Consider the following 41124-nt stretch of genomic DNA (forward strand, 5'->3'; position numbering starts at 1 on the left):
TACGGCTACCACAACCCACAAGCCCTCATCACCATGGCCATGCTCCGCCGAGGAGGCCTCTGCCCACCCCTACCCGGACGACCATGAACCCACGACAACGTCAGTAGACCCCAAAAAGCGATAACAGGGGGCCCTTCCTTCGCGGGTCAGACCGAGATGCCGACGCCGCCGCGGGTCTGGCCGCCGTAGCGCTGCCGCTCGGCTGCCAGGTCGAGGCGGCCGATCCGGCGCCGGGCCGAGAGGGCGGCGTCGTCCAGGCGGTCGGCCGGCACCAGCCAGACCACCTCGAACTCGAGCCCGTCGGGGTCCTTGCCGTACAGGCTCTTGGTGGTGCCGTGGTCGGAGGTGCCGGCGAGCGCGCCGGCGGCGGCCAGGGCGCGCGCCACCCGCTCCAGCTCGTCGAGGGTGTCCACCTCCCAGGCCAGGTGGTAGAGGCCGACGGCGCCGCGGCCGGCCGGCGAGGCGCCGGCGTCCGCGCCGATCTCGAACAGCCCGAGGTCGTGGTCGTTGGTCGAGCCGGCGGCCTGCAGGAACGCGGCGCCGGTGAAGCCCTCGGGGGTCATCGGAACGGCCCGGAAGCCGAGCACCTCGGTGTAGAAGGAGACGCTGCGGCGCAGGTCGCGGACGTAGAGGACGGCGTGGTTCAACCGGTGGATGCCCATGCCCACCACGGTAGCGCGGTTTAGTTGAACGTTCAACTACTTGCCCGGTAGGGTGGCGGACGTGACGCGATGGCTGGAGCCGGACGAGCAGCGGACCTGGCGTGCCTTCCTGGACGCGTCCCGGGGGCTGATGGCCGCGCTGGACCGCGAGTTGCAGCGGGACGCCGGGATGCCGCACGCCTACTACGAGATCCTCGTACGCCTCTCCGAGGCGTCCGAGCGCCGGTTGCGGATGAGCGACCTGGCCGAGGTCACCGGCTCGTCCCGCAGCCGGCTCTCGCACGCGGTGGCGCGGCTGGAGGAGAACGGTTGGGTCCGCCGCGTCGACTGCGCCGCCGACCGCCGGGGCCAGGTCGCGCTGCTCACCGACGACGGGTACGCGGCCCTCGCGGCCGCCGCTCCCGGCCACGTGGCCGGGGTACGCCGGCACCTGTTCGACCAGCTCAGCCCCGAACAGGTCGAGCAGCTGCGCCGGATCAGCGAGGCGGTGAACGGTCGGTTGACCGCCGGCGAGGCGGCTTCATGACCAAATTGCCCCCGCCAAGACCTTGTACTGACCGTCGCCGGGCAAGCACGATGGGGCGTGGCTCAGGGCTACGGTGATGTAACGCGGGCGGCACAGGACCTCGTCGCGGAGGGCGACCTGGCCGGCGCGCAGGCGTTGCTGGACCAGGCGCTCGGCACCGCCGATCCCAGCCCCGGCAACGCCTCCGAGGAGCTGACCGAGGCGGCCGGGCTGCAGGCCCGCATCCTGATCGCGCTGGGCGAGCCGCACGCCGCGCGCGGCTGGGCCGCCTTCGCGTACGCGGCCGCCATGCGGCAGTTCGGCGTGAGCGACCCCCGTACCGTCACCGCGGCCGCCACGCTGGCCGCCGTGCTGCACCGGGTAGGCAGCGACACGCGGGCGGCCCGGCTCTACCGGGACGTCATCATCGAGCTCACCGCCCTGGACGGGCCGGAGTCGCTGCGGGTGCTCGCCGCGCACGCCGACCTGGCCACCGTGGAGTACGCGCTGGGCCGGTGCGAGCTGGCCCGCAACCGGTTGACCGACGCCTGGGAACTGCACCGGGAGGTGTACGGCGAGGCGCACCCGGGCGGCATCAAGATGCTGGCCCGGCTGGGTTCGATGGAACGCGACTGCGGCCGGTTCACCGAGGCACACGACCATCTCGCGCTGGCCCGGGAGCTGTGCCGCCGGCACCTGCCCCCGGACGATCCGCTCACCCGGCAGGTGGCCGCGCTGGCGCGGGCGCCCGCCGACCCGCGCCACGTCTGCGGCTCGGACCGGGACGGCAACGTCGCGGCCGGCGATGTCGCGGCCGGCGATGTCGCGGCCGGCGATGTCGCGGCCGGCGGTGTCGCGGCCGGCGGTGTCGCGGCCGGCGGTGTCGCGGCCGGCGGCGCCGACGATGCCGGGCCTCAACCGCCGCCGTCGACGCCGCCGTCGACGCCCGCGGAGCCGCCGCGGCGCGAGGGCCGGTCGGCGGCCGCGCACTCCGGCGCGCCGGTTCCGCCCTACATCCCGCCACCCCGGCAACCGGCGCCGGACGACTTCGCGGCCACGCCGTACCCGTCCCTGGCCGAGCCGCCCGGTGAGGGGTGGTGGCCGCCCGACGAGGCGGAGCCGCCACCCTGGACCGGCGACGCCGGCGACAATGCTTCCGGCGGGGCCGCCGAGGGCGGCTACCCGGGGACGTACGACGCGGCGTACCAGCAGGGGTACGACGCGGCGGGTACCGGCATCCGGCCCGTGTTCGAGGAGCCGACCGACCCCGCGTTCGGGCCGGTGGGCTACCGGAGCGGCGGGTCGGCACAGCCCCAGCCGGGGCGAAACGCCGCGGATCCGAACGGGCAGCATGCCGGCACTGCACCGGCCTGGGACGCCGCGGCCGGCGACGAGGGCCAGCACGCCGGCGCCCCGCCGGCCTGGGACGCCACGGCTGACCGCGAGGGCCAGCACGCGGGCGCCGCGCCGGCCTGGAACGTCACGGCCGACCACCAGGACCAGGCGGCCGCGGCCTGGGACGGCACGGCACGGGACGGGACCGGCTACGACGACGCCCAAGCGGGCTGGAACGCGCCGGCGGGCCAGGAGGCCGGCCACGACGACGCCGGACCGGGCTGGGAGGACGCCGCACGCCATGAGGCCGGGTACGGCGCCACCCAAGCGGGCTGGAACGCGCCGGCGGACCAGGAGGCCGGCTACGGCGCCGGGCAGCCAGGCTGGACCGGCACGGCCGACCGCGAGGCCGGCTACGACGCCGGGCAGCCGGGCTGGACCGGCACGGCCGACCGCGAGGCCGGCTACGGCGACGGCCAGCCAGGCTGGACCGGCACGGCCGACCGCGAGGCCGGCTACGACGACGGCCAGCCAGGCTGGACCGGCACGGCCGACCGCGAGGCCGACCGCGGAGCCGGCGAGGCGGCCGGCGGCGTACCGCCAACGGGCGGCGGGACGGCGGCGGCCGTACCCGCCGAGGGGGCCGGGACGGACGGGCCGGCGCCGGCGGACGAGCCCGGCTGGCCGGCGGGCGAGGGGTGGTCGGCCGGACCCGGCTGGTACCGGCGACCCGGCACGGTCAGCGATCCGGCCGAGGGCCGCCCGGACCGCGCCGGCGTGCCGGCGCAGAGCGCTCCCGGTGTACACCGGCTGCCGGACGTCCGCCGCGCGGACCGGCTGCCGGCCGCCATCCACCGGCCCGAGGACGGGACCCGGCGGCGGATGCTGCCGGTCGTGGTGGCCGGGCTGCTGGTCGTGCTGCTCGGCGCGCTCGCGGTGATCGTCGGCTTCGCGCTGTCGGGTGACCCGCCGCCGCCGGACAGCGGCCCCAGCGGTGGGCCGGGTTCCGCGCCGCCGGCCACCGCGACGGGCGGGGCCGCGACGCCGGCCCCGCCGGCCGGTCGCGGCGCTCCCCCGGCCGACGTGAAGCTGAAGGACAGCGGGGACAGCGTCACGCTCTCCTGGGTCTATCCGGCCGGCGCCGAGGGGCCGGTGGTGATCGCGGGCGGCCGCCGCGGCCAGCAGCCGCAGGCCTTCCAGGACCTGCCCGCGGGCACCCACAACTTCACCGTGTACGGCCTGAGCACCGCGCAGGACTACTGCTTCACGGTCGGCATCGCCTACTCCGCCGACACGGTCGGCCGGTCCCGGCAGGTCTGCACCAACCGCCGCCGTTGACCACCGCCGACCCGCTCAGCCGCCGACCCGCTCAGCCGCCGACCCGCTCAGCCGCCGACCCGCTCAGCCGCCGGCCTCCGCGGCCGGCGGCTCCGCCGGGGACCCGACCGGCGACTCCACCGGGCGCCGCGCCCGCGTCGGCGTCGAGAGCCCGGCCGGCGCCTCGGCGGGCGGCGGGACCGCCGCGGGCAGCCGTACCTCGGCCCGGACGCCCGGGGCGGCGTCGCCGAGCGTCACGCCGCCGCCGTGCCGCCGGACCAGGTCGGCCACGATGGCCAGGCCCAGGCCGGCCCCGCCGGCGTCCCGGGCCCGCGCGTCGTCCAGCCGGGTGAAGCGGCCGAACACCCGCTCCCGGTCCGCGGCCGGGATGCCGGGCCCGTCGTCGGTCACCGTCAGCAGCTGGTACGCGCCATCCGGCCGGACCGACACGGTGACCCGGCTCGTGGCGTGCCGGACGGCGTTGTCCAGCAGGTTGGCCACGATCCGACAGATCGCGTCCCGATCACCGATCGTCCACACCGGCGCGGTCGGCGGCTCCACCCGGACCGGGGGCGCGGGGTACGGGGCAGCCACGGATCCGATCAACTCGCCCAGCTCCACGGGCCGGCGCGGCGCGGTCCGGCCGGTCTCGGAGTCGCTGCGGGCCAGCAGCAGCAGGTCGTCCACCAGCCGGCCCAGCCGGAGGTTGTCCGCCAGCAGGTCCTCGGTGACCGCCGCCCAGTCCGTGCCGGGGCCGAGCCGCTGCGCGACCTCCAGCTGGGTACGCATGTTCGCCAGCGGGCTGCGCAGCTCGTGCGCGGCGTCGGCGATGAACGCCCGCTGCCGGACCCGCGCCGATTCCAGCCGGGCCAGCATGCCGTTGAGGGTCACCGCCAGGCGGTGGATCTCGTCCCGCCACGGCGGCACCGGCAGCTGGCCGGGACGGCCGCTGCGGGTGATCTCCTCGGCCCCGGCGCGCAGCGCCTCCACCGGCCGCAGGGTGGCGCCCACGGCCCGCCACGCCACCACCGCCAGCAGGACCACCAGCAGCGGGAACGCCACCAGCAGCGTGTCGCGGAGCAGCTGGACACCCTGCACGACGTCGGCCATCGAGCGGGCCACCAGGACGGTCTGCGGATCACCGGCGGGTCCGGTGGTCACCGCCACCACCCGCACCGGGCCGCGCATCCCGAACCGCTGCCCGGCGATGGTGATCCGGCCCCGGTTGCCGATCCGGGCCCGCTCCTGCGGGTAGAGCATCGGCACCAACCGGTCGGCGTCGATGGACGCGGCCACGATCCGGCCGCCGCCGTCGACCACCTGCACCCGTACCTGACCGCCGGCCACCGGCAGCGGATCGGGCAGCGCCTGCTGCTCGGAAAGCCGGGCCACCGCGTCGGCGGTCTTGAACGCCTCGGTGTCCACGGTGCGCTGCAGCGCGTACCCGAGGACGAGCACCAGCAGCACGCCGCCGACGGCCAGCCCGCCGACCAGGCCGGCCACGCCGAGCGCCAGCAGCCGGCCGCGCAGGCCGAGGCCGCGCAGCCGCGCCGTTAACAGGGGGCCCCTGCTATACAGAAAGCGATAAGAAGGGGCCCTTCCTTTCATGTCAGACCAGCCGGTAGCCGGCGCCGCGGACGGTTTGCAGGCGGTCCCGGCCAATCTTGCGGCGCAGGTAGCCGATGTAGACCTCGACGGCGTTGGGCGCGGTCTCCAGGCTGTCGTCCCAGACGTGGTCCAGCAGCTCCGTCTTGGACACCACCTCACCGGCGCGGCGCATGAGGTATTCCAGCACGGCGTACTCCCGGGCGGTCAGGTCCACGGCCGCGCCGTCCCGGGTCACCAGCCGGCGGGCCGGGTCCAGGCTCAGGTCGCCGGCCGAGAGCACCGCCGGCCGTCGGGGGGCGCCGCGGCGCAGCAGCGCCCGCAGCCGGGCCAGCAGCACCACGTACGAGAAGGGCTTGGTGAGGTAGTCGTCGGCGCCGCAGTCCAGCCCGTCGGCCTGGTCGTACTCGCCGTCCTTGGCCGACAGCATCAGCACCGGCAGCCAGCAGCGGTCCCCGCGCAGCCGCCGGACCACCTGGTAGCCGGAGAGGCCGGGCAGCATGACGTCCAGGATCATCGCGTCGTAGCCGCCGTGCCGGGCCAGCTCGAGCCCGCTCGGGCCGTCGGCGGCCACGTCCACCGCGAACCCCTCGGCCTGCAGGCCCCGCTGCAGGGCGCGGGCCAGCCGGGTCTCGTCCTCCACCACCAGCAGCCGCACGACTGTAAGGGTGCCACCCCGGCTGAGGGATTCCACAGGTGTTCTCAGCGGCGTCACAGCGCCCGCACGGCACCATATGGGACAGGAGGTGTCACACATGTCCATGTTCAGCAACCGTCCGGCCCTGCGCTGGATCGTCCCGGCCGCCGCCACCGCGGTGGTCCTCGGCGGTGGCGCGGCGATCGGCACGTTCGCGGCGTCGGCCGATCCGGCGCTGCCACCGCGCACCGCGGCGCAACTCCTGGTGGACCTCCAGACGGCCCGCCTGGACGGCCTGTCCGGCACGGTGGTCCAGCGCGCCGACCTGGGCCTGCCGAGCCTGCCGAACCTCGGCGCCGGTCAGGGCGAGGCCGACCTCGCCACGCTGGCGTCCGGCACGCACACGCTGCGGGTCTGGTACGCCGGCGAGGAGCGCCAGCGGGTGGCCCTGCTCGGCACGCTCGGCGAGACCGACATGATCCACAACGGCGCCGACGTGTGGGTCTGGGCCAGCCAGCGGAACGAGGCGGTGCACCGCACGCTGTCCGAGGCGGATCGCGCGGACCACGAGTCGCTCGCCACCGGGCTCCCGAGCACCCCGCAGCAGGCCGCCGAGCAGGCGCTCGCGGCGGTGGACCCGACCACCGAGGTGACGGTCGGGCGCACGGCGCGGATCGCCGGACGCGACGCGTACGAGCTGGTCCTCGGCCCGCGGGACAAGTCCTCGCTGGTGGGGCAGGTGCGGGTGGCCATCGACGCCAAGCAGCACGTGCCGCTGCGGCTGCGGGTGTTCGCGAAGAGCGCCCAGCAGCCGGTGTTCGAGGTCGCGTTCACGCAGGTCGACTTCACCCGGCCGGACGCGCAACAGTTCGTCTTCAACCCGCCGGCCGGCACGAAGGTGGTCACCAAGAACGCCGCGCCGGAGGCCGGTGCCGCCGGTAAGCCGGACGCCAGGGCCGAGGCGGCCGCGAGCCGCGCCCGTACCGTCGGGAAGGGCTGGACCACCGTGCTGGTGGCCCGGATGGACGGCGGCGCCAAGCCGGCCGCCGGCAAGGACGCCGCCGGCAAGGACGCCGCCGGCAAGGACCGCGCCGGCAAGGACGGCGCCGGTACGCCCGGCGCGGACGCCGGAAACCAGCTCGGCGCGCTGCTGAACGGCCTGCCGAAGGTCAGCGGCGACTGGGGCAGCGGCCGGCTGTTCACCAGCAAGCTGGTGACCGCCCTGCTGACCGACGACGGCCGGGTGCTGGTCGGCGCGGTCACGCCGGACCGCCTCTACGAGGTGGCCCGGACCGGCCGGTGACCACCAGCGCCGGGACGATCCCGGGGGCGGCGCCCACGGCGCCGCCCCCGGCGTCGGCGCTCGCGGTGCAATCGCACGGGCTCACCAAGCGGTTCGGCCGGCAGCTCGCCGTCGACGGCATCGACCTGGCCGTGCCGCGCGGCAGCGTCTTCGGCTTCCTCGGTCCCAACGGGTCGGGCAAGACCACCACCATCCGGATGCTGCTCGGGCTGATCCGGCCGACGGCCGGCCGGCACTCGCTGCTGGGCCTGCCGATGCCGGCCGGCGCGGCGGCCGTGCTGCCCCGGGTCGGCGCGCTGGTCGAGGGTCCCGCCTTCCACCCGTACCTGTCCGGGGCGGCGAACCTGCGCCGGCTGGACGCCGCGGACCGGACGGCCGATCCGGGCACCGCGGACCGGCGGATCGGCGCGGCGCTGGAGCGGGTGGGCCTCACCGCGGCGGCCGCCAAGCGCTTCCGGGCGTACTCGCTGGGCATGCGGCAGCGGCTGGCCCTGGCGGCCGCGCTGCTGGCCCCCCGCGATTTGCTCATCCTCGACGAGCCCACCAACGGCCTCGACCCGCAGGGCACCCGGGAGGTGCGCGGGCTGATCGGCGAGCTGGCCGGCGAGGGCGTCACCGTGCTGCTCTCCACCCACCTGCTGGCCGAGGTCGAGCAGGTGTGCACGCACGTCGGGGTCATGCACCGGGGCCGGCTGGTCGCGCAGGCGCCGCTGCCCGAGCTGCGCGCCCGCACCGCGGCCCGGGCCCGGGTCCGCACCGACCGGCCGGACGAGGCCGCCCGGGTACTGACCGAGCTCGGTCTGGACCGGGTCGAGCACTCGGCCGGGACGGCCTCCGGCGACCTGGGTGACGTGCCGCCGGAGGCTGTGGTGGTGGCGCTGGTCGGCGCGGGCGTGCCGGTACGCGGCTTCGCCGTGGCCACGGCGGACCTGGAGGAGCTGTTCGTGTCGCTGACCGGGGAGGGCTTCGATGTCAGCGGGTGACGGGAGGACGGCCATGGCCGCCGCGGCCGGGACGCGGCTGGCGGCCGATGGGGCGACGCGGCCGGCGCGGCGATTCAGCGGCCGGCTGTTCCGCTCCGAGCTGCGGCTCATCTACGGGCGGCTGCGCAACCAGATCGGCATCGCCGGGCTGGCCGCGCTGCCCGTGGTGATCGCGGTGGGCGTCCGGCTCAGCGCGCCGGACGACCAGGGCGGCGGCGGCGACTTCTTCTCCTCGATCACCTCGAACGGGTTCTTCGTGGCGCTCGCCGCGCTCACCGTCGAGCTGCCGATCTTCCTGCCCATCGCGGTGGCCGCCATCTCCTCGGACGCCGTGGCCGGCGAGGCGAACCTCGGCACCCTGCGCTACCTGCTGACGGTGCCGGTCAGCCGCAACCGGCTGCTGGCGGTCAAGTACGCGGCCGTGGCGGTGTTCGCGCTGTCCGTCACGCTGCTGGTGGCCGTGGTGGGGGTGCTGATCGGCCTCGCGCTGTTCGGCGGCGGGCCGGTGACGTTGCTCTCCGGTGCCCAGATCGGGCTCGGCGAAGGGCTGCTCCGGCTGCTGGCGGTGTGCGGCTATCTCACGGTCTGCCTGTGCGCGCTCGGCGCGGTCGGCCTCTTCGCGTCCACCCTCACCGAGCAGCCGATGGGCGCCACGATCGCGGTCAGCATGCTCACGGTGGCGAACTTCGTGCTCGACAACATCCCCCAGCTGGGCTGGCTGCACCCGTACCTGCTCACGCACCACTGGCAGGACTTCGGTGAGCTGCTGCGGTCGCCGGTCGACCCGTACGCGCTGACCCCGGGGCTGGTCTCGGCCGGCGCGTACATCCTGATCTTCCTGGCCGCCGCCTGGGCCCGGTTCGGCGGCCGCGACGTGACGAGCTGACCGGCCGGCCTGCGCCGGGCCGGCTGCTGTTTGGCCGTCGCGCGGAAACCGCGGTACCGTTTGTCGTTCGAGCATTAAAAAAGAACGGCAAGCTAATTGCCGTTCTGCGCGTAAGCCTAACAAATAGGGGGCCAATTTGTCAAGGCAGTCCGGCGGCACCGAACTCGATTCCCGTCCAGATTCCGAGGCCGCCGAGATCGCGCACGAGCAGACGTACGTCTCGAACCTTTACGACCGGCTCGACGACCTGCGCGACCAGGCCGAACAGCGGCGGTCCGGCGTCCTGCGGCAGACCGGTGGCACGCAACAGGAACGGTCGCAACGGGACAGCACGGTGGCCATGTACACCGACCAGGTGGAGCGGCTCAACGCGGTCGAGAACGGTTTGTGCTTCGGCCGGCTCGACCCCGACGACGGGCCGTCGCGGTACATCGGCCGGATCGGCATCTTCGCCCCGGACGTCGACCACGAACCGCTGCTGGTCGACTGGCGCGCCCCGGCCGCCCGGCCGTTCTACCTGGCCACCGCCGCCGCGCCGACGGGGATCCGGCGCCGCCGGCACATCCGCACCCGGTTCCGCACCGTCACGGGCGTCGACGACGAGGTGCTCGACCTGTCCGCGGGCGCGCCGGGGCCGGCCAGCGACCTGACCGGCGAGGCGTCCCTGCTGGCCGCGGTGACCGCCAGCCGGACCGGCCGGATGGGCGACATCGTGCAGACCATCCAGGCCGAGCAGGACCGGGTCATCCGGGCCGACCTCGGTGGCGTGCTGGTGGTGCAGGGCGGGCCCGGCACCGGCAAGACCGCCGTGGCGCTGCACCGCGCCGCGTACCTGCTCTACACGTACCGCCAGCAGCTCTCCACCCGCGGCGTGCTGATCGTCGGTCCGAACACGACCTTCCTGCGCTACATCTCGCACGTCCTGCCGTCGCTGGCCGAGACGGGCGTGCTACTGGCCACGCTCGGCGACCTCTTCCCGGGGGTGCGGGCCACCGCGGCCGAGCCGGCCGAGGTGGCCGAGGTCAAGGGCCGCGCGGTGCTGGCCGACGTGCTGGCCGCGGCCGTCCGGGACCGGCAGCGGGTGCCGGACCGGCCGATGGCCATCCCGGTCGACGAGGACGTCACGCTGGAGCTGACCGGCTCGACGGTGGAGGCCGCCCGGGAGCGGGTCCGCCGCGCCGGCCGGCCGCACAACCTCGCCCGGGAGCAGTTCGAGGTCGAGATCGTGCACGCGCTGGCCGCCCAGCTGGCCGAGCGGATCGGCACCGACCCGTACGCGGACGACCCGCTCGGCGGCAACGACGCGCCGGGCGACCCGCAGCTGCTCGGCGAGGCCGACCTCGCGGAGATCCGCCGGGAGCTGCGGGCCAATCCCGCGGTACGGGCGGCGCTGGACGAGTTGTGGCCGGTGCTCACCGCCCAGCAGCTACTGGGCGGGCTGTTCGGCTCGGCCGAGGCGCTGGACTCGGCGGCCTCGGCGCTGCCGGCCGGGGACCGCGCGCTGCTGCTGCGGTCGGCCGCGCCGCAGGAGTGGACGCCGGCCGACGTGCCGCTGCTCGACGAGGCCGCCGAGCTGCTCGGCGAGGACGACCGCGCGCGGCGGGCCGCGCAGGAGCGCGAGCGCCGCCGCCGGATCGCGTACGCCGAGGGCGCCCTGGAGATCGCGAAGGGCTCCGAGTCGTACGAGTTCGAGGACCAGGAGAGCGAGATCCTTGCGGCCACCGACCTGATCGACGCCGACCGGCTGGCCGACCGGCACACCGGCGGCGAGTGGCTCAGCACGGCCCAGCGGGCCGCGGCCGACCGGCAGTGGGCGTTCGGGCACGTGATCGTCGACGAGGCGCAGGAGCTTTCGGCGATGGCCTGGCGGCTGCTCATGCGCCGCTGCCCGAGCCGGTCGATGACCGTGGTGGGCGACGTGGCCCAGACCGGCGCGCTGGCCGGCGCCGCGTCCTGGGCAGCGGTGCTCGAGCCGTACGTGGCGGACCGGTGGCGGCAGGCGGAGCTGACCGTCAGCTACCGCACGCCCCGCGAGATCATGGCGGTGGCCGCCAAGGTGCTCGCCGACATCGACCCGGCCCTGGAGCCACCGCGGGCGGTCCGGGACGCCGGGGTCGAGCCCTGGGACCGGCTGGTGCCGGACCCGGCCGAGCTGCCCGACCGGCTGATCGAGCAGGTCCGGGCCGAGGTCGCGGCGATCGGTGACGGCCGGCTCGGGGTCATCGTCCCGGCGGCCGACCTCGACCGGCTGGCGGCGGCGGTCGCCGCAGCCGTCCCCGACGTGGCGGTGGGAAACGATCCCGACCTCGTGCGGCGGGTGGTGGTGCTCACCGTTCCCCAGGCCAAGGGCCTGGAGTTCGACTCGGTCCTGGTGACCGACCCGGACGGTGTGGTGTCCGAGTCACGCCGCGGGCTGAGCGACCTGTATGTCGCTCTCACCCGGGCGACCCAGCGGCTCGGCGTGCTGCGGCCGGCAGCCGCCGGATGACTCACCCCTTCCCCTGCCCCGATGCTGATCAGGAAGTTGACCGGCTTTTCGATCTGTTTCGCCGGTCAACTTCCTGATCGACAAGGTGGGTGTGGGTGTCGGTGGCGGTCAGTCCTCGGTGAAGTAACCGGTCTCGCTGGCGGGGCCGGAGGCGTCGCTGGTCGTGCCGCCGCGCGACGGTTCCATCCCGCCCGTGGTGGCGTCGCCGGTGGTCGTCGGCGCGACGTTGCCGCCCGTCGGCCGGGGCCGGCGATGCACGCTGGCCGGACCGGCCACGCCACCGGTGGTGGTGACCATCCCCGGGGTCTCCGTCGGTCCCCCGTCGCGCAGGGTGTCCGCATCGATCCGGCTGTGCGCCGGATCGTCCAGATCGCGGTCCTTGGCCTCGCGGACGGGATCCGCGGGCGGCAACGTCACCTCGCGGGCCGCGTCGGGTCCGTAGTCGGCGGGATCAAGCCCCCGTCCGGCCGGTTGCTGCGGCTGCGCCGAATCGTTCCCCACGTGGACCACCTCAACTTCCGCTGCTGACGACAAGACAATTTGCGTGCCCCCGGCCGGGACGGATAAACGCCGGGCCCGACGCCGTCCGCGCAGTAGTCGTAGACCCTCAGGTAGTCCCTGGATGTGACAGCAGACGGGCAAATGGACTTGGCTCCCCGCGCACGGACCGGATAAACGCCAGGCCGCCGGGGATATCTGTTTGCCGGCCGGCCCGTCGGGAAACCCACCGTCGCCTTGGTCGTCACCGCAGGTAGCGCGCGCGGCCGGGGTGGTTCGAGAAGGTGCAGCCTCATCGAATCCGAGGAGGAAAAGATGAGCACGCAGACAGGGATGAACAGGGCTGGCGCCCAGATGCCGGATGCCCGCCAGATGGCGGACACCCGCCAGATGGCGGACACGCAGACCCGGCAGATGCGGGACATGCCGACCGCCCGGCAGATGCCCGACGGCGCCCGGGCACCGGCGCCCGGCACCGAAACCAAGCCCGCGGTCCTGTCGACCGAGTTCTGGGTCTACCTGGCCGCGGTGGGCGGCGTGCTGCTCGCCTCGTACCTGGTGGGTAGTAGCGGCAACGGCACCGGCGTGGACATCTTCCAGGCCAACCAGGCCTGGTGGCTGATCACCCTGCTGACCATCGCCTACCTGGGTAGCCGGGGGCTGGCCAAGCTGGGCAGCTCGTGGCGGCACGGACGCCAGCGGTGACGGCCGCCGGATGACCCCCGTGGCACGTGCCTGACCGCCACGACCGGCGATCCGGCAGGGCATCGCCGCGACCGGCGATTCGGCACGGCCCGGGCGCCATCCGGCCCGCACCCCGACCGCGGCCTCCGGAGCATCCGCTCCGGAGGCCGCACCATGTCCGCAGGAGCCCGTTCAAAAATGAACGGCCGCCGGGCAGACCGGAGAAGCCCGTTAAAAAATGAACGGGCCGTGGGCCGCGGGCCGCGGGGCCGGCCGGTCTACGGCAGGTCCCGCCACGTACGACTCCGGCCCGGCACCCCGATACGGGGTGCCGGGCCGGAAGGGGTCCCGGTGCCGGGCAACATTGCCCGGTCCGACCGGAGCCGACTGTCCGCGGCGGCAGGCCGCGGGTCGGATCCGACCACGCAGGTGTCAGACCCGGCTGCGTCCGCGGCCGTAGGTGCCGGCCACGATGGCCACACCGATGGCGGCGAAGACGACCTGGAGGAAGAACTCGATCCAGTCGAACCCGTTGGTGTCCTTGACCCCGAACAGGCTGGCGACCAGGGTGCCCAGCAGGGCGGCCACGATGCCGATGACGATGGTCAGCCAGATCGGGATGTTCTGCTTGCCCGGTACGACGAGGCGGCCCAGGGCACCGATGATCAGACCCACGACGATGGCGACGAGGATGCCGGTGACGGTCACAGTCAGCTCCTAGTAGTTGAGAACCTGCACCCGTTCGTCGAACGAGGCAGCCTCGAAATGCCCACCGCTCTCAGCGCCGAAACCATCTATCGGTTGTCCCATGTAAAGTTTTGGCAACGGCGCGCTTGCGACGGCGGGCGGCGGGCGTCGCCCCCGCCGGTTCAGCCGAGTCGGGCCAGCGCGAGGCCGGTGACCACCGTGAAGTCGATCCGGCCGCCGTGGTTGTCCAGCACCGCGCCCAGTTCCGGCAGCGCGCGCTCCAGCATGGGCGGTTCGAGCATCCGGTAATGCGAGATGGAGGCGAGCAGGTCGAGGTATTCGGCCGTCGAATAGCTCCGGCCGCCGCGGTAAATCCGAAACACCGGATCGGTGAACCGGCCGTCGTCCGCCACGCCCATCGTGCGCCACTCGGCCGCGAGGTCCCGCTCGACGCGGTCCCCGTCGCCCGGGTCCCCGGCGTGCGGCGGCGCATCGGCCGGCACCCCGTACCGGATGTCGACCTCGGCCAGCGCGGCGCTCAGCGCCCGGTCGGGCAGCAGGAACACGTTGCCGAACACCGCGAGCGCGCCGCCGGGCGCCAGCGCAGCGGCGGCCAGGTCGGTGCGCCGGTCCGGGTCCACCCAGTGCCAGGCCTGCGCCGAGTAGAGCAGGCCGTACCGCCGGTCGGGTGACCACGCCTCGAACCGTTCGACCAGCACCGACACCGAGGGGTACGGGCGGCAGTTGCGCCGCAGCACCGCGGCCATCCGCGGGTCCGGCTCCAGGCAGGTCAGCTCCAGGCCGTGCGCCGCGAACGCCACGGTGGCCTTGCCGGTGCCGGCTCCGACCTCGACCGCCGGCCCCTTTCCGGCGTACGCGAGGACGTCCGCCACCAGGTCCGCCGGGTAGCCCGGGCGGACCGCGTCGTACTGCTCGGCCGCCTCGCCGAAGACGGCCCGCTGCTCCCGTCGCTCCGCCATCGCTCCCCCCGTCCGCCGGTGCCACCCAGGATCGACATCAGATCACAATGTCGACGACCCGGGGATGCGCCGGCGTCGGCCGTACCGCTCACCCCGGCGCCACCCGCGCCGAGCGCCCGCCGTCAGCCCGCGCCGAGGAAGCGCAGCACCGCGAGCACCCGGCGGTGGTCGTTGTCGGCCTGGATCAGATCCAGCTTGGTGAAGATGCTGTTCACGTGCTTGGCCACCGCGCTCTCGCTGACCACCAGCGCCCCGGCGATGCCGGAGTTGGACCGGCCCTCGGCCATCAGCGCGAGCACGTCACGCTCGCGCGGGGTGAGCCGCTCCAGCGGATCGGTCCGGCGGACCAGCAGCTGCGACACCACCTCGGGGTCGAGCGCCGTCCCGCCGGCCGCCACCCGGCGCGCCGCCGCGACGAACTCGTCGACGTCGGCCACCCGGTCCTTGAGCAGATAGCCGATCCGGCTGGTGTGACCGGCGATCAGCTTCGTCGCGTACCGCTCCTCGACGTACTGCGAGAGCACGAGCACGCCGACCTCGGGCCATGCCTGGCGGACCCGCAACGCCGCCCGCAGCCCCTCGTCGGTGAAGCCCGGCGGCATCCGTACGTCGGCCACCAGCAGGTCGGGTCGGTGCTCGTCCACCGCCCGCAGCAGCTCGACGGCGTCGCCCACCGCCGCCGCCACCTCGACGCCCTGCGCCGCGAACAGCCGGACCAGCCCGTCGCGCAGCAGGACCGAGTCCTCGGCGATCACGACCCGCACGGCACCGTCACCACAATCGAGGTTGGGCCGCCGGCCGGGCTGTCGATCCGCAGCTCGCCGTCGACCGAGTCGACCCGCTGCCGCAGGCCGCGCAGGCCGGTCCCGCGCAGCGGATCGGCCCCGCCGCGCCCGTCGTCGGTCACCGACAGGAACAGGCCGCCCGGCTGCCGGCGCACCACGACCTCGGCCCGGTTCGCCATGGCGTGCCGGGCCACGTTGGTGAGCGCCTCCGAGACGACGAAGTAGGCGACCGCCTCGACCGCCGGCGGTGGCCGCTCGGGCAGCTCGACCCGCAGTTTGACCGGCACCGGGCAGCGGGCCGCGATGCCGGACAGCGCCGCGTCCAGTCCGAGCTCGTCGAGAACGGCGGGGTGCAGGCCGCGAATGAGCCCGCGCAACTCGACCAACACCTGTTTCGCCTCCTCGTGGGCGTCCGCCACCGCGCGGCGGACCTCGGGATCGGCGTCCCGCAGCGCGGCCCGGGTCATCCCGAGATTCATGGCCAGGGAGACCAGCCGCTGCTGCGTGCCGTCATGCAGGTCCCGCTCGATCCGCCGGCGCTCCGCGTCCGCCGCCGCGATCGCGCCGGCCCGGCTGGCCGACAGCGACTCGACCCGGCGGGCCAGCGCCTCGGTCCCGGACGGTTGCAGCAGCGCCCGGGCCAACCGAAGGTCGACGGCGGCGGCGCCCCGGGCCAGCCAGGTCGCGGCGACCAGCGCCGCCGCTCCCAAGAGGGCGACCGCGACACGAGAGCCCGGATGCAGTTTGCCGCTGGACAGCGACAGCGCCAGCAGACCCCCACCCAGTGTCAGCGCCGCCAGGAACAGGACGGCAGCCAGCGTGGTGACGGCACCGGCCAGGGCGTGGTAGCGGAACTGCCGCCGGGTTTCCGGCCCGACCACCCGGTCGGCCAGCCACCGCCAGCGGGGCTGGTCCGGACGCCCGTCCGGCACCGGTACGAGCGCCTCGCCGAGAAGCCGCGTGAACCGCGCCCGTTGCCACCCGGTGAACCGGCTGGTGAAGGCGAACGACACGAGGGCGGCGATCAGCAGGGCGGCCAGCCAGGTGCCGAGTCGTGCCAGCGCCCCGAGCGGGCCGTCCAAACCGCCCAGTTCCCCCAGGACCGGTACGTTGATCAGCGCCCAGGCGGCAGGCGCCAGGACGGCCGCCGGGCTGAGGACCAGCAGCCAGAGCAGAGACCCGACGCCCAGATGCGCCGCGGCCAGCCAGGTGCGCCGGGACCACAGCGCCGCGGGGACACCGCGCCAGCCCACGGAGCTGTTCCAACCGGCCACCAGGCCACCCTAGCCAGCGCCGGCGCGATCGGCGCTGGCGCCAGCGACCGGTTCCGCCCTGTACCTGGTGCCACCACGGGTCGGACATCGGCGCTACCGACATCCGCCGGCCCCGGCGGCAGGCTGGCGGACATGAGGATCTCCGCACGGTTCCGACGGCTGCTCGACCTGCCCGTTGCCCTGGTCATGGTGGCCGCGCTGGTCGTCAGCTGGTGGCTCCGGACCGGGCCGGCCGGACCCGAGGGGTGGGCCCGTGCTGACCAGCGGTAGGGCCTCGGCCGCGTCCCCGACGGGGACGGCAGCCCCAATACGGGCCGCGGCCCGGACGCGGACGGCTGCTCCGGCGCGGACCGCGGCCCCGACACGGACCGCGGCCCCGACACGGACCGCCGCCCCGACACCGACCGCCGCCCCGACACGGACCGCGGCTCCGGCACGGACGACGGCTCCGGCGCGGACCGCGGCGCCGGCAGGGACCACCGCCCCGACCCGGCCGGTAGCCCCGACACCGACACCGACACCGACCGCGGCCCCGGCGCGGACGGCGTCGGCCCTGGAATGGGTTGTCCGGGCGCTGCCGATCGCCGCGGCGGTGGTGCTCGTGCCGTGGACGGTCGGCATCGCGACGCTGCTGCCGCACAGCGCGATCGCTCGGCACTGGAACATCGCCTGGACCGGCTTGGACGTGGCCATCACGGCCGGGCTCGGGCTGACCACTCGGCTGGCCGCCCGGCACCACCATCGCGCGGCGCTCGCCGCGACCGCCACCGCCAGCCTGATGTGCGCGGACGCCTGGTTCGACCTCTGTACGAGCGCGGCGGGCGCTCCGCTGGCCGCGGCGGCCGGCTCGGCCGCCGCCGAACTGGTGGTGGCCGCGGCCTGCCTGTACGTCGGGTTGGGCCACCGGAGCCGCGACGGTACGGCGCACACCGGCACGACCAAGATCCACAGGAAGTGACGGATGCAGGGGCGAGCCGGCGGCGACCCGGCGGCCCGGCCCGGTGGATCGACCCGGCCCGGTGGATCGACCCGGCCCGGTGGATCGTGGATTCCCGTACCGGTCATGGCCGGTACGGGAATCCACGATCCACAACCGCCACGGTGGGGACGGCGACCGGCGAGGGCGGTCGGCGCCCCCACATCGCGGACATCGTTGATCAGACAGTGTTGATCAAGCTGAACTTGTTCAGCTGGCGGTGCAGCGCACCGACTGGGCCGCGCCCGCCCCGGTGCCGTTGGCGGTGAAGCCGAACGTGGTGCTGGCGCCCGCGCCCACGCTGCCGTTGTACGACACGTTCCGGGCGGTCACCGTCGAGCCGCTGGCGCTGAGCGTGGCGTTCCACGAGTTGGTGATCTGCTGGCCGCCACTCCAGGTCCAGGTGACCGTCCAGCCGCTGATCGCGGAGTTGCCCGCGGTCACCTTCAACTCACCCTGGAACCCGCCGGGCCATTGGTTGATCAGGGTGTACGCGGCCGTACAGCCGCTACCGGCCGGCGGCGTGGACGGCGGAGCCGTGGTCGGTGGCGCGGTCGTCGGTGGCGTGGTGGTCGGTGGCGTGCTCGTCGGCGGGGTGCTGGTCGGCGGCGTTCCGGTGTAGACGGTGGCCAGCTTGGCGGTCTGCCGGATGCCGTTGGCGCCGTTGAAGATCCGGTCACCCCAGCTGGTCAGCTGGTTCTTGTTGAAGTTCGTGACCATGTCCAGGTATTCGACGCCGCCGCCGTTGCCGCTCCACGACCAGCCGAGATAGCCGATCCCGTTGGCCTGGGAGTACGACATGATGGTGTCCTCGTCGGGGTTGCCGTCGCTGTGGTTCCAGCCGAACTCCCCCACCACGATCGGCAGGCCCGCGCTGCGGAACCGGCCCAGATAGTCGGTGATCTCGGCGGCCGTGTCGTAGACCCCGTACATGTGGATCGAGAAGACCGTGTTCCGGTTCGGGTCGGCGTTGAACACCGAGGCGGCGTTGTCGCGCATGGTGAAGGACCAGTCCTGACCCCAGTTCGGGCCGTCCACCATCAGGGTGTGGTTGAAGCCGTTGCTGCGCAGCCGCTTGATCGCGTTGGCCGTGTCGCTGGTCCAGTTGCCGTAGTTCTGGTTGCCGTACGGCTCGTTGCCGATGTTGATGATGACGTACGGCTCCTGACCGGCCAGCACGCTCTTCAGGCCGATCCAGTAGTCGACCGCGCGGTCCAGGCTGACCGCCGCGCTGTCCTCGCCGTACCCGGTGGTGTCGTGCACCTCGAGCACGCAGATCAGCCGGTTGGCCTTGCACATCGAGACGACGTTGGCCACGTCGCTCGGGCTGTTCTTCGTCCAGCGGTCGCCGCTGCCCAGCACGACCCGGACGGTGTTGGCGCCCAGCGAGGCGATGTCGGCGAAGGCGCCGGTCTGTTGGGGATACCAGACGTGCGCGTGGCTCACCCCGCGCATCACGAAGGGGTTGCCGTTGGCGTCCATCAGCTTGCCACCGCTGACGTATAAACCGGATGCGGCCTGCGCCGGTGGGGCAAGGACGAATACCGCCGCGAACAGGGCGAGCAGCCCCGCAGCGAGGGCGGACAGGCGGGTTCTCATGGGCCTACCTCGTTGACCGGGCGTCCGATGGGACGCGGGAGGGTCGCGCCCGGGTTGGGCGCGGCGGAGGCGCCGCGGAGCACCTGAGGATCGCCGGTGCCCGGCATGGCGCGGCGGGTGCGGGTGCCGCAGCCCGGACGGCGCCCACCGGCTCGATGCGTACCCGGTCATTGCCCTTAACCGGTTAAGCGTGGCCGAACTTTACCGCCGGGATCGCGGCGGGGTCAAGGCCGACACCGGACGCGGGCGGCCGGCCCGGCGGACGGGCCGGCGGCCGGCTCGCGGCCGGTTCGCGGCCGGCTTTGCCGGGTACGTGCTGGGCGATCCGATCGAGAGGAGAGACCGCCGTGGTCGCCGTGGGATACACGCTGATGTGCGAGCAGGCCGGACCGAAACAGCTGGTGGACTACGCGGTACGCGCCGAGGACGCCGGCTTCGGCCTGGCCGTCGTCTCGGACCACTACTACCCCTGGCTGGAGTCCCAGGGACACTCGCCGTACGCCTGGTCCCTGCTCGGCGCGGTGGCCCAGGCCACCTCGCGGATCGACCTCATGACGATGGTGACCTGCCCGACCCGCCGCTACCACCCGGCCGTGGTGGCGCAGAAGGCCGCCACCATGGGGCTGCTCTCGGACGGCCGGTTCACCCTCGGGCTCGGCTCCGGCGAGAACCTGAACGAGCACGTGGTGGGCGCCTGGCCGCACGTGCAGGAGCGGCACGAGATGCTGGAGGAGGCGCTCCAGATCATCCGGCCGCTGCTGGACGGCGAGACGCTGACCTACTCGGGCGACCACTTCGAGGTGCCCGAGGCGTACCTGTGGGACCGGCCGGAGCGGCCCGTGCCGATCGCGCTCGCCGCGTCCGGGCCGTCCTCGGTGGACCTGGCCGGCGAGTACGCCGACGCGCTGATCAACACCGAGCCGGATCCGCACGTGATCGACCTGTTCGACTCGGCCGGTGGCGCCGGCAAGCCGCGGTACGGCCAGGTGGCCATCTGCTACGGGCCGGACGAGGAGCAGTGCCGCAAGATCGCCCACGAGCAGTTCCGCTGGTTCGGGCTGGGCTGGAAGGTGAACGCAGACCTGCCCGGGCCGGAGTCGTTCGACAGCGCCAGCTCGTTCGTGCGCGAGGAGGACGTGGCGGACAGCATCCCCTGCGGTCCCGACCTCGAGGCGCACGTGGCCGCGTTCAAGAGGTTCGTCGACGCCGGCTTCACGCACGTAGCCGTCGTGCAGGTCGGCGACGAGACCCAGCCCCGCTTCCTGGACTGGGCCCGCGACGAGTTCCTGCCCCGGCTCCGGCAGCTGTGATCCCGCCCGCCGGCCGGTGCCGGACCCCCGTCCGGTGCCGGCCGCGCTCCAGGCGCGGGTGAACCGCCCACGCCGTGATCGTTGGCGGATTTCGGTGCGGCGGCACGGCGCGTCGGCGCCGATACTGGCCAACGATCACCAGGCGACCGCGCCGGCGTTTCCGAGCCCACGCTCCGGGTAGCACCGGAGCGTGCGCATAGGAAACACGGAGGTCCGGCCGCTGGGCGGCGGGCTCGGCTGCCTGTTGATGATCCTGTTCTCGGTGGTCGGCTCGATCGTGCTGACCGTGCTGGTCAATCTCATCGGGCGCTGAGGCGGGTGCCGGCGGGTGCGGCGCGGGTCCCGGCAGGACCCGCGCCGGCCGGGGCGGGCCGGAAGCGGCGCGCCCGGCGTGCCGCGCCCCGCGGGGCGGCGTCCACGACCCGGGTCCGGCTCAGCTCACCGGCCCCTCGGTGGGCAGGTCGCTGGCCCGGGTGATGACGTGGTCGATCATCCCGTACTCCCGCGCCTGCTCCGCGGTGAACCAGCTGTCCCGGTCGGAGTCCCGCTCGATCTCCTCCACCGTGTGCCCGGTGTGCCGGGCCAGCAGCTCGTACGAGGTCCGCTTCACGTGCAGCATGTTCTCCGCCTGGATGGCGATGTCGGCGGCGGTCCCGCCGAACCCGCCGGAGAGCTGGTGCATCATGATGCGGCTGTGCGGAAGGGCGTACCGCTTGCCGCGGGCCCCGCAGCAGAGCAGGAACTGGGCCATCGATCCGGCCAGTCCCATGGCGATGGTGGACACGTCATTCTTGATGAACTGCATGGTGTCGTAGACGGCCATGCCGGCGCTGATCGAGCCGCCCGGCGAGTTGATGTAGAGCATGATGTCCCGGTTCGGGTCGTCCGCGGCCAGCAGCAGCATCTGGGCGCAGATCGTGTTGGCCGAGTCGTCGTTCACCTCGGTGCCGAGGAAGATGATCCGCTCCTTGAGCAGCCGGTCCAGCACGCCGTCGTTGAACGAGGCCGGTGCCTCGGTCCGCATCCAGATCCCGGTCGAGTTCGTACGCATGGCCACCTCCGTGCTCGTCGCGGGCAAACGACACGCCGTGTCCCGCTGACCGTGGGACGCGACGCGCCCTGCGTTCCGGCTGTCCCAAGGGTTCCCGGCCAACCGGCGGGCGGCACGCGATTCTGCCCAGGGCAAATCTGCCGGCAGCAGAACCGGCGACCACGGCCCGCCGGGCCGGCCGAACGCCACCCGGTAGAGTCGGCCGCCCGACCGGACGGAGAAGCCGCATGAGGATCGTCGAGGCCCGGGTCATCGTGACCAGTCCGGGCCGGAACTTCGTCACGCTGAAGATCGTCACCGACGAGGGGGTCACCGGGGTCGGTGACGCCACCCTCAACGGCCGGGAGCTGGCCGTCGAGGCGTACCTGCGGGAGCACGTGGTGCCGCTGCTGATCGGGCGGGACCCGGCCCGGATCGAGGACACCTGGCAGTACCTCTACCAGGGCGCCTACTGGCGACGCGGGCCGGTGACGATGAGCGCCATCGCCGCGGTGGACACCGCGCTGTGGGACATCAAAGGCAAGGTCGCCGGCCTGCCGGTCTATCAGCTGCTCGGCGGCCGCAGCCGGGAGGGCGTGACGGTGTACGGCCACGCCAACGGCGAGACGGTGACCGAGGTGCTCGCCGAGGTGGCCAGGTATCTCGACCTGGGCTACCGCGCCGTCCGGGTGCAGTGCGGGGTGCCCGGCCTGGCGAACACGTACGGGGTGAGCGCCGACAAGATGTTCTACGAGCCGGCCGACTCGGCGCTGCCCACCGAGGCCACCTGGTCGACCGAGCGCTACCTCGCGCACATCCCGTCGGTGTTCGCCCGGGTCCGCGACGAGTTCGGGCCGGATCTGCGGCTGCTGCACGACGCGCACCACCGGCTCACCCCGATCGAGGCGGCCCGGCTGGGCAGCAGCCTGGAGCCGTACGCGCTGACCTGGCTGGAGGATCCGGTCCGCGCCGAGTTGCAGGAGGGCTTCCGGCTGATCCGCCGGCACACCACCACGCCGATCGCCACGGGCGAGGTGTTCAACAGCGTCTGGGACGCCAGCCAGCTCATCTCGGAACAGCTCATCGACTACATCCGGATGACGGTGGTCCGGGCCGGCGGCATCAGCCACCTGCGCCGGGTCTTCGACTTCGCGGCGCTGCACCACGTGCGCAGCGGCTCGCACGGCGCCACCGACCTGTCCCCGGTGTGCATGGCCGCGGCGCTGCACCTGGACATCTCCATCCCGAACTTCGGCCTGCAGGAGTACATGCGGCACACCCCGGAGACCGACGCGGTGTTCCCGCACGGCTACCACTACGACGGCGGATACCTGCACCCGGGCGAGGCCCCGGGGCTCGGGGTGGACATCGACGAGGAGGCGGCGGCCCGCTACCCGTACTCCCCCGCGTACCTGCCGGTGAACCGGCTGGAGGACGGCTCGATCCACCCCTGGTGACCGACCGCCCGGCGGCCGCGGGGCCCGTCCGCCACCGGCGGACGGCCGGAGCATGGCCGTCCGCCACCCGCGGACGGCCGGAGCGGGGCCGGACGGCGGACCCGGGGCCGGCCGGCGGTCAGCGGCAGGACGCCACCGCGTCGCCGGCCATCACCCCGGTCAGCCAGCGCAGCTGGCGCTGGACGTGCACGGCCTCCCCGCCCTCGTGCTGGTTGAACGGGTACACGTGCATCTCCCGCTCCGGCCGGATGAGCCGGCTGTTGCCGGTGCCGTAGTTGTTGTAGGCCGCGAAGGCGGTGCTCGGCGGGCAGACGGTGTCCCGCAGGCCGATCCCGAAGTGCGCCGGCGCGCAGGCCCGGCGGGCGAACGCCACACCGTCGACGTAGGACAGGGTCCGCCGGGCGGACTCCTCGGCCTGCCGGTGCACGGCCAGGTAGCGGACGATCTCGCCGTACGGCCCCTCGTCGGTGAGGGTGAGGGCCCGCTCGATGTGGCAGAGGAACGGCGCCGTGACCAGCAGCCCGGCCAGGTCCCCGATCAGCCCGGCCACGGCCAAGGCCAGCCCGCCGCCCTGGCTGTTGCCGACCACCGCGGTGCGATCGGGGTCGACCCCGGGCAGCGCGCGCACGGCCGCGACGGCCCGGACGGCGTCGGTGATCAGCCGGCGGTAGTGGTAGTGCTCCGGCGCGGCGATGCCCCGGGTGGCCGGTGACGGACCGCCGCCGCCGGCCGGGTACGGGTCCCCGGTGTCCCCCGGGCCGTACAGGCCGGCCTGGCCGCGGGCGTCCATCAGCAGGTGGGCGTAGCCGGCCACCGGCCAGGTGAGGCGCTCGTGCGGCAGCCCCCGGCCGCGCCCGTAACCGACGTACTCGACGACCGCCGGCAGCGGCTCGCTCAGCCCGGCCGGCCGGGTGTACCAGGCCCGCACCGGGTCGCCGCCGAAGCCGGCGAACGTGACGTCCCAGGTGTCCACCAGGCGCAGCTCGGTCGGCTCCGGACGGACGTCGAGCAGCACCGGGCGGCCCTCCGCCTCGTCCAGGGTGGACAGCCAGAACGCGTCGAAGTCCGCCGGCTCGGCGACGTCGGGCGCGTACCGGTGCAGCTCATCGAGGGACAGGTCGAACTGTGGCATCGATCCTCACCGCGTTTCCGGCAACCTTGACATGACCCATTCATACTCCTAGATTTTCGGGCACGACCGGAAGTTTCTGTAAAAGTTTCGAGAACGGTGTCCTGGATGCCACGCCGCGGTGGGATCCGGGCCGATCGTGCGCGGTTCCGGTACGGCGGGAAGGTCCGGCATGACAACTCGTTCCGGGGAAGCCGGGACCGCATCGCGGACCCGCGCGCGGCGACGCCCCTGGCGGTACGCGCTGCGCCGGGACTGGCAGCTCTATTCGCTGGCCGTCCTGCCGCTGCTGTTCTTCGTGGTCTTCCGCTACCTGCCGATGATCGGCAACATCATCGCGTTCCGCCGGTACCACCCGGGCGGCAACCTGCTCGGCGACGAGTGGGTGGGGCTGCGCTACTTCCGGCTCATCGCCGACGATCCGACCTTCTGGCAGGTGTTCGCCAACACCCTGATCCTGGGCGCGCTCACCCTGCTCTTCGTCTTCCCGCTGCCGATCGCGCTGGCCCTGCTGCTCAACGAGGTGCGGACCGTCGCGCTCAAGCGGTTCGTGCAGTCCATCTCGTACCTGCCGCACTTCCTCTCGGTCGTGGTGGTGGCCGGCCTCATCGTGGAGACGCTGTCGGTGAACGGCGTGGTGAACCACGGCCTGCAGGCGGTCGGGCACGACGCCATCCCGTTCCTGCAGCGACCCGGCTGGTTCCGCGCCATCTACGTCTCCTCGGAGGTGTGGCAGACGGTCGGCTGGGGCACGATCCTCTACCTGGCCGCACTGACCACCATCGACCAGGATCTCTACGAGGCGGCCCGGATCGACGGCGCCAGCCGGTGGCGGCAGACCTGGCACGTGACCCTGCCCGGCATCCGGCCGACCATGATGACCCTGCTGATCCTCAACATCGGCACGTTCATGGCCATCGGCTTCGAGAAGATCCTCCTGCTGTACAACCCGCTCACCTATCCGACGGCCGACGTCATTTCCACGTACCTCTACCGGGTCGGCGTGGTCGGCGGCAGCTTCAGTTACGCGGCCGCCATCGGGTTGTTCGAGTCCGTGATCGGGCTGGTCCTGGTGCTGACGGCCAACGCCATCTCCCGACGCGCGGTGGGGACCGGCCTGTGGTGACCGCCGTCGAGGCCACCGCGTCCGGACCCACGGCCGCGCCGCCGCCACCGCCGCGCCGGCCGCGCGGTCCCCGGCCCGGCCGCGGGTACCGGATCTTCCAGGTGGCCAACGCCGCCTTCCTGACCGGCGTGGTCGTGGTGACGCTGTTCCCGTTCGTCAACATCGTGGCCCGCTCGTTCAGCCAGGAGCGCTACATCGTGACCGGCAAGGTCACGCTGTGGCCGAAGGGCTTCACCGTGCAGACGTACGGGCATGTCATGTCCGACCCGATGTTCTGGATCAACTACCGCAACACGGTCTTCTACACCGTGGTGGCCACGGTCGTCTCGATGGTGCTGACCACCAGCTACGCGTACGTGCTGTCGAAGCGGCAGCTGCGCGGGCGGCCGGTGCTGATCGGGATCGCGCTGTTCACGATGTTCTTCAACGGCGGCCTGATCCCCAACTACGTGCTGGTCAGCGCCCTCGGGCTCCGCAACTCGGTGTGGGCCATCGCGCTGCCCAACGCCATCAGCGTGTTCAACCTGCTGGTGATGAAGTCGTTCTTCGAGAGCCTGCCGGGCGAGCTCGAGGAGGCGTCCGCCGTCGACGGGCTCGGCACGTACGGCACCCTGCTGCGCGTCGTGCTGCCGCTGTCCAAGGCCATGATCGCCACGATGATCCTGTTCTACGCGGTGTCGTTCTGGAACTCCTGGTTCGCCGCGTTTCTCTACCTGGACCGGTTGGACCTGCTTCCGGTGACCATGTACCTGCGCAACATCATCTCCGGACTGACCGGCACCGACGTGAGCATGTCCAGCGACACGGCGCTGCAGATCCAGGCGAACGTCAAGGCGGTCGCCGTCGTACTCACCTGCCTGCCCATCACGCTCGTCTACCCCTTCATCCAGCGCTATTTCGTGTCCGGCGTGCTGCTCGGCGCGGTGAAGGGCTGAGCCGTGCGATATCCCCGCACCCCGTCCTTCGGAAGGATTCCCATGCACCAGCTATCCCGGCGCGACCTGCTGCGCGGCACCGCCGGCCTCGCGGGCGTCGCCGCCTTCACCCTGGCCGGCTGCGGCGACGACGGCGGACCGAAGGACAGCAAGGACCTGTCCAAGAACAAGGTCGGGGCCATGGACAACTTCGGCGTCGGCACCGCGTTCAAGGCCAGCAAGCCGCTCAAGTTCTCTATCGCCATCCTGAGCAACCCGGCCTACCCGTACAAGCCGGACTGGAAGTTCTGGTCGGAACTCACCAACCGGACCAACGTCAGCTTCGAGCCGACTGTGGTCCCGCTCAGCGACTACAACCAGAAGCGCAGCGTGATGATCAGTGGCGGCAACGCCCCGACGATCATCCCGAAGACCTACCACCCGCAGGAGGGGGAGTACATCGCCAGCGGGGCGATCCTGCCGGTCAGCGACTATCTCGACCTGATGCCCAACCTGAAGGACAAGGTCGCGAAGTGGAACCTGCAGGGCAACCTCGACCTCTACCGGCAGTCCGACGGCAAGTTCTATCTGCTGCCCGGGCTGCACGAGGCGCCCTGGCACGAGTATTCGCTGGCGGCCCGCACCGACGTGCTGCAGAAGCTGGGCATCGCCACCCCGCAGACCTGGGACGACGTGCACGCCATGCTCAAGAAGATCAAGGCCGCCTACCCGGACAGGTACCCGATGTCGGACCGGTGGAGCAACCCGCCCGGTCCGGGTGCCAACAACCTGCTGGGCATCCTTGGCTGGGCCCACGGCACCTACGCCGGCTGGCGCTGGGAGAGCACGCACTGGGACGACGGGGCCAAGAAGTTCGTCTACAGCGGCGCCATGGACCAGTACAAGCAGACGGTGCAGTTCCTGAACACGCTGGTGGCCGAGAAGCTGCTCGACCCGGAGAGCTTCACCCAGAAGGACGAGGACGCCCGGGCCAAGTTCGCGGCCGGTAAGTCGTTCGTGATCAGCAGCAACGCCCAGTCGCTGGTCAACGAGTACCGCAAGGACATCGCGAAGGTCCCCGGTGCCACCGTCGCCAAGATCCCGCTGCCGGTCGGCCCGGTGGGCCCGCTGCTGGACGGCGGCACCCGGCTGGAGAACGGCCTGATGATCTCGTCGAAGGCGCGCAACAGCGAGAACTTCGTGGCCATGATGCAGTTCATCGACTGGCTCTGGTACTCCGACGAGGGCCAGATGTTCGCCCGGTGGGGCATCAAGGACCAGACGTACACGGGCAGCGTCGACGACGGCAGCTTCAAGTTGGCCTCCGAGGTGGACTGGGCCGGCCTCAACCCGGGCGCGCCGAAGGCGCTGAACGCCGACTACGGCTTCCAGAACGGGGTCTTCGCGTACGGCGGCAGCACCAAGCTGCTCAACTCCCAGTTCCCGAAGGAGGAGCAGGAATACCAGGCGCTGCTGAACCAGCGCAAGGCGGCGCCGCTGCCGCCGCCGAAGCCGCTCACCCCGGACGAGCGCGAGCAGACCGCGCTGTGGGAAAGCGGGCTGAAGGACCACGTCGAGCAGCAGACGCTCAAGTTCATCCTCGGCGAGCGATCGCTGAGCGAGTGGGACGCCTACGTCAACGAACTCAAGGGCAAAAACATGGACCGGCTCCTCGACGTGGTCAACAAGGCGTACGAGCGCTACCAGAAGGAACACGGCTGAGCCGTGCCCGATCCGATCGAGGTTCCCGCCGAGCCGGTGGGCCGGCTGCCCGGCGCGTGGCGCCACTGCGTCGGCACCGGCCGGTTCGACCTCGCGCTGCGCCGGGACTACCAGGAGTCGCTCGCGCTGGTGCAGCGGGAGATCGGCTTCCGGCACATCCGGGGCCACGGCATCCTCAGCGACGGCGTGGGCGTGTACCGGCCCTACGAGTACGACGGAGCGCGCCGGGTGCGGCACGCGTTCACGTACCTGGACCAGGTGCTCGACGCGTACCTGGAACTGGGGATCCGGCCGTTCGTCGAACTCGGCTTCATGCCGGCGGACCTGGCCGCCGGCGACCAGACGGTGTTCTGGTGGCGCGGCAACGTGACGCCGCCGCGCTCGGAGCGCGAGTGGACCGACCTGGTCCGCGGGACGGTCGCGCACCTGATCGACCGGTACGGGGTGGCCGAGGTGCGCCGCTGGCCCATCGAGGTGTGGAACGAGCCCGACCTGGACATCTTCTGGGCCGGCGCGGACCGCGCGGCCTACCACCGGCTGTACGAGCTGACGGCCACCGCCGTCAAGGAGGTCGACGCCGAACTCCAGGTCGGCGGCCCGGCCGTCTCCCCCGGCGGCCCCGAGTGGCTGGTCCCGTTCGCCGAGTTCGTGGCCGACCGGTCGGTGCCGGTCGACTTCGTCAGCCGGCACGCGTACAGCTCCGGGCCGGCCCGGGAGGTGCCGTTCGGCACCCGGCAGACGCTCGCGCCGGCCAGCCACCTGCTGGAGCAGTTCGCCCAGCCGCGGCGGGCCCTGGCCGGCACGGCGCTGGCCGGCCTGCCGGTGCACATCACCGAGTTCAACTCGTCGTACCGGCCGGACAACCCGGTCCACGACACCGCGTTCCACGCCGCGTACCTGGCGCCGGTGCTGGCGGCCGGCGGCGACCTGGTCGACTCGTTCTCCTACTGGACCCTCTGCGACGTGTTCGAGGAGGTCGGCATTCCCACCACGCTGCTGCACGGCGGCTTCGGCCTGCTCACCCACCGGCAGCTCAAAAAGCCGACCTACCACCTGTACGCCTTCCTGGCCCGGCTCGGCGACCAGGTGCTGGCGCGCGGCCCCGACCACCTGGTCACCCGGGACGACACCGGGCGGATCGCGGTGCTGGCCTGGGCGCCGGTGGACGTCACCGGGCGCAACCCGGCGCCGGACCGGCACACCGTGGCCCTCTCGCTGCCGCTCGGTGGCGCCGCCCCGGCGGGCTCGGGCGCCGGCGCCGTCGGCCCGGCGGGCTCGGGCGCCGGCGCGGCCGGCGCGGCGGGTTCGGCCTTTCTGCTGCGCTCGACGGTGAGCGAGGAGTGGGGCAACCTCTGGGCCGCCTGGACCGAGCTGGGCTGCCCCGCCTCGCCGACCGAGCGGCAGCTCGACGCCCTCCGCGCGGCCGCCGAGCCGGCCCGCCGGCACGCGAGGCTGGCGGCCGAGGCCGGCCGGGTCACGCTCGAGCTGCACCTGTCCCGGCACGAGGTCACGCTGGCCGAGGTGACGCCGGTGGTCGACGAGACCCCGTCCTGGTTCGGGGACGGGCTGCCGGTCGTGCCGCACTCCGCCGGCGACAAGGGGCCGGGATGATTTCCGGGGCGCGCGGCCAGTTCGGGGTCGGGCCGCTGGCCCGGGGGGCGGCGCTGGCCTACACCCTGCTCACGGTGCAGGCGCTGCTCCTGGTCACCGCCGCGCCGCTGCTGGCGTGGCCGTTGCTGGTGCCGCCGCTGCTGCTCGACCGCGACGCGAGCACCATCGCGCTGGTCGCGGCCTGCGCCGTGCCGCTCGGACCGGCGCTGTCCGCCGCCCTGTACGCGCTGCGCCGGCGCAGCCTCGACCTCACCGACCTGCACCCGGCCCGCGCCTTCTGGCGCGGCTACCGGGCCAACTGGGCGCAGGTCCTGACCATCTGGGTTCCGCTGCTGCTCGGGCTCGCGATCGTGGCCGTGAACCTGGCCCACTTCTCCGCCGCGGCCGTGCCCGGCTGGTGGGCGGCGCTGCTCGTCGTGCTGGCGCTGGTGGCGACGCTCGGCGGCGTCAACGCGCTGGTGATCGTCTCCCTGTTCGCCTTCCGCACCCGCGACGTCGTACGGCTGGCCCTGTACTTCCTGGTGCGTGCCCCGCGGGTCACGCTCGGGGTCGCCGCCGTGCTGGTGGTGGCGGCCGGGATCGCGGCGACGGCCTCGATCGCGGTGCTGGCCGTGTTCGGCTCGCTGCTCGGGCTGGCCCTGCTGTGGGCCAGCGGCCCCCTGATCGACGCGGTGACGAAGGAGTTCACCGCGTGACCCCCCGCGCACCGAGCCGGCCGTCCGGGAACGGGACGTCGGTGCCGCGGGAGGACCGGTGACCAGCGAACGGCCCGCCGTACACCCCGGTTGGCTGCCGCCGGAGGCATTTGCCGCGCTGGGCGCGCGGCGCGCCCTGGTCTGCGGCGCCGGCCTGCTGGTCCAGACCGTACGCGACGAGCTGGCCGCGGCCGCGGCCCGGTACGGCGGCAAGGTCACGGCCGGCGCGGCCGCCGCTGGTCCCGCTGGTCCCGCGGGCGCTGCCGGCGCGGGGGCGCCGGAGCTGGTGCTCGCGCTCGCCGGGGCCGGGCCGCTGCCCGGTCCCGCGGCGGCGGTGCTGGCCGGCCACGACCCGGCCGCGGACGCGCTCGGCGACGAGGGCTTCCTGCTGGCGCGCCGCGCGGGGGTCACGGTCGTGCTCGCCGACCGGCCCGCAGGGCTGTTGTACGGGCTGTTCCACCTGGTCCGGCTCGGTCCGGCGGCGTTCGGGCCGGACCGAGCGCTCGAGCGGCACCGCCCGGTGCTGCGGCACCGGATGCTCGACCACTGGGACAACGTGGCCGTGCATCCGGTGATGGGGCAGGTGGAGCGCGGCTACGCCGGCGGGTCCATCTTCTGGCGGGACGGCGGGCCGCGCCGCGACTTCGAGCGGGTCCGGGCGTACGGGCGGCTGCTGGCCGCGTGCGGCGTCAACGCCGTGGCGGTGAACAACGTCAACGTGCACGCCACCGAGGCTCGGCTGCTGACCGACCGGCTCGGTGACGTGGCCGACCTCGCCGACCGGCTGCGCCCGTACGGGATCCGCGTGCACCTGTCAGTGAGCTTCGCCGCGCCGGTCATGCTCGGCGGCCTGCCGACCGCCGACCCCTGCGACGAGGCCGTGCGGGACTGGTGGGCCGCCGCGACCCGCCGGGTCTACGAACGGATCCCCGACTTCGGCGGGTACGTGGTGAAGGCCGACTCGGAGGGACAGCCGGGGCCGTTCCGGTACGGCCGTAGCCACGCCGACGGGGCGAACGTGCTGGCCGAGGCGCTGGCCCCGCACGGCGGCGTGGTGCACTGGCGGGCCTTCGTCTACAACCACCGGCAGGACTGGCGGGACCGCTCCACCGACCGGGCCCGGGCCGCGTTCGACCACTTCGCCCCGCTGGACGGGCGGTTCCGGGACAACGTGATCCTGCAGGTGAAGCACGGTCCGATCGACTTCCAGCCGCGCGAGCCGGTCTCCCCGGTCATCGCGGCCATGCCGGGCACCCGGCTGGCCGTGGAGCTGCAGGCCACCCAGGAGTACACCGGGCAGCAGCGGCACGTCTGCTACCTGGGCCCGTGGTGGAGCGAGATCCTCCGGTTCGCCCCCTGGGGCCCCGGCGGATCCACCGTGGCCGACGTCGCGGCCGGCACCGCGTACGAGGGCAGGCCCGCCCTACCCGGAACGGTGGGCGGCGGCGGTGGCGGCCTGGTGGCGGTATCCAACGCCGGCGACGACCCGTTCTGGACCGGGCACCCGCTGGCGCAGGCCAACCTGTACGCCTTCGGCCGGCTGGCCTGGGATCCCGGGCTGGACCCGCTGGCCGTCCTGGACGAGTGGATCGACCTCACCTTCACCCCGTCCACGACCCGCGATCCCCGGCTGGTGCGGCGGATCCTGCACGAGGTGCTGGACGACTCCTGGCGGACGTACGAACGGTACACCGCACCCCTCGGCGTCGGTTTCATGGTCCGCCCGGGGCACCACTACGGCCCCGACGTGGACGGGTACGAGTACACGCCGTGGGGGACGTACCACTTCGCCGACCGGGACGGCGTGGGCGTCGACCGCACCCGAGCCACCGGCACCCGGTTCACCGGGCAGTACCCGCCGCCCTGGTCCCACACGTACGAGTCGGTGCAGACCTGCCCCGACGAGCTGCTGCTGTTCTTCCACCACGTGCCGTACCGGCACGTGCTGCGCTCCGGCGTCACCGTCATCCAGCACATCTACGACAGCCACTTCGCCGGGGTGGAGCAGGTGGTGGCCATGCGGGACCGGTGGCGACGGCTGGCACGGCTGATCGACGCCCGGCTGCACGCCCGGGTGAGTCAGCGGCTGGACGAGCAGCTGCGCTGCGCGCAGGAGTGGCGCGACCAGGTCAACGCGTACTTCTATCGCAAGTCGGGGGTACCCGACGCCCACGGCCGGCGCATCCCGTGACCCCGCGCGTCCGTGGCCCGCGCGTTCGCCGCGCCACCGTGGCCCCGCGCGTCCGTGGCCCGCGCGTTCGCCGCGCCACCGTGGCCCCGCGCGTCCGTGGCCCGCGCGTTCGCCGCGCCGCGGCGGGCGGATCTGTCGGTGCCCGGAGATAGCCTCAGCGGACACTGTGGTCCGACGGCAGGAAGGGCACCATGAAGCTGCTCCTCACCGAGTCCGGCATCAAGAACGCCAGCATTCACGCCGCGCTGGTCGAGCTGCTGGGCAAGCCCATCGCCGAGTCCACCGCCCTCATCGTGCCGACCGCGCTGCACGCCCAGCGGGGCGGTGCCGTCCAGGCGGCGCGCGTGATCAGCGGGCGGGAGGACCGGGGGCCCATGGCCGGGCTGGGCTGGAAGTCGCTGGGCGTGCTCGAACTGGCCGCGCTGCCCAGCATCGGCACGGAGCTGTGGGTTCCGATGGTCCGCGAGACCGACGCCCTGCTGGTCGAGGGCGGTGACCCGATGTACCTGTGTCACTGGATGCGCGAGTCGGGCCTGGCGGACCTGCTGCCCACGCTCCACGACACGGTCTATGTGGGCCTGAGCGCCGGCAGCATGGTGCTGACCCCCAGCATCGGGCCGGACTTCGTGCGCTGGGCGCCGCCCGGAGGCGGCGACAAGACGCTGGGAATCGTCGACTTCTCGATCTTCCCGCACACGGACTACCCGGGCATGCCGGACAACTCAATGGCAAATGCCGAGAAGTGGGCCGCCACGATGCCGGTGCGGTCGTACGCCATCGACAACGAGACGGCCATCAAGGTGGTCGACGGGAAGGTCGAGGTCGTCTCCGAGGGGAACTGGCGGCTCTTCGACCCCGAGGGCAAAGCCTAGGCGGCGGCCGCCGCCGGCTGGCGCAGGCGGAGCTGGACCGGCGGGCGTGCCCGGCCCGCGAGCCGGGGACGACGGCCCGGTCCCGACGGCCGGATCCGGCCCATTCGGAGCCGGACCCGGTCCCCGGCAGGCCACCGGTGCACCGGCTCGGCCGGTGCCTGGTCGCCGAAGCCGACCAGGTGAAAGGCCAGCGGACGGGCGTCGACCGGCGCCGAGGCGCCCGGGTCGAACCCGATCCGACGTACCCGGTGGACATGGCCGGCCCCCACCTGCGTACCTCCGTCCAGGACGGCGCCCGCGGGCGGGTGCGACACGGCGCCGCCGAGCAGGACCGGCCCGCCGGCGCGCAGGTCGACCCGCAACCCGCCCGGCCGGCCCGCGCGGACCTGGTCGGCCCGACCGGGTCGGGCGAGCGCCGGCGCCACGCCGCCGCGCAACATCGGACCGCGGACCCGGCCCTCCATCCGGAGCAGCTCGGCGCGCACCTCGTCGAGCAGGTCGACCAGGTGCATGCCGAGGGCCCGGCAGATCGAGGCCAGCACCTCCGAGGACGGCTCCTTGCGACCGCGTTCCAGCTCGGAGAGGTAGGGCAGCGACACCCCAGCCGCCCGGGACACGTCCCGCAGCGTCCGGCCCTGCCGCAGCCGGACCCGGCGCAGCACCGCCCCGATCAGCCGGCGCAGCAGCGGTCCCGACGGCGTGCCGGGGGTGGGCGGGCGCGGCGCGGGCGGGTTCACGGTCATGCCGCCAGCCTAACGGCGCGAGGCCGGCCCGGCGGGCCGGCAAATTCAGCCAGGAGGGGAAGGCCGGCGCGTGTGCCGGCGGACCAGCTCGACGGCCGCATCGACCTGGGCCCGTTCCGCCGCCGAGAGCGTGATGTTGCCCCGGCGCATGTCGGCGGCCCGGTCCAGCTGGCCGTCCGGTCGCCGGACAGAGCCGGCCAGGAAGGCGACCAGCATCCGCTCCGCCTGCCCGGGCAGCTCGGCGGGCGCGCCGGGGACGAGCGTTCCGGCCCGGTCCACGGCCACCTCGGCGAGGATCAGGGCGCTCATGGCCACGTCGAACTCGGGCGGCCCCTCCGCCGCGTTGCGCCAGTCGATCAGCACCGGGCCGCGGGCATCCAGGATGATGTTGTCCGGGTGCAGGTCCAGGTGCAGGATCGCCTCGGCCGGGTCGGCCGAGCGCATCGGCGGCACGGCGTGCAGCGCGGACTGCAGCTCGACGAGGATCCCGGCGGCCGCGTCCGGCGTCAGCTCGCCAGCGAGCAGCGCCCGCAGCATCGTTGGCCCGGTCAGCCGGTCCAGCACCAGGTCGGCACCGTCCGCCGCGTACACGGTGGGGACCGGCAGGCCGCGGCCCGCGAGGTACGCCATCACCTCGGCCTCGGCGCGGACGTCGCCGCCGTGCCGGTACCGGCGCAGCACCCGGCGCTCGTCCAGGGCGAACACGTCGGCGTCCCGGCCGCTGGCCAGCAGTTCAAGATCCCCCATGGCCGGCGATCGTACGCACCCGGCTACGCGGCCGCCAGGTCGAACTCGGCCAGCAGCGGGTAGTGGTCGGACGCGGTCTCGATCTCCCCGCCGCGCAGCACCACGCACCGCCGGGCGTGCCGGGTGAGTTCGGGCGTGGCCAGCAGGTAGTCCAGGCGCATGGTCGAGAACTCCGGGCCGGCAACCCCCGTGGTCGGGGCCGTCCACCCGTCGCCGGTGCCCACCGCGCGGAACAGGTCCACCAGGCCCGCGTCGGCCAGCCGGGCCACCGCGCGGGTGTCGACGGCGCCGTCCGGGCGCAGGTGGCGACGCCGGTACGCGGGGTCCAGCGCCGCCAGCCGGTCGGCATGCTCCGTCCACGGGTCCAGGGTGTTCAGGTCGCCGGCCAGCAGCGCCAGCGGCGCGCCCCGGACTGCGGCCGCGAGCCAGCCCGCCTCCCGGAACCGGCGCGCCCCGGAGAACGGCTGCAGGTGCGTGCCGATCACCACGAGCGGCCCGGCGGACGTGCCGAGGGTGACCCGCTGGGCGGCGTGGTGGAACGGCCGGCGCACCGGTCCGGCGGCCAGCACCGGCCAGCCGGGCCGGACCAGCACCGCGACGGGCTGGCCGGTGAGCGAGCGGGCCAGGTACGGCCGCAGCCCGACCGCCGCGGCCAGCCGGCCGAGCGGCCCGGCGCCGCTCGCGCCGGGCCATCCGGGCGCGCCCGCGCCGGGCGATCCGGCCGCGCCGAACGGTCCGGGCGCGCCCGCGCCGGGCGATCCGGGCGCGCTCGCGCCGGGCGGTCCGGGCCGGCCCCGGCTCAGCAGTCCGGGCCGGCCGAACCCGCGCAGTTCCTGCAGGGCGAGCACGTCCGGCTCGGCCTCGGCGACGACCCGGAACACCCGTTCCAGCCGGCGCCCGTCGGCGCCGTCCCGTCCCCCGGTCTTGATGTTCCATGTCATGAAGCGCACGCGCGGCGCCCTCCCACCCCGTTAAAAGGGGGCCCTTCCTATACGAAAAGCGATAACAAGGGGCCCTTCCTTCGCCTCAGCCGGGGTGGGCGGCGCGGGCGAGCTCGTCGTCCAGGTCGTCGACCTGCTCGGTGTGGATGCTCGGGTGGTTGCCGGCGGTCACGTCGGCGTTCGGCTTGACGATCCGCCACAGCGCGGTGATCCAGAGCGCGGCCAGCAGGATGGCGCCCATGAAGTCGGTCGGGTGGTGCATACCGCGGTACATCCGGGAGGTGGCCACCCCGATCGGCATGATCACCGCGAGGGCCACGAAGATCCACCGCCACCACCGGTCGGTCCGCCCCATCACCAGCAGCGCCATGGCCGTGTAGAGGCAGATCGTCGCGGCGATGTGCCCGGACGGGAAGGACGAGGTGGGCATGTGGCCGTCCAGGTTCTCCACCGGCGGCCGCGGCCGCTGCACCACCTTGGCGCTGGCCAGGAACAGGCTCAGCTCGCCGAACATGGCCAGCACCACGAACAGCACCGGCCGCCACCGCCGCCAGGCCGCCAGCGCGATCGGGCAGAAGATCAGCGCGACCAGCGTGATCGCGTGGGTGTCGCCGGCCTTGCTCCACCACCAGCTGACCTGGGTGAGCGTGTCCGTGCGCCGGTCGGCGAACCAGTGCGGCACCACGTCGTCGAGCCACGCGAAGACGGTGCCCTTGGCGTGGAAGCTGACGTACATGCCGAACGCGTACAGGGCGCCGAACGTGAGCACCCAGGCCACCAGGAGCTCGGCAACCGACGACCGCGGGTGGTCGAGCAGGCGCTCCTCGTCGGGCGCCGGCTTGATCTCGTCGCCCGCCTCCGGCTCCAGGCCCTCGGTCAGCGGCGGCACCGGCCGGCCCCGCTCGCGGCGCCACAGCCGGAAGGCGTACGCGCTGACGCCCAGCCAGGCGGCGCCGAGCAGCCAGCCGCCCAGCACGTCGGAGACGAAGTGCACGCCCAGCGCGATGCGGCTCAGCCCGATCAGCAGGACGATGAGCGCCACCAGCGCGATGGCCGGCTTGCGCCAGCGGGGCCGCATCGCGGGCAGGAACACCAGCAGCAGCGCGCCGTACGCGACAAAGGAGCCGAGCGAGTGCCCGCTCGGGAAGCTGTTGCCCGGCGCGTGCGAGATGGGTACGTCCACCACCGGCCGCAGCCGGCCCACCAGTGCCTTGAGCGACGGGTCGAGGATGAGGCCGCCGACGCCGGTGACGATCAGATAGAGGGCGAGCCGCGGCTGCCGGCGAATCAGCAGCCCGAGGGCGGGGATGCCGACCAGCCAGATCAGCACCGGCCGGCCGCCCAGCGTGCTCACCGCCTGCAGCACCTTCACCAGCGGGTGGTGCGGGGCCACCAGGCCGTTGAACCACTCGGCGGCCTCGTGGTCGGCGTGGTAGAGCGGGCCCCACTTGAACCGGACCAGCATGAGCAGGACCCCGAACGCCACTCCGCAGCCGGCCACCAGGGCCAGACCGGCCGCGCTGCGCCCCGCGAAGCGGCCGACCGAATCCTTCGATCGTTCATCCACCGTGGTCACCGGGCAACCTCCCTGTCCGTTCTGCGGAGGCGCATTACCCGAACGACGGTTCCGGTACACCCGGTTCTTGCCCTGCGGCAAACGATGGGTCCACTGTCCCGGACGGGACGGCCGGGCCGCGGGTCGGACCCGGCCGGGGCCGGCGCGGTCGGACACCGCCGGGGCCGGCGCGGTCGGACCCGGCCCGGCGCGGCGCGGTCGGACACCGCCGGGGCGGTCGGACCCGGCCGGGGCTACAGGGCCGTCATCTCACCGGTGTCGAAGGTGTCGTAGCTCGTGTCCCGCTCGGCCTCCGACTGCCACAGGTCCGGCTTGGCCGGCTCCCGCACGCCCACCCGCAGGCCCTCCAACTGGGCCCCGAACGCCAGCCCGCCGAACAGCGCCATTCCGGTGAGGTTGGCCCACAGCAGCAGCGCCATGATGCCGGTCAGCTGCCCATACGTCTGCCCGAACGAGCCGGAGAACCGGACGTACCCGGCCAGCAGCAGGCTGGACAGCCACCACAGCACGGTCCCGATGCTCGCCCCGAACAGCAGCCAGGACAGCCCCGGCTGGTTGCGCCGGGGCGCGTGCCGGTAGAGCAGGGCCACCGCGAACACGGTCAGCCCGAGGCTGATCGGCCACCGGATGATCGTCCAGGTCGCGTTGGCCCAGTCGCCCCACTCGTAGTTGCGCTGCACCGCGTCCCCGAGCTGGCGGCCGGCCACCAGGATCAGGAAGCCGACCAGGGCCGGCACGCCCGCGCAGATGGCCAGGATCGCGGCCCGCAGATACTTGCGGAGCGCCGGCCGGTCCCGCTCCACCCCGTAGATCCGGTTGGCGCCGCGCTCGATCTGGGCCATGGTCGTGGTCAGGGCCACCAGCCCGGTGATCAGACCCAAGGTCAGGGCCAGCTCGCCGGCGTGCTCCGGCTGGCCCTGGTTGTCCAGCAGGCTCTGCACGAGATCGGCGCTCGAGTCCGGGGTGATCGCCGCGATGGTCTCGGCGATGACCTTGCCGCCCTTGCGCACCCCGAGGTCGCTGACCAGGCCGGTGATGGCGATCAGGAACGGCACCACGGCGAGGCAGAGCTGCAGGGCCAGCGCCCGGGAGTGGCTGAACCCGTCGCCGTACCGGAACCGGACGAAGGCGTCCCGCAGCAGGTGCCAGCCGCCGTGCCGGCGCAGCGTCCGCCAGGCGTCGTCGGCGGTCAGCTCGTCGGTCGCCATCAGCCGGGTCTCCGGCACCAGCTTGGTGCTACTCACGCCGCGCCTTCTCGACGAACTCCTCGCCCCGCTCGGCCACCGCGTCGGCGTCGTACGACAGATCCGGCGACTCCTCCGGCCGCGGCACGCACAGCCAGAGCGACTCCGGCCGGACCTTCACGTTGAGCGTGCGGCCCGGCTCGATCAGGTCGCCGTCGAGTTCCCGGGGCTCGTTCCGGCGAGCCTTGATTCGCACCTGCTTGCCGCGCAGCGTCAGCATCCGCGGCACCCGCTCGTGGCGGCGCAGCACCGCCCAGCCCAGCTCCAGCCAGTGGCGGAGGTTGTTGGGCGTGAGGACCGCCACGTCCAGCAGGCCGTCGTCCGGCTCGGCCTCGGTGAGCAGCCGTACCCCGCCCTGCAGCCGGCCGACGTTGGCCACCAGGACCGAGCGGGCCCGGCGGCGTACCGGCGGCTGGTCGTCGATCTTGATCTCCACCCGCATGGGCCGGTCGCGCAGGTGCTTGGCCGCCCCGATGACGTACGCCGGCCAGCCGATCCGCTTCTTGGTGGTCTCGTTCGTGGCGTCCAGCATCTGGGCGTCGAAGCCCATCCCGGCCATCACGGTGAAGTACTGACCCTCCAGGTCGCCCACGTCGAGCCGGCGGCGGCCGCGTTCGATGGCCACCTGGAGGCCGGTGGCCAGGTCGGTGGAGAGGCCCAGGTTGGCGGCGAGCAGGTTGCCGGTGCCGCTGGGCAGCACGGCCAGCGCCACGTCGGTGCCGACCAGGGCGTTCACGCAGGACAGCACGGTGCCGTCGCCCCCGCAGGCGAACACCACCTCGGCGCCGGCCTTGATCGCCTCCTCGGTCTGCCCCTTGCCCGGGTCCTCGACGGTGGTCTCGAACCACAACGGCTCGGCCCAGCCGGCCGCCGTCAACGTCTCGGTCACGGTGTCGCGCAGGCCGTCCAGGTCGGTCACCTTGGCGGGGTTGACCACCACCGCCGAGCAGATGCCGCCCGTACCATCGCTGTCGCCTCGGTTTTCCACGGCGTCAGTGTGCAGTACGGCAACGATCGGTGCGAGCCGGACCACCGTGACGTACGCCGCGTGGCGGCCCGGCCCGGATCAGGACGGGGTCAGCGGCAGCAGCACCTGGAACCGGGTGTCGCCGGGCGCCGACTCCACCCGCAGGTCGCCGTGGTGCTTGTTGACCACGATCCGGTACGAGATGTCCAGACCCAGCCCGGTGCCCTCGCCCACCGGCTTGGTGGTGAAGAACGGCTCGAAGATCCGTGGCCGGATCGCCGGGTCGATGCCGGGACCGGTGTCGCCGACCTCCACCAGCAGGCAGTCGCCGGACCGTCCGGTGCGGATCGTGAGCGTGCCGGCGCCGCCCATGGCGGACAGCGCGTTGTCGATGAGGTTGGTCCACACCTGGTTCAGCTCGGCCGGGTACGCGGGCACCGCCGGCAGCTCCCGGTCAAACTCCTTGACCACCCGTACGCCGGCGGGGATCTTGGCCTTCAGGATGGTGAGCGTGGCCTTGAGCAGGTCGTGCACGTCGACCGTCTGGTACGGCGCCCGGTCGAGCTGGGAGTACTGCTTGGCCGCCCCCACCAGGCTGGAGATCCGCCCGACCGCGTCGTCGATCTCGCCCATCAGCAGCTCGGTGTCCACCGTGTAGGTCAACCAGCGGATGCCGGCCTCCTGGTCGGCGGCGCCCACCGCGTCGGCGATGCCGTCCAGCCACTCCACGTCGACGCCGCCGGCCACCAGGGTGGGCGCGAGGTCCCAGCCGCCGGCGATGTCGTGCTCGTCCAGCCAGTCCGCCACCGCGTCCTCGGCGTCGCTGACCTGCAACGGCGTCCGCTCGGGCGCCGAGGCGGCCCGCTTGACCGCCTGTTCCTGCAGCTCCACCAGCCGGTGCAGCTGCTGCCCGTCCAGCCGCCCGTCGGCGATCATCGCAAGCTTGTGCCGCATCCCGGCTACCCGGTCGCGCAGCGCCGAGGTGGCCCGCACGGCGGCCGCGGCCGGATTGTTCAGCTCGTGGGTGAGCCCCGCAGTGAGCGCGCCGAGGGCCTGCAGCCGCTGCCGCTCCCCCACCGCTGTCTGATTGGCCCGCATCCCGATGAACAGGCCCTCCAGCAGGTGCATGGCCATCGGGAACCAGCTCCGCACGGCGCCCGCGAAGTCCTCGGCCGGCAGCACGAAGAACCGCGAGTCGGTCACCGCGAGCAGCGAGTTGGCGTACGTCCGGGACGCCCCGTCCGCCATGTACGCCTGGGTGGCGCCGGCATAGACGCCGCGCTGGCCGGTGCGGTTGACCTCGACCTCATCCCCCTGCACCCGGCGGGTCATCGCCACCTGCCCGTCGAGCAGCACGAAGAAGCAGGTGGCGAGCTCGCCCTCGGTGTAGACGGCCGACCCGGCCGCCCGGGTCTCAACCCGGCCCCGCTCGGCCAGCCATCCGAGCTGCTCGTCGGTGAGGCTCTCGAACAGGAACAGCGTCCGCAGTTCGACGATGCTCAACGAATCGTTGGTCACTGCAATCCTTTCGTTCGCGACTGCGGGGCTGGCAAAACCGGCCAGCTCCTCGCGCTCACGGCAATCCTTTCGTTCGCGACTGCGGGGCTGGCAAAACCGGCCAGCTCCTCGCGCTCACGGCAATCCT

At 73.4% G+C, this 41124-nt stretch carries 36 protein-coding genes and 1 pseudogene; 19 read left to right on the forward strand and 18 right to left on the reverse strand.

Annotation, left to right across the window (positions count from 1 at the left end):
- Positions 1-146: 146 nt before the first annotated feature.
- Positions 147-662, reverse strand: a complete 516-nt coding sequence (locus ACFFHU_RS04765) for a VOC family protein (RefSeq protein WP_377336089.1) — start codon at positions 660-662, stop codon at positions 147-149.
- Between the two features lie 52 nt (positions 663-714).
- On the opposite strand from ACFFHU_RS04765, the gene ACFFHU_RS04770 reads away from it, so the two are divergent.
- The gene (locus ACFFHU_RS04770; RefSeq protein ID WP_377336091.1) at positions 715-1188 is read left to right on the forward strand and encodes a MarR family winged helix-turn-helix transcriptional regulator; all 474 of its coding nucleotides are present in this window, start codon (positions 715-717) and stop codon (positions 1186-1188) included.
- 57 nt (positions 1189-1245) lie between these two features.
- Positions 1246-2133, forward strand: a pseudogene (locus tag ACFFHU_RS31665) (tetratricopeptide repeat protein); the annotation flags it as partial.
- 1770 nt (positions 2134-3903) lie between these two features.
- On the opposite strand, the gene ACFFHU_RS04780 reads toward ACFFHU_RS31665, so the two are convergent.
- Both ACFFHU_RS04780 and ACFFHU_RS04785 read right to left on the reverse strand, forming a co-directional pair.
- Entirely contained in the window at positions 3904-5334 is a 1431-nt protein-coding gene (locus tag ACFFHU_RS04780) for a sensor histidine kinase (protein ID WP_377336162.1), read from the reverse strand.
- 94 nt (positions 5335-5428) lie between these two features.
- Positions 5429-6082: a response regulator transcription factor gene (locus ACFFHU_RS04785; protein WP_377336095.1), complete on the reverse strand. Its 654-nt coding sequence runs from the start codon at positions 6080-6082 to the stop codon at positions 5429-5431.
- A gap of 97 nt (positions 6083-6179) precedes the next feature.
- On the opposite strand from ACFFHU_RS04785, the gene ACFFHU_RS04790 reads away from it, so the two are divergent.
- From ACFFHU_RS04790 to ACFFHU_RS04805, 4 genes are all read left to right on the forward strand, one after another.
- A complete protein-coding gene (locus tag ACFFHU_RS04790; RefSeq protein ID WP_377336097.1) occupies positions 6180-7364 on the forward strand; it encodes a LolA family protein in 1185 nt (394 codons plus the stop codon).
- On the forward strand, positions 7361-8347 hold the full coding sequence (locus tag ACFFHU_RS04795; RefSeq protein ID WP_377336099.1) for an ABC transporter ATP-binding protein: 987 nt from the start codon (positions 7361-7363) through the stop codon (positions 8345-8347). The genes ACFFHU_RS04790 and ACFFHU_RS04795 overlap by 4 nt, the downstream gene beginning before the upstream one ends.
- On the forward strand, positions 8334-9233 hold the full coding sequence (locus ACFFHU_RS04800; protein WP_377336101.1) for an ABC transporter permease: 900 nt from the start codon (positions 8334-8336) through the stop codon (positions 9231-9233). Before ACFFHU_RS04795 ends, ACFFHU_RS04800 begins: the two co-directional genes overlap by 14 nt.
- A 136-nt stretch (positions 9234-9369) precedes the next feature.
- Entirely contained in the window at positions 9370-11721 is a 2352-nt protein-coding gene (locus ACFFHU_RS04805) for a HelD family protein (RefSeq protein WP_377336103.1), read from the forward strand.
- 108 nt (positions 11722-11829) lie between these two features.
- On the opposite strand, the gene ACFFHU_RS04810 is transcribed toward ACFFHU_RS04805, so the two are convergent.
- Positions 11830-12222, reverse strand: coding sequence for a hypothetical protein (locus tag ACFFHU_RS04810; protein WP_377336105.1), 393 nt, complete (start codon positions 12220-12222; stop codon positions 11830-11832).
- 312 nt (positions 12223-12534) lie between these two features.
- On the opposite strand from ACFFHU_RS04810, the gene ACFFHU_RS04815 reads away from it, so the two are divergent.
- Positions 12535-12924, forward strand: coding sequence for a hypothetical protein (locus ACFFHU_RS04815; protein WP_377336107.1), 390 nt, complete (start codon positions 12535-12537; stop codon positions 12922-12924).
- A 411-nt stretch (positions 12925-13335) separates the two neighbouring features.
- Here the strand turns inward: ACFFHU_RS04815 and ACFFHU_RS04820 are convergent, their stop codons facing one another.
- From ACFFHU_RS04820 to ACFFHU_RS04835, 4 genes are all read right to left on the reverse strand, one after another.
- Positions 13336-13611 carry a GlsB/YeaQ/YmgE family stress response membrane protein gene (locus ACFFHU_RS04820; protein WP_377336109.1) on the reverse strand — a complete coding sequence of 92 codons (276 nt, stop codon included), beginning with the start codon at positions 13609-13611 and terminating at the stop codon, positions 13336-13338.
- 161 nt (positions 13612-13772) lie between these two features.
- A complete protein-coding gene (locus ACFFHU_RS04825) occupies positions 13773-14570 on the reverse strand; it encodes a class I SAM-dependent methyltransferase (protein WP_377336111.1) in 798 nt (265 codons plus the stop codon).
- Positions 14571-14692: 122 nt separating this feature from the next.
- Positions 14693-15334: a response regulator gene (locus ACFFHU_RS04830; protein WP_377336114.1), complete on the reverse strand. Its 642-nt coding sequence runs from the start codon at positions 15332-15334 to the stop codon at positions 14693-14695.
- The gene (locus tag ACFFHU_RS04835; RefSeq protein WP_377336116.1) at positions 15322-16629 is read right to left on the reverse strand and encodes a sensor histidine kinase; all 1308 of its coding nucleotides are present in this window, start codon (positions 16627-16629) and stop codon (positions 15322-15324) included. Before ACFFHU_RS04835 ends, ACFFHU_RS04830 begins: the two co-directional genes overlap by 13 nt.
- 132 nt (positions 16630-16761) lie before the next feature.
- Here ACFFHU_RS04835 and ACFFHU_RS04840 point away from each other — a divergent pair, with 132 nt between their 5' ends.
- Together ACFFHU_RS04840 and ACFFHU_RS04845 are read left to right on the forward strand one after the other, a co-directional pair.
- A complete protein-coding gene (locus ACFFHU_RS04840; protein ID WP_377336118.1) occupies positions 16762-16899 on the forward strand; it encodes a hypothetical protein in 138 nt (45 codons plus the stop codon).
- 331 nt (positions 16900-17230) lie between these two features.
- Positions 17231-17587, forward strand: coding sequence for a hypothetical protein (locus ACFFHU_RS04845; RefSeq protein WP_377336120.1), 357 nt, complete (start codon positions 17231-17233; stop codon positions 17585-17587).
- Positions 17588-17815: 228 nt separating this feature from the next.
- Here the strand turns inward: ACFFHU_RS04845 and ACFFHU_RS04850 are convergent, their stop codons facing one another.
- Positions 17816-19204: a cellulase family glycosylhydrolase gene (locus ACFFHU_RS04850; protein WP_377336122.1), complete on the reverse strand. Its 1389-nt coding sequence runs from the start codon at positions 19202-19204 to the stop codon at positions 17816-17818.
- Positions 19205-19551: 347 nt separating this feature from the next.
- Between ACFFHU_RS04850 and ACFFHU_RS04855 the strand changes: the two genes are divergently transcribed.
- Together ACFFHU_RS04855 and ACFFHU_RS04860 are read left to right on the forward strand one after the other, a co-directional pair.
- Positions 19552-20514 (forward strand): TIGR03557 family F420-dependent LLM class oxidoreductase, encoded by a 963-nt coding sequence (locus tag ACFFHU_RS04855; RefSeq protein WP_377336124.1) that lies wholly within the window; start codon positions 19552-19554, stop codon positions 20512-20514.
- Positions 20515-20704: 190 nt separating this feature from the next.
- Positions 20705-20827 carry a hypothetical protein gene (locus tag ACFFHU_RS04860; protein ID WP_377336126.1) on the forward strand — a complete coding sequence of 41 codons (123 nt, stop codon included), beginning with the start codon at positions 20705-20707 and terminating at the stop codon, positions 20825-20827.
- A gap of 120 nt (positions 20828-20947) precedes the next feature.
- On the opposite strand, the gene ACFFHU_RS04865 is transcribed toward ACFFHU_RS04860, so the two are convergent.
- Positions 20948-21565, reverse strand: a complete 618-nt coding sequence (locus ACFFHU_RS04865) for an ATP-dependent Clp protease proteolytic subunit (RefSeq protein ID WP_377336128.1) — start codon at positions 21563-21565, stop codon at positions 20948-20950.
- Positions 21566-21792: 227 nt separating this feature from the next.
- Here ACFFHU_RS04865 and manD point away from each other — a divergent pair, with 227 nt between their 5' ends.
- Positions 21793-23001: a D-mannonate dehydratase ManD gene (manD, locus tag ACFFHU_RS04870; protein ID WP_377336130.1), complete on the forward strand. Its 1209-nt coding sequence runs from the start codon at positions 21793-21795 to the stop codon at positions 22999-23001.
- Positions 23002-23119: 118 nt separating this feature from the next.
- On the opposite strand, the gene ACFFHU_RS04875 is transcribed toward manD, so the two are convergent.
- A complete protein-coding gene (locus tag ACFFHU_RS04875) occupies positions 23120-24133 on the reverse strand; it encodes an acetylxylan esterase (protein ID WP_377336132.1) in 1014 nt (337 codons plus the stop codon).
- 169 nt (positions 24134-24302) lie between these two features.
- Here ACFFHU_RS04875 and ACFFHU_RS04880 point away from each other — a divergent pair, with 169 nt between their 5' ends.
- The 7 genes from ACFFHU_RS04880 to ACFFHU_RS04910 all read left to right on the forward strand — a co-directional run bounded on the left by ACFFHU_RS04880 (position 24303) and on the right by ACFFHU_RS04910 (position 33261).
- Positions 24303-25256: an ABC transporter permease gene (locus ACFFHU_RS04880; RefSeq protein ID WP_377336134.1), complete on the forward strand. Its 954-nt coding sequence runs from the start codon at positions 24303-24305 to the stop codon at positions 25254-25256.
- The gene (locus ACFFHU_RS04885) at positions 25253-26191 is read left to right on the forward strand and encodes a carbohydrate ABC transporter permease (protein ID WP_377336136.1); all 939 of its coding nucleotides are present in this window, start codon (positions 25253-25255) and stop codon (positions 26189-26191) included. Before ACFFHU_RS04880 ends, ACFFHU_RS04885 begins: the two co-directional genes overlap by 4 nt.
- Before the next feature lie 42 nt (positions 26192-26233).
- Positions 26234-27892 carry an extracellular solute-binding protein gene (locus ACFFHU_RS04890; protein WP_377336138.1) on the forward strand — a complete coding sequence of 553 codons (1659 nt, stop codon included), beginning with the start codon at positions 26234-26236 and terminating at the stop codon, positions 27890-27892.
- Positions 27893-27895: 3 nt separating this feature from the next.
- The gene (locus tag ACFFHU_RS04895; RefSeq protein WP_377336140.1) at positions 27896-29503 is read left to right on the forward strand and encodes a GH39 family glycosyl hydrolase; all 1608 of its coding nucleotides are present in this window, start codon (positions 27896-27898) and stop codon (positions 29501-29503) included.
- Positions 29500-30198, forward strand: coding sequence for a DUF624 domain-containing protein (locus ACFFHU_RS04900; protein WP_377336142.1), 699 nt, complete (start codon positions 29500-29502; stop codon positions 30196-30198). Before ACFFHU_RS04895 ends, ACFFHU_RS04900 begins: the two co-directional genes overlap by 4 nt.
- A 58-nt stretch (positions 30199-30256) precedes the next feature.
- Positions 30257-32389, forward strand: a complete 2133-nt coding sequence (locus ACFFHU_RS04905) for an alpha-glucuronidase (protein WP_377336144.1) — start codon at positions 30257-30259, stop codon at positions 32387-32389.
- Between the two features lie 191 nt (positions 32390-32580).
- Positions 32581-33261, forward strand: a complete 681-nt coding sequence (locus ACFFHU_RS04910) for a Type 1 glutamine amidotransferase-like domain-containing protein (protein ID WP_377336146.1) — start codon at positions 32581-32583, stop codon at positions 33259-33261.
- Here the strand turns inward: ACFFHU_RS04910 and ACFFHU_RS04915 are convergent.
- From ACFFHU_RS04915 to ACFFHU_RS04945, 7 genes are all read right to left on the reverse strand, one after another.
- Complete coding sequence (locus ACFFHU_RS04915) at positions 33258-34004, reverse strand: helix-turn-helix domain-containing protein (RefSeq protein ID WP_377336148.1); 747 nt, start codon at positions 34002-34004, stop codon at positions 33258-33260. The two genes, ACFFHU_RS04910 and ACFFHU_RS04915, sit on opposite strands and share 4 nt — an antisense overlap.
- A 45-nt stretch (positions 34005-34049) precedes the next feature.
- Positions 34050-34751: a phosphotransferase gene (locus ACFFHU_RS04920; protein ID WP_377336150.1), complete on the reverse strand. Its 702-nt coding sequence runs from the start codon at positions 34749-34751 to the stop codon at positions 34050-34052.
- A gap of 23 nt (positions 34752-34774) precedes the next feature.
- Positions 34775-35692, reverse strand: coding sequence for an endonuclease/exonuclease/phosphatase family protein (locus ACFFHU_RS04925; RefSeq protein WP_377336164.1), 918 nt, complete (start codon positions 35690-35692; stop codon positions 34775-34777).
- 85 nt (positions 35693-35777) lie between these two features.
- A complete protein-coding gene (locus ACFFHU_RS04930) occupies positions 35778-37268 on the reverse strand; it encodes a phosphatase PAP2 family protein (RefSeq protein ID WP_377336153.1) in 1491 nt (496 codons plus the stop codon).
- A 233-nt stretch (positions 37269-37501) separates the two neighbouring features.
- The gene (locus ACFFHU_RS04935; RefSeq protein WP_377336156.1) at positions 37502-38512 is read right to left on the reverse strand and encodes a YihY/virulence factor BrkB family protein; all 1011 of its coding nucleotides are present in this window, start codon (positions 38510-38512) and stop codon (positions 37502-37504) included.
- A complete protein-coding gene (locus ACFFHU_RS04940) occupies positions 38505-39500 on the reverse strand; it encodes a diacylglycerol/lipid kinase family protein (protein ID WP_377336158.1) in 996 nt (331 codons plus the stop codon). Before ACFFHU_RS04940 ends, ACFFHU_RS04935 begins: the two co-directional genes overlap by 8 nt.
- A 78-nt stretch (positions 39501-39578) precedes the next feature.
- Positions 39579-40997, reverse strand: a complete 1419-nt coding sequence (locus tag ACFFHU_RS04945) for an ATP-binding protein (RefSeq protein ID WP_377336160.1) — start codon at positions 40995-40997, stop codon at positions 39579-39581.
- Between the last annotated feature and the right edge of the window lie 127 nt (positions 40998-41124).

This window comes from Plantactinospora siamensis, from assembly GCF_042434095.1.
GTDB lineage: Bacteria > Actinomycetota > Actinomycetes > Mycobacteriales > Micromonosporaceae > KBS50.

Excerpts from the sequence above, each read along its gene's own strand:
- ACFFHU_RS04765 (WP_377336089.1), bottom strand. The coding sequence starts at position 662 with ATGGGCATCCACCGGTTGAACCACGCCGTCCTCTACGTCCGCGACCTG.
- ACFFHU_RS04790 (WP_377336097.1), top strand. The coding sequence starts at position 6,180 with ATGTCCATGTTCAGCAACCGTCCGGCCCTGCGCTGGATCGTCCCGGCC.
- ACFFHU_RS04800 (WP_377336101.1), top strand. The coding sequence starts at position 8,334 with ATGTCAGCGGGTGACGGGAGGACGGCCATGGCCGCCGCGGCCGGGACG.
- ACFFHU_RS04815 (WP_377336107.1), top strand. The coding sequence starts at position 12,535 with ATGAGCACGCAGACAGGGATGAACAGGGCTGGCGCCCAGATGCCGGAT.
- ACFFHU_RS04825 (WP_377336111.1), bottom strand. The coding sequence starts at position 14,570 with ATGGCGGAGCGACGGGAGCAGCGGGCCGTCTTCGGCGAGGCGGCCGAG.
- ACFFHU_RS04840 (WP_377336118.1), top strand. The coding sequence starts at position 16,762 with ATGAGGATCTCCGCACGGTTCCGACGGCTGCTCGACCTGCCCGTTGCC.
- ACFFHU_RS04850 (WP_377336122.1), bottom strand. The coding sequence starts at position 19,204 with ATGAGAACCCGCCTGTCCGCCCTCGCTGCGGGGCTGCTCGCCCTGTTC.
- ACFFHU_RS04865 (WP_377336128.1), bottom strand. The coding sequence starts at position 21,565 with ATGCGTACGAACTCGACCGGGATCTGGATGCGGACCGAGGCACCGGCC.
- manD (WP_377336130.1), top strand. The coding sequence starts at position 21,793 with ATGAGGATCGTCGAGGCCCGGGTCATCGTGACCAGTCCGGGCCGGAAC.
- ACFFHU_RS04875 (WP_377336132.1), bottom strand. The coding sequence starts at position 24,133 with ATGCCACAGTTCGACCTGTCCCTCGATGAGCTGCACCGGTACGCGCCC.
- ACFFHU_RS04880 (WP_377336134.1), top strand. The coding sequence starts at position 24,303 with ATGACAACTCGTTCCGGGGAAGCCGGGACCGCATCGCGGACCCGCGCG.
- ACFFHU_RS04890 (WP_377336138.1), top strand. The coding sequence starts at position 26,234 with ATGCACCAGCTATCCCGGCGCGACCTGCTGCGCGGCACCGCCGGCCTC.
- ACFFHU_RS04900 (WP_377336142.1), top strand. The coding sequence starts at position 29,500 with ATGATTTCCGGGGCGCGCGGCCAGTTCGGGGTCGGGCCGCTGGCCCGG.
- ACFFHU_RS04910 (WP_377336146.1), top strand. The coding sequence starts at position 32,581 with ATGAAGCTGCTCCTCACCGAGTCCGGCATCAAGAACGCCAGCATTCAC.
- ACFFHU_RS04915 (WP_377336148.1), bottom strand. The coding sequence starts at position 34,004 with ATGACCGTGAACCCGCCCGCGCCGCGCCCGCCCACCCCCGGCACGCCG.
- ACFFHU_RS04920 (WP_377336150.1), bottom strand. The coding sequence starts at position 34,751 with ATGGGGGATCTTGAACTGCTGGCCAGCGGCCGGGACGCCGACGTGTTC.
- ACFFHU_RS04925 (WP_377336164.1), bottom strand. The coding sequence starts at position 35,692 with ATGACATGGAACATCAAGACCGGGGGACGGGACGGCGCCGACGGGCGC.